General features: G+C 72.8%; 37 protein-coding genes and 4 pseudogenes (1 of these 41 only partly in view). 14 read left to right on the top strand and 27 right to left on the bottom strand.

The annotated features are described in order from the left end of the window. Positions 1 to 1,457 carry the 3' portion of a carbohydrate-binding module family 20 domain-containing protein gene (locus tag ACZ7G3_RS26675; RefSeq protein WP_470928545.1) on the top strand. It extends 265 nt beyond the left edge of the window, so the window shows 1,457 of its 1,722 coding nt (coding positions 266-1,722); the start codon falls outside the window, past its left edge; the stop codon is at positions 1,455 to 1,457. Between the two features lie 103 nt (positions 1,458 to 1,560). Here ACZ7G3_RS26675 and ACZ7G3_RS26670 read toward each other — a convergent pair whose 3' ends face one another. Further along, positions 1,561 to 3,561, bottom strand: coding sequence for a flavin monoamine oxidase family protein (locus ACZ7G3_RS26670; protein WP_470928544.1), 2,001 nt, complete (start codon positions 3,559 to 3,561; stop codon positions 1,561 to 1,563). Between the two features lie 319 nt (positions 3,562 to 3,880). Here ACZ7G3_RS26670 and ACZ7G3_RS26665 point away from each other — a divergent pair, with 319 nt between their 5' ends. Both ACZ7G3_RS26665 and ACZ7G3_RS26660 read left to right on the top strand, forming a co-directional pair. Continuing rightward, positions 3,881 to 5,779 (top strand): CASTOR/POLLUX-related putative ion channel, encoded by a 1,899-nt coding sequence (locus tag ACZ7G3_RS26665; protein ID WP_470928543.1) that lies wholly within the window; start codon positions 3,881 to 3,883, stop codon positions 5,777 to 5,779. Between the two features lie 533 nt (positions 5,780 to 6,312). After that, entirely contained in the window at positions 6,313 to 6,885 is a 573-nt protein-coding gene (locus ACZ7G3_RS26660) for a GNAT family N-acetyltransferase (RefSeq protein ID WP_470928542.1), read from the top strand. Here ACZ7G3_RS26660 and ACZ7G3_RS26655 read toward each other — a convergent pair. The 4 genes from ACZ7G3_RS26655 to ACZ7G3_RS26640 are packed head-to-tail and all read right to left on the bottom strand — an operon-like array spanning position 6,861 to position 10,816. Beyond that, a complete protein-coding gene (locus ACZ7G3_RS26655) occupies positions 6,861 to 7,616 on the bottom strand; it encodes a nucleoside 2-deoxyribosyltransferase domain-containing protein (protein ID WP_470928541.1) in 756 nt (251 codons plus the stop codon). The two genes, ACZ7G3_RS26660 and ACZ7G3_RS26655, sit on opposite strands and share 25 nt — an antisense overlap. Beyond that, a complete protein-coding gene (locus ACZ7G3_RS26650; RefSeq protein WP_470928540.1) occupies positions 7,606 to 8,400 on the bottom strand; it encodes an alpha/beta fold hydrolase in 795 nt (264 codons plus the stop codon). Before ACZ7G3_RS26650 ends, ACZ7G3_RS26655 begins: the two co-directional genes overlap by 11 nt. After that, entirely contained in the window at positions 8,397 to 9,332 is a 936-nt protein-coding gene (locus tag ACZ7G3_RS26645) for a macrolide 2'-phosphotransferase (protein WP_470928539.1), read from the bottom strand. Before ACZ7G3_RS26645 ends, ACZ7G3_RS26650 begins: the two co-directional genes overlap by 4 nt. Next, positions 9,329 to 10,816 (bottom strand): AMP-binding protein, encoded by a 1,488-nt coding sequence (locus ACZ7G3_RS26640; RefSeq protein WP_470928538.1) that lies wholly within the window; start codon positions 10,814 to 10,816, stop codon positions 9,329 to 9,331. Before ACZ7G3_RS26640 ends, ACZ7G3_RS26645 begins: the two co-directional genes overlap by 4 nt. A gap of 79 nt (positions 10,817 to 10,895) precedes the next feature. On the opposite strand from ACZ7G3_RS26640, the gene ACZ7G3_RS26635 reads away from it, so the two are divergent. After that, positions 10,896 to 12,506, top strand: a complete 1,611-nt coding sequence (locus ACZ7G3_RS26635) for a CocE/NonD family hydrolase (protein ID WP_470928537.1) — start codon at positions 10,896 to 10,898, stop codon at positions 12,504 to 12,506. Here ACZ7G3_RS26635 and ACZ7G3_RS26630 read toward each other — a convergent pair. The 9 genes from ACZ7G3_RS26630 to ACZ7G3_RS26590 all read right to left on the bottom strand — a co-directional run bounded on the left by ACZ7G3_RS26630 (position 12,471) and on the right by ACZ7G3_RS26590 (position 24,126). After that, positions 12,471 to 13,658: a glycosyltransferase family 2 protein gene (locus ACZ7G3_RS26630; protein WP_470928536.1), complete on the bottom strand. Its 1,188-nt coding sequence runs from the start codon at positions 13,656 to 13,658 to the stop codon at positions 12,471 to 12,473. The two genes, ACZ7G3_RS26635 and ACZ7G3_RS26630, sit on opposite strands and share 36 nt — an antisense overlap. Then, a complete protein-coding gene (locus tag ACZ7G3_RS26625; protein WP_470928535.1) occupies positions 13,655 to 14,887 on the bottom strand; it encodes an ATP-grasp domain-containing protein in 1,233 nt (410 codons plus the stop codon). The genes ACZ7G3_RS26630 and ACZ7G3_RS26625 overlap by 4 nt, the downstream gene beginning before the upstream one ends. Next, positions 14,880 to 15,629: a PIG-L deacetylase family protein gene (locus tag ACZ7G3_RS26620; RefSeq protein WP_470928534.1), complete on the bottom strand. Its 750-nt coding sequence runs from the start codon at positions 15,627 to 15,629 to the stop codon at positions 14,880 to 14,882. The genes ACZ7G3_RS26625 and ACZ7G3_RS26620 overlap by 8 nt, the downstream gene beginning before the upstream one ends. Beyond that, positions 15,626 to 17,647 carry an NAD-dependent epimerase/dehydratase family protein gene (locus ACZ7G3_RS26615; protein ID WP_470928533.1) on the bottom strand — a complete coding sequence of 674 codons (2,022 nt, stop codon included), beginning with the start codon at positions 17,645 to 17,647 and terminating at the stop codon, positions 15,626 to 15,628. Before ACZ7G3_RS26615 ends, ACZ7G3_RS26620 begins: the two co-directional genes overlap by 4 nt. A 74-nt stretch (positions 17,648 to 17,721) precedes the next feature. Next, a complete protein-coding gene (locus ACZ7G3_RS26610) occupies positions 17,722 to 18,465 on the bottom strand; it encodes a hypothetical protein (protein ID WP_470928532.1) in 744 nt (247 codons plus the stop codon). Between the two features lie 8 nt (positions 18,466 to 18,473). Next, a complete protein-coding gene (vioC, locus tag ACZ7G3_RS26605) occupies positions 18,474 to 19,508 on the bottom strand; it encodes an arginine beta-hydroxylase, Fe(II)/alpha-ketoglutarate-dependent (RefSeq protein WP_470928531.1) in 1,035 nt (344 codons plus the stop codon). Between the two features lie 136 nt (positions 19,509 to 19,644). Further along, positions 19,645 to 21,525 (bottom strand): non-ribosomal peptide synthetase, encoded by a 1,881-nt coding sequence (locus ACZ7G3_RS26600; RefSeq protein ID WP_470928530.1) that lies wholly within the window; start codon positions 21,523 to 21,525, stop codon positions 19,645 to 19,647. A gap of 5 nt (positions 21,526 to 21,530) precedes the next feature. After that, complete coding sequence (gene vioD / locus ACZ7G3_RS26595) at positions 21,531 to 22,691, bottom strand: capreomycidine synthase (RefSeq protein WP_470928529.1); 1,161 nt, start codon at positions 22,689 to 22,691, stop codon at positions 21,531 to 21,533. Between the two features lie 19 nt (positions 22,692 to 22,710). After that, positions 22,711 to 24,126, bottom strand: a complete 1,416-nt coding sequence (locus ACZ7G3_RS26590) for a KamA family radical SAM protein (RefSeq protein ID WP_470928528.1) — start codon at positions 24,124 to 24,126, stop codon at positions 22,711 to 22,713. A gap of 412 nt (positions 24,127 to 24,538) precedes the next feature. On the opposite strand from ACZ7G3_RS26590, the gene ACZ7G3_RS26585 reads away from it, so the two are divergent. The 6 genes from ACZ7G3_RS26585 (at position 24,539) to ACZ7G3_RS26560 (ending at position 34,028) form a co-directional block, all read left to right on the top strand. Beyond that, positions 24,539 to 25,246, top strand: a complete 708-nt coding sequence (locus ACZ7G3_RS26585) for a helix-turn-helix domain-containing protein (RefSeq protein WP_470928527.1) — start codon at positions 24,539 to 24,541, stop codon at positions 25,244 to 25,246. A 71-nt stretch (positions 25,247 to 25,317) separates the two neighbouring features. Beyond that, a complete protein-coding gene (locus ACZ7G3_RS26580; RefSeq protein WP_470928526.1) occupies positions 25,318 to 27,051 on the top strand; it encodes a carbamoyltransferase family protein in 1,734 nt (577 codons plus the stop codon). Between the two features lie 77 nt (positions 27,052 to 27,128). Then, positions 27,129 to 28,979: a condensation domain-containing protein gene (locus tag ACZ7G3_RS26575; RefSeq protein WP_470928525.1), complete on the top strand. Its 1,851-nt coding sequence runs from the start codon at positions 27,129 to 27,131 to the stop codon at positions 28,977 to 28,979. Continuing rightward, entirely contained in the window at positions 28,976 to 30,508 is a 1,533-nt protein-coding gene (locus ACZ7G3_RS26570) for an AMP-binding protein (RefSeq protein WP_470928524.1), read from the top strand. Before ACZ7G3_RS26575 ends, ACZ7G3_RS26570 begins: the two co-directional genes overlap by 4 nt. Then, entirely contained in the window at positions 30,505 to 32,199 is a 1,695-nt protein-coding gene (locus ACZ7G3_RS26565) for an ABC transporter transmembrane domain-containing protein (protein WP_470928523.1), read from the top strand. Before ACZ7G3_RS26570 ends, ACZ7G3_RS26565 begins: the two co-directional genes overlap by 4 nt. Beyond that, the gene (locus ACZ7G3_RS26560; protein ID WP_470928522.1) at positions 32,196 to 34,028 is read left to right on the top strand and encodes an ABC transporter ATP-binding protein; all 1,833 of its coding nucleotides are present in this window, start codon (positions 32,196 to 32,198) and stop codon (positions 34,026 to 34,028) included. The genes ACZ7G3_RS26565 and ACZ7G3_RS26560 overlap by 4 nt, the downstream gene beginning before the upstream one ends. Before the next feature lie 453 nt (positions 34,029 to 34,481). Here ACZ7G3_RS26560 and ACZ7G3_RS26555 read toward each other — a convergent pair whose 3' ends face one another. Then, entirely contained in the window at positions 34,482 to 36,200 is a 1,719-nt protein-coding gene (locus ACZ7G3_RS26555) for a hypothetical protein (protein ID WP_470928521.1), read from the bottom strand. 802 nt (positions 36,201 to 37,002) lie between these two features. Between ACZ7G3_RS26555 and ACZ7G3_RS26550 the strand changes: the two genes are divergently transcribed. The 3 genes and pseudogenes from ACZ7G3_RS26550 to ACZ7G3_RS26540 all read left to right on the top strand — a co-directional run. Continuing rightward, positions 37,003 to 37,479 carry a hypothetical protein gene (locus ACZ7G3_RS26550; protein WP_470928520.1) on the top strand — a complete coding sequence of 159 codons (477 nt, stop codon included), beginning with the start codon at positions 37,003 to 37,005 and terminating at the stop codon, positions 37,477 to 37,479. A 258-nt stretch (positions 37,480 to 37,737) separates the two neighbouring features. Next, positions 37,738 to 39,056 (top strand): annotated as a pseudogene (locus ACZ7G3_RS26545) (hypothetical protein). Positions 39,057 to 39,344: 288 nt separating this feature from the next. Next, positions 39,345 to 39,761 (top strand): annotated as a pseudogene (locus ACZ7G3_RS26540) (nucleotidyl transferase AbiEii/AbiGii toxin family protein); the annotation flags it as partial. Between the two features lie 144 nt (positions 39,762 to 39,905). Here ACZ7G3_RS26540 and ACZ7G3_RS26535 read toward each other — a convergent pair. Beyond that, positions 39,906 to 40,130, bottom strand: a pseudogene (locus ACZ7G3_RS26535) (transposase); the annotation flags it as partial. Between the two features lie 176 nt (positions 40,131 to 40,306). Beyond that, positions 40,307 to 40,702, bottom strand: a complete 396-nt coding sequence (locus ACZ7G3_RS26530; RefSeq protein WP_470928519.1) for a winged helix-turn-helix transcriptional regulator — start codon at positions 40,700 to 40,702, stop codon at positions 40,307 to 40,309. A 120-nt stretch (positions 40,703 to 40,822) separates the two neighbouring features. Here ACZ7G3_RS26530 and ACZ7G3_RS26525 point away from each other — a divergent pair, with 120 nt between their 5' ends. After that, a complete protein-coding gene (locus tag ACZ7G3_RS26525; protein ID WP_470928518.1) occupies positions 40,823 to 41,650 on the top strand; it encodes an enoyl-CoA hydratase/isomerase family protein in 828 nt (275 codons plus the stop codon). A 121-nt stretch (positions 41,651 to 41,771) separates the two neighbouring features. On the opposite strand, the pseudogene ACZ7G3_RS26520 reads toward ACZ7G3_RS26525, so the two are convergent. From ACZ7G3_RS26520 to ACZ7G3_RS26475, 10 genes and pseudogenes are all read right to left on the bottom strand, one after another. Beyond that, positions 41,772 to 42,064: pseudogene (locus ACZ7G3_RS26520) on the bottom strand (helix-turn-helix domain-containing protein); the annotation flags it as partial. A 650-nt stretch (positions 42,065 to 42,714) separates the two neighbouring features. Then, complete coding sequence (locus tag ACZ7G3_RS26515; RefSeq protein ID WP_470928517.1) at positions 42,715 to 45,681, bottom strand: carbohydrate binding domain-containing protein; 2,967 nt, start codon at positions 45,679 to 45,681, stop codon at positions 42,715 to 42,717. A 231-nt stretch (positions 45,682 to 45,912) separates the two neighbouring features. Beyond that, complete coding sequence (locus tag ACZ7G3_RS26510; protein ID WP_398791378.1) at positions 45,913 to 46,860, bottom strand: aldo/keto reductase; 948 nt, start codon at positions 46,858 to 46,860, stop codon at positions 45,913 to 45,915. Positions 46,861 to 47,019: 159 nt separating this feature from the next. Continuing rightward, a complete protein-coding gene (locus tag ACZ7G3_RS26505; RefSeq protein WP_470928516.1) occupies positions 47,020 to 48,525 on the bottom strand; it encodes a GMC family oxidoreductase in 1,506 nt (501 codons plus the stop codon). 176 nt (positions 48,526 to 48,701) lie between these two features. After that, positions 48,702 to 49,625: an SDR family oxidoreductase gene (locus tag ACZ7G3_RS26500; protein WP_470928515.1), complete on the bottom strand. Its 924-nt coding sequence runs from the start codon at positions 49,623 to 49,625 to the stop codon at positions 48,702 to 48,704. Further along, positions 49,622 to 50,710: an ROK family protein gene (locus ACZ7G3_RS26495; RefSeq protein ID WP_253195385.1), complete on the bottom strand. Its 1,089-nt coding sequence runs from the start codon at positions 50,708 to 50,710 to the stop codon at positions 49,622 to 49,624. Before ACZ7G3_RS26495 ends, ACZ7G3_RS26500 begins: the two co-directional genes overlap by 4 nt. Continuing rightward, positions 50,691 to 51,065 (bottom strand): cupin domain-containing protein, encoded by a 375-nt coding sequence (locus ACZ7G3_RS26490; RefSeq protein ID WP_077796411.1) that lies wholly within the window; start codon positions 51,063 to 51,065, stop codon positions 50,691 to 50,693. The genes ACZ7G3_RS26495 and ACZ7G3_RS26490 overlap by 20 nt, the downstream gene beginning before the upstream one ends. Next, on the bottom strand, positions 51,062 to 52,228 hold the full coding sequence (locus ACZ7G3_RS26485) for a sedoheptulose 7-phosphate cyclase (protein ID WP_470928514.1): 1,167 nt from the start codon (positions 52,226 to 52,228) through the stop codon (positions 51,062 to 51,064). Before ACZ7G3_RS26485 ends, ACZ7G3_RS26490 begins: the two co-directional genes overlap by 4 nt. Then, positions 52,209 to 54,302 carry a 4-alpha-glucanotransferase gene (malQ, locus tag ACZ7G3_RS26480; RefSeq protein ID WP_470928513.1) on the bottom strand — a complete coding sequence of 698 codons (2,094 nt, stop codon included), beginning with the start codon at positions 54,300 to 54,302 and terminating at the stop codon, positions 52,209 to 52,211. The genes ACZ7G3_RS26485 and malQ overlap by 20 nt, the downstream gene beginning before the upstream one ends. Continuing rightward, on the bottom strand, positions 54,299 to 57,565 hold the full coding sequence (locus ACZ7G3_RS26475; RefSeq protein ID WP_470928512.1) for an HAD-IIB family hydrolase: 3,267 nt from the start codon (positions 57,563 to 57,565) through the stop codon (positions 54,299 to 54,301). Before ACZ7G3_RS26475 ends, malQ begins: the two co-directional genes overlap by 4 nt. Positions 57,566 to 57,671: the final 106 nt, after the last annotated feature.

The raw sequence follows: 57,671 nt of genomic DNA, 5'->3' as shown, positions 1-57,671 counted from the left end.
ACCAGCCGGTGAGCTACAAGATCGCGGGCCGTCTCGGTGACCGAGGTCAGTTCAAGAGCATGGTCGACACGTGTCACGCGGCGGGTGTGAAGGTCATCGCCGACTCGGTCATCAACCACATGTCGGCCGGGAGCGGCACCGGAACCGGCGGCACGCCGTATACCAAGTACAACTACCCGGGCCTCTACTCGGCGCCCGACATGGACAACTGCACCTCGGAGATCAACGACTACCGCAACCGCTCCGACGTCCAGGAGTGCGAACTGGTCGGGCTCGCGGACCTGGACACCGGCGAGGACTACGTACGGGGCAAGATCGCCGGCTACCTCAACGACCTGCTGTCCCTGGGCGTCGACGGCTTCCGGATCGACGCGGCCAAGCACATGGCCGCCGGTGACCTGGCCGACATCAAGTCCCGGCTCGGCAATCCGAACGTGTACTGGAAGCACGAGGCCATCTACGGCGCCGGCGAGGCGGTCTCCCCGACCGAGTACCTCGGCAGCGGCGACGTCCAGGAGTTCCGCTACGGACGCGACCTCAAGCGCGTCCTCAACAGCGAGAACCTCGCGTACCTGAAGAACTTCGGCGAAGCCTGGGGCTACATGCCCTCGGACAAGTCCAACGTCTTCGTCGCCAACCACGACACCGAGCGCAACGGCGAGACCCTCAGCTACAAGGACGGCGCCGACTACACCCTGGCCAACGTCTTCATGCTGGCCTGGCCGTACGGCAACCCCGACGTCCACTCCGGCTACGAGTTCACCGACCGCGACGCGGGCCCGCCGAGCGGCGGCCAGGTGAACGCCTGCTACAGCGACGGCTGGAAGTGCCAGCACGCCTGGCGCGAGATCTCCTCCATGGTCGGCTTCCGCAACACCGCCCGCGGCCAGGCGGTGACCGACTGGTGGGACAACGGCGGCGACCGGATCGCCTTCGGACGCGGCTCCAAGGCGTACGTCGCCATCAACCACGAGAGCTCCCCGCTGACCCGTACGTTCCAGACCTCGCTGCCCGCCGGCGACTACTGCGACGTCCAGTCCGGCAAGGGCGTCACCGTCGACGGATCCGGCCGGCTCACCGCCACCCTCGGTGCCCACACCGCCCTCGCCCTGCACGTCAACGCCCGGAACTGCGACGGTGGCACCGCGCCCGGACCCGACCCGGTGACCTCCGGGGTGTCCTTCGCCGTCAACGCCACCACCAGCTGGGGCGAGAACATCTACGTGACCGGCAACAGGCCGGAACTCGGCAACTGGAACCCGGGCAGCGCCCTCAAGCTCGACCCGGCCGCCTACCCGGTGTGGAAACTGGACGTCGAGGTTCCCGCGGGCACGTCCTTCGAGTACAAGTACCTCCGCAAGGACCAGGCAGGGAACGTGACCTGGGAGAGCGGCGCCAACCGCACCGCGACCACCACGTCCACCAAGATCACCCTCAACGACACCTGGCGCGGCTGACCCCGCCGTCACGCCGGTGGCCGTCCCCGCGTCCTTCCGCGGGGACGGCCACGCCGGCCGAACCGGTCACCCGGGCCGCCCGGCGCTCACCGGGCCGAGCGGCTCAAGCGGTGTGGATCTCCACGGCGGTACGTACGGCGGACTCCACGGCGCCCTCGATCCAGGCCGGTTTGACGGACGTGTGGTCCCCGGCGAAGTGCAACGGCCCCTCGGTCACGGGGATGGCGGGCAGCAACTCCGTGTGCTGCCCGGGCAGGAGCACGGACGCCTCCCCGTAGGCGTAGGGGTCGCGCAGCCAGCTCTGCGTGCGGCCCGCGCCGGTGTAGAAGACCTCGATGCGCTGGCCGTAGACCTGCTGGAGGCCGCACAGGGCGTGCGGGTACCGTGCCTCGTCGTCCAGGGAGTCCCAGCGCAGCGCGTCGTCCGCCCAGCTGTAGGAGGCCAGGACCACACCCCCCGCGCTGCCCGGAACCGGATGGGAGGGGTTGAACATGAACCGGTTGGCGTTGTCCGACACCGAGCCGCCCCCCACGACGTCGGCCGCCTCCGGCTGATCCCGCGCGACCGCGCGGTTGGCGGCGTAGTGGGTGCGCTGGCCCGCTGTGATGTGCCCGTCGGGCACGGAGGGATGCGCCCCGAGCAGGCTGCCGTCCGCGGCGGCCCGGCCGGTGCGGTAGGCGTCGTACAGACCCGGGTCGACGGCGCGCAACTCCCGTTTCCAGTCGGCCTCGTCGAACTCCCACCAGCGGCGGCTGAACTCCAGCAGCACCTTGGTCGCGCAGTCGTAGTGCAGTTCGCAGACCGCCCGGCGCTTGCGGTACGACAGGGGCGGGTCGATCTGCACGTGGCGCAGTCCGGAGAACGGCACCGTGACCACGGCGACGTCCGCGGTGAACTGCTCGCGCACGACGGGGCCGTCGCGGCCCTCCGACACGGTGTCCACCCACACGTGCGGGCCCTTGCCCCGGACGTGCTCGGCGTCCGGCGAAGGGCGGTCGGGGTGGTGGTACTGGATGCGCGTGACCCGGCGGTCGAACCGCACCTCCTTGCGCACGCGTTCCAGCAGCGCGTCCGGCAGTACGGCCGTGCCGCCCTCCAGCTCGTAGAACGGCGTGTCCGGGCTGATGAGGGAGGAACCGATGAAGCTGTGGATGAAGGACAGGGGGAGGCGCGAGGTGAGGTTCTCCAGGGTGCCGATCAGGTCGATGGTCCGCTCGTCGAGGTCGGCGTGCTCGGTGAGGAAGCGGAACATCGACCAGTCACCGAACCGCTCCACCACACGGGCCCAGCCCTTCAGCCGCTCCGGGAGCGGCTTGTCGACCCGCTTGCCGTCCGGACCGACGTAACTGAACTCGTCGCGCACCGGGTCCAGCACGGAGCGCAGGATAGTGGCGGCGGGGGTGTCCCAGTGGGCCTTGGGGACGCCGAACGACCGGTTCACGCGCCGGGGCGCGCGGGCGTAGTCGGCGCGCCGTACGCGGATTCCGTTGACGTGGATCCAGGTGCGGTTGGCGGGACGTCCCTCGCCGTCGACGTCGACGTAGTGGAACCGCCGCTTCTTCAGGTCGAACTGGTCGATCAGCTCCATCACCAGGGGATGGCTGCCCGGGATGCGCATCGCACCCGCTTCGGCGTACTGGCGGGGATCGGCGAAGGGCTGCTCGGCGCGCTCGTGCCCACCGCTGCGGAAGGTCTTGATGCGTCCGCCCGCACGGTTGCCGTTGGCCTCCAGCACCGTCACCCGGTGGCCCGCCTTCTTCAGCAGCCAGGCGGCCACAAGACCGGCCGGGCCGGCGCCGATGACCAGGACCTTCTTGGGCCGTGTCCGCCGCTGAGCCGGCAGTCCCTTCTGGAGGACGGTCTGGTAACGCGGTACGAGGGGGCGGTCGTCGGAGTCCAGTACGAGCAAGGCGCGAGCGACGGCGAGGCTCCGGCCGGAGCCGGCCCCACGTGTGTCGTCCGGGGCGGCCGGTGCGGGCGCAGCCGTGGCGACACCGCTGGTCAGCGCCGTGGCCACCGTGGCCGTGCCGACCGCTGCCGCCGCCGCGAAGCTCCTCCGGGAAAAACCGTCATCTGCACGCGCCGGCGCGTGATCTTCAGTCATGGCGGCCTTTGTACCGGCGGCCGTGACCGGGCGCCCGCCCTTCGCTCCGGCGTTGACTCGAACGAGGGAAGCGGCGGCGGACCCTGACGCCACAGCAGGTCCGCATGACGCCCCAGCAGGCCTGCCTGACGCGAACGGCCAGGGGAACCCGAAGGGATGAACACTGCGCCAACCCCGTCTGCCGCGGTGATCAGTCCTCCACACTGCGACATGCGTAGCCACGTCCGTGCCCTGCGGCGGGCCCGCGCGGCGCATCACCGTACCCGGCGCCGACGCGGCCTGTGCGGGAGTGCGAGGCATGGGAGGGGGAGGGGGAAGAGTGGCGCAGCGGCGCACTCCGTTCGGTGACAGAGCCCGCTACTGGTTCGACAGCACGCTGGCCCGCGGTGCCTCCGTCCTCGTCGGCTGGATGGCGCTGCTGTGCCTGGCCGTCGTCGTCCCGGTCAGTGCGGTGCTGGTATGGACCGACCCCGACGCGCCGGCGTCCCCGGCGGACCGGCTGGCTCAGGTGTGGCACCTCACCGGGGAGACACTGCGGCTGGGCGGTGAGACGGGGGCGCCGCCGCGGGTGGCGATGTCGGTGCTGCTCGCACTGGTCACTCTGCTGTACGTCTCGGCGCTCGTCGGCCTGATCACGACGGCGCTCACGGAGCGGCTCAACGCGTTGCGACGGGGCCGTTCCACCGTGCTGGAACAGGGGCACGCCGTCGTCCTGGGATGGTCGGAGCAGGTCTTCACGGTGGTGAGCGAGCTGGTGGCCGCCAACGCCAACCAGCGGCGCGCCGCGGTGGCGGTGCTGGCCGACCGGGACAAGACCCTCATGGAGGAGGCCCTGGGCACCAAGGTGGGCCCCGTCGGCCGTACGCGGCTGATCTGCCGCAGCGGCCCCGTCACCGACCCGGCCGTGCTCCCGCTGACCAGCCCCGCCACGGCCGGTGTCGTGCTGGTCCTGCCCCACGACGAGCCCGACGCCGACGCCGAGGTGGTCAAGACACTGCTGGCGCTCAGGGCGGCCCTGGCCGGGGAGAAGAACCGTCCGCCCGTCGTCGCCGCCGTCCGGGACGACCGGTACCGCCTGGCCGCCTGTCTCGCCGCCGGACCGGGCGGCGTCGTCCTGGAGAGCGACACCATCACCGCCCGGCTGATCGTCCAGGCCGCCCGCCGCCCCGGGCTCTCCCTCGTCCACCAGGAACTCCTCGACTTCGCCGGTGACGAGTTCTACCTGGTCACCGAACCCGCGCTGACCGGCCGCCCGTTCGGCGAGGCGCTGCTGTCCTACCGGACGTCGAGCGTGGTCGGGATCGTGCGAGGAGACATCCCGCTGCTCAACCCACCGCCGGACACGCCCATCACCCCGGGCGACCTGCTCGTCGTCATCTCCCGCGACGACGACACGACGTGGCTGGACGACTGCGCGGAGCTGGCCGAGGAACCGGCGATGGCGTCCGGTCCTTCGACGCCCGCGCGGGCGGAGCGGGTCCTCCTGCTGGGCTGGAACCGCCGAGCGCCGCTCATAGTCGGCCAGCTGCGCCGCCGAGCCCGGCCCGGGTCGGTCGTCGACGTGGTGGCGGACCGGGGCGAAGCGACACTCCGGCAGGTGAACGAGGCCGACGCGGACAGCGGTACCGACCTGAGCCTGACACTGCACCACGGGGACGTCACCCGGCCCGAGACCCTGCGGCGCCTGGACGTGTACTCCTACGACAGCGTGATCGTGCTCGGCCGGGACCCCGTTCCCGGACAGCCGTCGGACGACCCCGACAACCGCACGCTCGTCACCCTCCTGCTGCTGCGCCAACTGGAGGAAGCCACCGGGCGCGAACTGCCGGTCGTCACCGAACTCGTCGACGACCGGAACCGGGCGCTGGCCCCCATCAGCCCCGGAGCCGACGTGATCATCAGCGGCAAGCTCATCGGCCTGCTCATGGCACAGATCTCGCAGAACCGGCACCTGGCGGCGGTGTTCGAGGAACTGTTCTCCGCCGACGGCACCGGGGTTCGCCTGCGGCCGGCCACTGACTACGTGCTGCCGGGGAGCGAGACGTCCTTCGCCACGGTCGTGGCCGCGGCACGTCGTCGTGGCGAATGCGCCATCGGTTACCGAAGCCACGACGACGCGTCGACGGGCCCCGGCTACGGCATGCGGATCAATCCGCCCAAGGACGAGCGGCGCCGCTGGACGGTCGAGGACGAGGTGGTCGTCATCGGCAGGGACTGATCGGCACGCTGACCGAGCCGTTCCCCGGCGTGGGCGACCACGGTGGCACGTTCCGCGCGCCCCCTCGAACTCGCCGCCCTGGCCGATGCGCCGAAGCGGCGGGCCGACGTCCGCCAGGCCGTCGGGTGACGCACGCCGCCCCCGCGGGCGGGAGGTCCGACGTCCGGAACTCCGCGGCCACTTGGCGGTGGCGGTCGATCAGTTCCGGCCTGCTTCCGGTCCGACCCGGTGGCGGCTGGCCGGGGGCGTGAAGCGAGGCGAAGGCACGCTCGACCACCTGGCGCACCGCAGGCCAGGGACGTAACCGGGCCGCTCAGGTCGGCAAGTGGCCGGCATCGGGCACGGGAGCGGTCCGGCTTGCTGGCCCGGTGACCGCCGCGGCGGTCGTGGCGGAGTGGAACGCGTACGGCGTTCCCGCACGGCACCGCCGCCGACCCGGCGTACCCCTGCGAGCCCGGGCCGCGTCCGAGGGGGCGCCGGCGTGGTCGGCCGAAAGCCGTCCCGTCGTGGTCCGGGGGCCCTAGCGTCGTACCGTGACCACTGTTGACAACACCGCCTACCAGTACCGCACCGCCGTCCCCGGGGACGCCGAGGCCATCGAGGCCCTGGACGGCTCCTTCACCACCGGCACGGTCTTCCAGGTGACCGTCGCCGACGATGGGTTCGCCCTGCGGGAGATCGCGGTGGACCCGCCCCTGACCAAGGTGTTCCCCGAGGACGAGTCCGACGACGACGGCGACGACGGCGACGACCGCGATGACGCGGACTCCCGTACCTTCGTCGCCCACGGGGCCGTCGGCGACCTGGCCGGGTTCGTCGCCGTCTCGTACTCCGAGTGGAACCGCCGGCTGACCGTCGAGGACATCGAGATCGCTCCGGAGCACCGGGGGCGGGGGGTCGGGCGGGCACTGATGGGGCTCGCGGTGGAGTTCGCCCGTGAGCGGGGTGCCGGGCACCTCTGGCTGGAGGTCACCAACATCAACGCGCCCGCGATCCACGCGTACCGGCGGATGGGCTTCGCCTTCTGCGGGCTGGACACCGCCCTCTACGCCGGTACCCCCTCCGAGGGCGAGCAGGCGCTCTACATGAGCATGCCCTGCCCCTGAGCGGACAGCAGGCGGCACACGGACGGAGTGCCCCCGTCGCCCGGCGCGACCGTGACGGTCAGCAGCCAGGCCGGGCCTCCGTCCGGGGCCGCGGCCCGCTCGTACCACTCCACGCGCGCGTCGAGCAGCCGACAGCCCGCCGCCCGGCGGGCGGCGTACCACCTCCGGAACCTCTCGGACCGCCACACCACGAGCGGGACGGCCCGCTCGCCGCCGGTGCGGCGCGAGCCGCGGCCCACCGCGCGCACGGCCGCTCCCGCCGCCCCCGGAAGGGTGCGCTCCACCGGCACCCCGAACGTCTCGGCGAAGTGCAGGAGGTACGCCATGCGCTCGGCCTCCGGCGGCGCGCCGAGCACCGCCCGGCCCGAGTCGTACCACACCCCCCACTTGATGTTGGAGACCAGACCGGGGAGCCGGTTCATCACCCGGGGGATCCAGAACAGGACGACGTCCGAGCGGCGCATCGCCTCCTCCTCCCAGGCGACTTGGTCCGCGTACGGCGGGTAGGACCCGCCCGCGGCGGGCTCCGGCAGGAAGACCACCAGTCGGCCCGGGCCGTCCCAGGCGGCACGCAGGGCGGCGACCGCGGACGGGCGCCAGGAAGGCTCCCCCGGGTCGGTGGGCGTGGGCCCGCACAGGTACACGGCCGCGTTCCAGGACTCGGGCTGCTCGTGGCCGACGTGCACCACCTCGACCGGGGCGGGGGCTTCAGCGGGGAACTCAGTGGACACGGGACGCTCCGGGGTCGGTCGTGGGGAGGGCGGCGAGGAAGTCCAGCAGGACGGTGTTGAAGGCGTCGGGCCGTTCCAGGAAACCGAGGTGGCCGGTGTCCGCCAGCTCCGTGTAGCGGGCGCCGGGGATCACCGCGGCCACCTCACGGCTCAGGTGGGCGGGATTCAGCACGTCGTCGGCGAAGCCCACCACCAGCAGGGGCGTGGTGATCCGCGTGTACGCGGCCAGCCGGTCGGTGACGGGCGGGCGCGGGCGGTGCGCGGCGGCGGAGGCACCGCTGAGCACGGCGATCTCGAACAGGTCCAGCCATGGTGCGACCGCGTCCTCGTCCGCCAGCGTCCTGGGGGAGAGGTTCTGCACCATCCGCACGAACGCCTCGTACTCCGGCGGCAGCCGGCCGCCCGTCTCGGCGCGCGCGGCCTCGGCGCGGGCCAGCGCGTCGCCTACCGGATCGGGCCGTCCCCGCGTCGCGGCCAGCACCGCGCCGCTCGCCAGGTGCGGATCGGTGAGGAGCAGTTCCTGTACCGCCAGGGCCCCCAGGGAGTGTCCGACCAGCGGGCAGGGCGGCAGCCCCAGAGCGGTGAGGAGCCGCCGTACCTCGGCGGCCACTTCACCGGCGCAGGAGCCGGTGGTGCCGTGATCGAAGGTGATCACCTGGTGGCCCGCCGCGGTGAGCGCGGGCACCTGGTGGTGCTCCCAGATCCGGCCCGCGCCTCCCGCACCGGCGACCAGTACCACCGGCCGCCCGGAGCCGTGGACCGTGTACGCCGTCGTGCCGCTCACCGGGCCATCCTCCGCAGCGCGGTCTCCGTCCACGCCGGGCGGCCGGTGTCCAGGCCGCGCAGCGCCACGTGGACCCAGAGGAAGGACGCCCGGATCAGGATGTGCGACCGCAGGCCGGCGGGTACTTCGCCGCCCGCCGCCCGGTAGGCGTCCAGGAGCCGGTCCAGGAGGACCGTGCCACCGGCGTAGAGCATGTCGACGAAGTCCACCGCAGGATCACCGATGCCCGCGTTCGCCCAGTCCAGCAGGGCCGACAGCATCGGAGGGCCGGACGGGCGGTGCTCCACCAGGGTGTGGCCCGGGTGCACGTCCCCGTGGACGAGCACCAGGCGGCCGGGCCACAGACGGTCGTCGTCCAGCCACTCCTGCCAGCGCCGCACCCCGGCGGCGGGCAGCTCCAGTTCGGCCCGTGCGCGCGCCAGTTTGTCCGCGACTTCCGAGCGTATGGCCTCGGGGCCGGACGGGTGCCGTCCCGGCAGCTTCCAGGTGCCGTCCAAGGGCGTGGAATGCACGGCGACCAGGCAGCGGGCCAGCGGCTCCAGGTAGCGGTCCGGGCGGGCCAGCGGGTCCATCGACCAGCCGTAGACAAGGGTGGCAGGGTCCTCGCTTCCCGCAGCCACGCCGGACAGGCGCGGGTAGGCGACCAGGTCCGGTGTGTGCAGCCGCCAGTCGGGCACCGGCACCGGGACCCGGTCGCGCACGGCGCCGAGCACGGCGCCCTCGACGGCCAGCCGGCCGGAGACCTCGGGCCGCCGCGGCTGCCGCAGGATCCAGGGCGTGCCGTCCGCGGCGCGGATGTGGGTGACGCGGAAGTCCCAGCCGCTGTCGTCGCCGTGCGCGGACTCCGGTACCAGCGCCACCCCGAGCCTGTCCGAGGCGTACGCGGCCAGTGCCCGGGCGTCCGCGCCCGGGCTCATGGCGGCGGCGCTCATCGGGCGGCCCCGACGGTGCCCAGGTGGTGGTCGCGGGTCGCGTTGCGGTCCACCTTGCCGGTATGGGTCTGCTCCAGCGCGTCCACCGGCACGATCAGGCTCGGCACCAGGTGCGGCGGCGCCGTCCGGGTCAGCCGGTCGCGGATGCCCGCGGCGACCGTGTCCGGCTCGACGTCCGGCAGCGGTACGAAGAACGCGGCCAGCGAGGAGTGCCCGGCCCGGTCCACCCTGGCGGCCGCGACCGACGACACTCCCTCGCACCGTCCGACCAGCGCTTCGACGTCGAGCAGATCCACCCGGAAACCGCGGATCTTGACCTGGTGGTCGGAGCGCCCCCGGAAAACCAGGACACCGCCGGCCGCCTCGCCGACCAGGTCGCCCGTGCGGTACCAGCGGACGCCGCCGCGTTCGGTGAACCGGTCGGCCGTCGCCTGCGGGTTGTCGTGGTAGCCGAGTGCCAGGCCGGGTCCGGAGACGTACAACTCGCCCGTCTCGTCGATCCGCTGGCCCACGTGCGGCAAGGGGAGCCCGATGGGCAGGTCCCCGCCGGACTCCGGCAGCGCGGGGGCACCCGGCCCGGCGAGCTGCACCGCGTGCGTGACCAGCGCGGTCTCCGTGGAGCCGTAGGTGTTGAGCAGTCGGACGTGCTCGGTGCCGCCGAGCCGGAGCCAGCGCTCCAGCATGTCGGCGCGCACCGCCTCGCCGCCGATCACCACGGTGCGCAGGGACGCGGGCAGCCGGGCGCCCTGGTGCAGCAGATCGGCCGTCAGGCTGTCCCAGAACCCGGTGGGCAGCACCGCGACCGAGAGCTGCTGCTCCTCCGCCACTCGCGCGAAGCCCTCCCGCGCCCCGTCGTCGATGACCAGGGTGGCGCCCCCCGTCAGGGCAGGGAGGATCTCCTCCAGGCTCGTGTCGCCACCCGCGCCGTGGAAGTGCAGCACGAACTCGCCCTCGCCGACGCCGTACAGGCCGCGCAGCGACGGCACCACGGCCGCGGGCGCCCGGTGGGGGACCACCACGCCCTTCGGCTCGCCGGTGGACCCCGAGGTGAACAGCACGTACGCCGGGTCCTCCGGCCGCGGGCCCGGCCGCGGCCGGGCGGGGGGCGCCGTGGGGAAGAGCGTCCAGCGGGGCCGGATCGCCTTCTCGACGGCGGGCTGCCAGCCGGTCTCCGCGGTCACCACCGCCTCCCGGCAGCCCACCCGCCGAAGGATGTCCTCCAGCCTGGCCTCGGGGTGGTGGGCCTCCAGCGGCACGTACGCGCGTCCCGCCGCCAGCACGCCGAGGATCGCCGCCACGTCACGGGCCGAGTGGTGCACGACGACGCCCACGGGCGGCTGGGGCCCGGCCGTGCGCGGCTCCACGGCGGCGGCCACCGTCAGCACCAGGGCGGCGAAGCGGCCGTAGGTGAGAACGAGGCCGTTGTCGATGACGGCCGGACGGTCCGGATCGTCGCGCGCCGTGTCGAAAAACGGTTCAAGCAAAGAAGCTGCGGAGGACTCCATTGTGAATTCCTATGATGTGTTGGAATATGGGCCGGTGCGTACTGTTGTGGAATACGATGTGAAAGTACCCATGCGGGACGGCGTGTTATTGAGTGCTGACCTCTATCGCCCGGAGACGGCCGGGGCGGTGCCGGTGCTCATCCGGCGAACGCCCTACGGGAAGGCCGGAAACCCCGGCGGTGCCTCCGTGGACGGCCTGCGACTGATCCGCTCCGGATACGCCCTGCTGGTGCAGGACGTCCGCGGCCGGTTCGCCTCCGGCGGCACCTTCGAGCCGTACTGGAACGAGGCCGCGGACGGCGCGGACACCGTCGCCTGGGCCGTCGGGCAGCCGTGGTGCGACGGGTCCGCGGGCCTGTTCGGTCGCTCGTACGAGGGAATGTCGGCGTTGCTCGCGGCGGGCGAGCGACCGTCCGGACTGGCCGCCATCGCCCCTCACGTGGCCGGCTCCGGGTTCGACGAGGGCTGGACCCGCCAGGGCGGCGCCTTCCAGCTGGGCTTCCTCCTCTACTGGGTGCTGTACGACCTGCTGCTCAGCGGGGCCGGGCTGGCGGGGCCGGAGCTGGCCGAGGTGGCCGGCGCGGTCGACCGGATCGACGCGCTGTACGAGGATCCCGACGCCGCCGCGGACCTCTTGGACCGGCTCGCCCCCTATTACCGTCAATGGCTCGAGCACCCTTCCGGGCACCCGTACTGGAAACGCAGCGCACCGCGCGAGGCGTATCCGTCCATAAATGTTCCGGTGCTGAATCTGACGGGCTGGTACGACATATTTCTCACCGGCGCCCTGGAGAATTACCGGGGAATTCGGGAACAGGGCGTGGAGACGCGTCTGGTGGTCGGCCCCTGGTCCCACTGCGTCACCGGAGGCATTTTTCCGCAGCGCCGCTACGGGCTCGCCGCCGACGAGCGGGAGCTCGACGTCACCGGCCTGCACCTGGACCACTTCGACCGTCACCTGCGCCGGCGGCGGACCGGTGCGGTGGCCCCCGAGCCGGTCACGCTCTTCCTCACCGGCGCCGACGAGTGGCGCGCCTTCCCCGACTGGCCGGTCCCCGGTACCGAGGAGTACGTGCTCCACCTGGACGGCCGGCGGCTCACGCCCGGAGGCGCACCGCGGGCCGCCGGCCGCGACGCGATCCGCCACGATCCGGCCGACCCGGTGCCCACCACCGGTGGTGCCACCGCACTGCCCGGCCAGTTCACCGGCGGTGACTGCGGTCCGCTCGACCAGCGTGAGGTGGAGCGGCGCGGCGACGTCCTGTGCTTCACCGGTGACCCGCTCACCGCCCCGCTGACCGTGGTCGGCGACACCGTCCTGACGGTGTACGTCACCGCGGACGCGGCGGGCGCCGACGTGACCGGGAAGCTGGTCGACGTCTGGCCCGACGGGCGTGCGGAGCTGCTGTGCGACGGCATCCTCCGGCTGGAGCCCGCGACGGCGCCGGGGGCGGGCACCCCGCCCGCCCCCGGCCGGCCGGTCGAGGTCACCGTCGGCCTCGGCGCGATCGGCCATGTGTTCCGCACCGGGCACCGTGTTCGTCTGGACATCGCGGCCAGTAACGCGCCCCGCTTCGACGTCCATCCCCGGGTGGTCGCGCACCACACCGTCCACCACGGCGGTGACCATCCCTCACGCCTGCTGCTCCCGCGCCTCGCCGGCGGCTGACGCGGCGGCCGGGCCGGCGGCGTCGGGGTGGAAGACCGACAGGTCGGTCACCTTCTCGATCCGCCGGCCCGCCTCCCAGTGCGCCCGGCGCAGCCGCCGCAGCTGGGCCCCGGACAGGCGGGTGCTGTGCTGCGGGATCGATCGAACCATGCGGGCCCGCTTGGCCGAGGCCGGGTAGCGGTCCCGGACCCGGTGGGGGTCGTTGAGCAGATGGTGCGCCGTGCCCACGTGGAAGGCGATCTTCAGCAGGGCGTAGTACGCCGCGGCGCCCGCGCCCTTGTCGCGGGCGCAGTGCACCAGCGTCCTGGTCGCCTCGTACAGCCGCCACAGCACCGGCACGGCCGGCGTGGTGAACACGCCCGTCTCCTGGGCGATGCCCTCGCCGACGCCGTAACGGAAGTAGCTGCGCATGTTCGCGAAGCCGTGCTGGGCGTCGTGGAAGATCCGGGCCTCGGGCAGGTACACCACCGGGATGCCGGCCATCTGCAGCCGGAAGTCGAACTCCCGGTCCTCGCACCAGTGGATGAGCCCGTCGAAGTGGTAGCCGCCGATGTGGTCGACGATCGCCCGGTTGTAGACGAGCGGCGGGGACAGGGCACTGACGTAGTCGCCCTCGTCGAACTCCCGCACCCGGGCGGTCAGCTTGCTGAGCAGCCCGTCCGACTCCCCGTACACCACCTGCCCCTTGACCACCGGGGCGGTCAGCACCGCGCGGACCATGGCCCGCACCACACCCGGGGCGAAGGTGCAGTCGGAGTCCATGAGCAGCAGGTACTGCCGGTCGGTGGCGGCGGCGCCCGCGTTGTAGGCCGCGCCCAGGTTGCCGACGTCGTCGATCTCGGTGACCGTCAGCGGCCGAGGGTGCTCGGCGATCAGCTTCAGCACCGCGTCGCTGGGGCCGTTGAGCGCCAGGACGATCTCCACGTTCTCGTCGATCGACGCGATGCAGTCGGCGATCCGCAGGTCGTCGCGCAGGGCGACGACCACGGCGGTGCGCGCGAGCCCCTTCTCGACCGCGGCCTCGTCCACCGGATCAGTGGCCATCCCGTTCTCCCTCGTCTCGTCGGTGTGCGTATCCGTGTGCACGCGGGTGTCCGCGCCGCTGCGCGCGCCCAGTGGTCCCCGCGCGGTCGTCGTCCCTGTCGTGGTCATTCCGCCGGAGCCTTGAACCGCAGGGGCAGCGCGCGCAGGGTGCGTTCGGCGATCGCCTCCGCCTCGGCCGGATCGTCGGCGTACGCGATCACCCCCGCCAGGACGTCGGCCCCGCCGCGGTAGGGCGGCACCACCACGCCGGGCGCCAACTCGATGCCCCAGAACACGTCGTGCACCCCCGCCCGGCGGGTGATGTCGCGCGGGTCGCCGACCCACTCCACCACCCCGCCGTCCGCCGGGAGGAACCGCTGGACCGCCGCTCCGCCGCGCGTCGGACGCAGTTCGGACAGTTCCAGTGGGCGGCCCAGCGCCAGCCGCACCAGGTTGGGGAGCGGATCCACGCCGGTGGCCAGCCGCATCACCTCGGTGGCGATGCGCGCACCGGTGAGCCGGCAGGTGATCTCCAGCAGCACCACCCGGCCGTCACGGGTGCGCAGGATGTCGGTGTTGATCACCGCCGGGTCCAGGCGCAGGGCCCGCGCCCCGCGCCGCACGGTGTCGGTGACCTCCTCGATCTGCTCGGGGGTGAGCCGGCTGGGGAGTGTGTCGCCGCCCTCGAAGAAGTACGGGGCGAACTCCTCCTTGCGCCCGTACTCCCGGTCGGCGAAACCGAACCGGTGGAGCTCGCCGTCGACCATGAAGGCGGCCAGCGTGTGCTCGGTCCCCTCCAGGAACTCCTCGACGACGATCCGGCCGACGGGGCTCAGACGCAGCGCCTCGGCCGCCGTCTGCCGTACCGCCTCGGCTGACTCCACCTTCATCACGCCCAGCGAACCGGTCTGGTCGCTGGGCTTGATCACGGCCGGCAGGCCGACCTCGGCGACCGCCCGCAGCGCCTCCGTCACACTCTCGGCGGTCGCGAACCGGGGGAGGTCGAGGCCCGCCTCGCGCAGGATCGCCAGCCGCCGGTCCTTGAGCGTGCAGTCGAGCGCCGTCTCCACGGGCAGGCCGGGACAGCCGAACCGGTGGGCCAGCACGCTGATCACCGGCGGGTTGTCGGCGCCGAGCGAGAACACGCCGTCCAGGTGGGACACACCGGCCGCCGACAGCTCCGCGAGGACCGCCGTGCTGTCGGTCGGGTCGCAGACCAGGAGCAGGTCCGCCGCCGCCCGGGCCCGGTCGGTGGGCGCATCGGTGACCACCAGCAACTCCCGCCGCGGCGACCGAAGTTCAGCCAGCGAGCGGTCCATCCCCGAGCCGAGACCGCACGCCAGGAGCCGCTCAGTCACGGCCGCCTCCCGTCCCCTCGCCCTGCGAACCGGCCGTGGCTGCCCGACCGGTGGACGGTCCGCCGGCCGGGGGCGGAGTGCGCAGGCTCAGTACCTGGAACACCTCCGCGTGGCCCGAGCCCGCGGAGACGGTGCCCCGGTAGCGGGCCAGCCCCCGGATGCCCTCGTCCCAGGCGGCGTGGCGCAACTGCGACACGTACGCACGCATCGCCTCGACCTTGGTCTCGATCTGACCGTCGATGTCCTCCGTGTACTGGAACCGGGCCATCGGTGCCCACACCTCGTACCCGAGCACCAGGTGTGGCGCCGGCATCGGCCGTTCACCCGCCTCCTGGAAGAACTCCGACTGCGCCATCCACAGAGCCTCGGTGGTCAGCTGGTGCACCATGCGGTGCTCGACGTCGTCGTCGTGGTCATGGGGCAGGTAGACCACCTGCGGCCGCACCTCCCGCATCACCCGCACCAGGGCGAGGTGCACGCGGCGGGAGAGCGTGAAGTCCCGTGACGGCTCGGCGAAGCGGACGCAGCGGTGCACGCCCAGCGTCTTCGCGGCCGTCTCCGTCTCGGCGGCGAACTCCGCGTCGGTGACCGCGTCGTCCAGGGCGCTGCGCTCGCGTCCGATGACGACGACGACCGTCACCCGGGCGCCGTTGCGAACGTGTTTGGCGATGGAACCGCCGCAGCCGATGACGTCGTCGTCCGGGTGCGGCGCGACCACCAGAACGTCGGTGACCCCCGTCACGACCGCGCCTCCGGCACCTGCCGGGCCCAGGCCGCCCACTGCCCGGTCAGCTCGACGCCCTCGGTGAAGGGTGTGCGCGCGGTGAAGCCGAGGAGGCGCTCGGCCTTGTCGTACCGGGCCCGCGCGGTCGAGCGGTACAGCTCCAGCTCCCAGTCGGGCACCGGGTCGCCGGTGCCCGGCCCGGACGGCCCGTCCAGGCCGCGCAGGGCACGGAACGCGTCGAAGAACCGCCCCCAGCCGAGCGGTTCGCCGTTGCCGACGAGGAAGCGCTGCCCGGCGGCCGACTCCCGGTCTGCGGCCAGGAGCGCCGCGTCCACCAGGTCATCGACGTACACGGCGTTGCACACGCCGCCCTCCTCACCCGTCGGCAGCATGGCGAAGTCGCCCTCCGCCCGCTGGAGCTGGGCGGTGGTCCACTGGCCGCCCCACGGTCCGTAGACCACGCCCGGCTGGAGCACGACGGTCTCCAGGCCGGGCCCGTGAGCGTCGACGACCAGTTGCTCCGCGGCCAGCTTCTGCTGCTCGTACTCGCGGTCGGCCGGGTCGGCCGGGCGGCCCGGTGACTCCTCGGTCAGCTCGCCGGCGGCGGCGGGGTCGTAGACGTCGATGGTGCTCAGGTGCACCACCCGCCGGACCCCGGCGGCGCGGGCGGCGGCCAGGACGTTGGCGGTGCCCTCCACGGAGGCCGCCCAGCGGTCCGTCTCGTCACCAGAACTGCCGAAGGCGCAGTGCACGACGGTGTCGCACCCGTGGAAGGCGGCTCGCAGCCCGTCGGTGTCCAGCAGGTCGGCCCGGCGGAACTCCAGCCGGTCCTGCGGCAGGACGGACAGTCGCGCGGCCCGGCCGAAGCCGCGCACCACCGGCTGGACGCGGGCCCGCGTGCCCAGGGCCAGCCGCTCGACGACGCGGCCGCCGATGAAGCCGCTCGCGCCGGTGACCGCCACCGTGCGGCCGTCGAGCACTGTGCTGTCGGGGGCGGTGCCGCGTACGGTCCACGGCCGGGCGGCCTCCTTGTGGGCGCCGCCGTAGCACGCCTGGATCAGCTCGACGACGCGCAGGCCGTCCTCGGGGCCGGAGTGCACGGCGGCGGTGCCGCGCACGGCCGCGGCGAAGTTGGCCAGCTGCTCGGTGAACAGCAGCTCCCACTCGTCCTGGGCGGGCGCCACCGCCGCGACGTCGCCCCGGTGCAACTCCACGCCGTCCGAGGTGACCAGGGTGCACTCACCGGCCGGGAAGTCCGTGCCGATGGTCACGGTCGCCCTGGTGCCCGTCACCGTGCAGGAGATGCCGAGGTCGCGCAGCCGGCTGAACTCGCAGTGCACGTCGACCTGGCCGAACCGCAGGTGGGCGCGTGCGTCGGCCTCCACGCCGCCGAGGGAGTCGTCCTCGTAGCGGACGACCTCCACGTCGGGGCCGAGCCACCACAGCAGCGTGTCGAAGACGTGCGAGGCGGTGTCGGTGAGCACCCCGCCGCCCGCGAGCCGCCGGTCGAACATCGACCAGGAGACCGGCTCCCAGGCGTACGGGTGGCCCTCCGCCCAGTCGACGCGCACCACGTCACCCAGCTCGCCGTTCTCGACGAGCCGCTTGACCCAGGCGTACGCGGGGAAGAGCCGCCGTGGATGGGCCATCGCGAGCAGCGGCGCGGAGGCGTCGGCGGCCAGGGTGACCAGGTGCCGGGCGTCCTCGACCGAGGTGGTCATCGGCTTCTCCAGCAGCACGTGCTTGCCGGCGGCGAGCAGTGACTCCACGGTGCGGGCGTGCACGGTGTGCGGGACGGCGACCACCGCCGCGTCGAAGGCGTCCGCGGCCTCGGCCGGGTCGGTGGCGACGACCACCTCGTCGGCGCCGGTGCCGCCGAGTTCGCGGTAGAGCTCGAGCGCGGCCCGCGCCTGGCGCGGATCCCGGTCGATGAGTGCGGTCAGTTGCACGTCGCCCTTCAGGGGCGGCAGCGCGGGCACGTGGCAGCCGCGGGCGGCGGCACCGCACCCGACGAGGGCGAGGCGTACGGGAGGCATGGGTTCTCCAGGGGGTCGGAAAGGGGATGGCTCGGCAGGGGTTACGCCGCGGCGCGGGGGGCGCGCGGCGCCGGTCACGGCACGACGGCCGGGTGATGCACCCAGACGTTGGGCTCGGCGTACGTCCCGTGACCGTCGTCGGTGACCCGCAGCGGCACCAAGCCGCCGGGCAACGGGTAGTCGCCCGGACCCGGCAGCGCATGGCCCAGAAACTCCTCCCAGCGGGACACCGGCTGACGGATCACCAGTGACCGGCGGGCGATTCCCAGCCGACGGGCGCCGAGCTCCAGGTGCGTACGCAGCCACGGGTCGAAGCAGCGGCCGTCGGGGTGGCGCCAGGCGGCGTACTCCTCGATCGGGATCAGCGGGTAGAGAGGCTTGCGCGTGGGCCGGACCGGGATGATCAGCCCGCGCGGGCACCACCCGGCGGACCTGGTGCGGACCTCGGTCAGCAGCCGCTCGGCGTGACCGGCCGCCCGGTGCGCGGGATCGACGGACACGGACAGCATGCAGACGGCGTCCGGGTGGTCCGGCGGGCCGTGGTCGACGGTCTCCACCAGGACCTCGTCACTGCCGGAGGGCAGTGACGCGGCGGTGCCGTCCCAGCGCACCGGCAGTCCGTTGGCCGCCGCCAGCAGCGTCCCGGCGTCGTCCAGCAGGCAGAGCTGATGGGCGGGGAACCGCTCGTACATCCCGTGCCAGCGCCAGTTGCCGGGGGACTCCCAGCTCATGAACGCGGGCATGTTGGCGCCGGTCAGGGCGTCCACCTCGGGCAGCAGCCACGGATCGCGGGACAGGTCGGTGAGGGTGAGGGCCACCGGTGCGCTCAGCCCAGCAGCCGGGTCTCGGCCGTGGCCCGCATCGGGCGGGAACGCCGCAGGTCGGCGGTGACGCACACGCGTTTGAGCCAGCGGTCGGTGCCGTCGTAGCGGGCCTGGAACGGCAGACGGCCGTGCACGGCCCGGTGGTTGTCGATGACGAGCACGTCGCCCTGGTCCGCGACCACTTCCCGCATCCCGGCGTCCACCACCTTGAACAGCGCGTCGTAGGCGCGACGGGCGTCGGCGTCGTCCTCCGGCACGGAGGTGAAGTACGGGTCCAGACGCATGTACGGGTCCTGCCGCGAGCCGTACAGCAGCGGGCCGAGCGGCCGCTCGTCGAGCATCTTCTGGATCGTGGCGAACCGGGCCGCCTCCTCCTCGGAGGTGATGGTGTTGTTCTTCGGCAGGTGCGACTCGTCCGGCGCGATGTGGAAGCGCGGCTCGAAGAGGATGTCGATGTCGTCGGCGGACAGCGAGGACAGGTCCAGCTCGCCGACCGTGGTGGGCACGTGGTCGGGGTTGCGCAGCGCGCCCAGGATCAGGTAGTCGCTGCGGTAGGGGTGGAAGGCGTCCTCGGTGTGCCAGGTCAGCAACTCCTTGCTGCCCATGCCGAGCTGGTCGTTCTCGTGCCGGCGGATCGGGAAGATGTCGTGCACGAGGTGGCCGTCCTGCTGCGTGGCCCAGCCGAAGGGCTCGCCCAGCAGCGCCGAGTACAGCATCAGCAGCAGCTCCTCGGGGTACTCCGGGCCGGGCCGCCGACGGCCGCGCCAGTGGTCCGGGGTGGGCCCGATGCGCTGCTGGTCGAACGCGTGCCCGTGGACGAGTACGTGGCCGTGGCGGTCGCCCAGCTTGAAGTCGCGCAGGAAGCGCTGCACGCCCAGCGGCAGCCGGGACGCGAGCCGAGGCAGGTCCCGCAGCAGACCTGTGTCGTCGAAGGAGGGGTGGGTGGCGGCCAGTTCGCGGGTGAGCTCCGCGGTCGCGGCGGCCTCGTCGGGCGTGAGGGTGTAGCTGCGCGTGGACTGGTCGGTGAGGTTCGACATGGCCAACTCTCGTCGAGTGTCGGGACGGTTACTGCCCACGGGCGGCCGGAGGCCGGGCCCGCGGGCCCTCGGGTGGTGCCGGGTGGTGCGATGACCCGTCAGGTGCGCGACAGCGGTCCGCGCGCGCCGCGGCCGGTCAGGGCCGGGCGGTCCCGGCGGCAGGGAGTGCCCCGGCCAGCAGCCGGGGAGTGGGGCAACGGAACAGGGCGCTCGCCCGCAGTCCGGCCGCCGCGGGGAACGCCTCGCGCATCCGTGCGAGCAGGCGCATGGCGAGCAGGGACTGCCCGCCGTGCTCGAAGAAGTCGTCGTCGGGGCCGAGCGCCGGGGCGCCCAGGACTTCGCGGAAGAGGTCCACGACGGTGGACAGCGGTTCGCCGGAGGACTCCGGCGCGGCGCCGACGCCCGGCACCGTTGCCGGGGTGTCGGCCGAGTCCGGGCGCTGCCCCGGAACGGCGGTCGCCGTCCCCGACGCCGCGACGCAGTCGCCCAGCCGCCGCTTGTCGATCTTGCCGTGCGGGTTCTTCGGCAGGACGGACACCCGGAACAGCACCCTGGGCACGGCCCAGTCGGGCAGGTGCGCCTCCAACGGCGCCACGATGGCGTCCCGCTCGGCCCCGGTCACGCGGACCGCCTCGCCGGGCCCCGGGGCGAGCCGCGGGTCGGCCGGGACGGTGAAGGCCCACAGCACGGTTCCGGTCCGCGGGTCGGGGAACACCACGGCCTGGCCCACGGCCGGGTTCGCGCACAGGGCGCGCTCCACCCGGGCCGGCTCCAGCCGATGGCCGCGGATCTTCACCTGGTCGTCGAGCCGCCCGAGGAAGACCAGGTTCCCGTCGGCGTCGATCCGGCCCAGGTCGCCCGTCGTGTACACGCGCGCCCCAGGGACGGCGGACAGCGGGTCGGGGACGAACCGGCGGGCCGTGGCGGCCTCGTCGCCGAGGAAGCCGCGGGCCAGCAGCGGTCCGCCGATGTGGATCTCGCCCGTCTCGCCCCGCGGCACCGGCCGCCCGTCGCGCCGGACACTGATCTCCACGTCCCGCAGCGGCGTGCCGAGCGGAACCTCCTCGGCGTCGGCCGGGAGCCGCCCGGTGTAGAAGGTGGAGGTGACGGTGCACTCGGTCAGCCCGTACACGTGGGCCAGCCGGGCCGGTTGGCGGGCCTGCCAGTCCCGGTAGGGCCGCGGGTCCATCCGCTCGCCGCCGACCACCACCAGGCGCAGTTCGGCCGGGGTGGTCAGGCCGCGCGCGTCGAGCCAGCGGGTGTACTCCAGCCAGTACTGCGTGGACAGTTCCACCACGGTGGTCCCGGTGCGGGCCATCGTCGTGTGCAGTTCCTCCGCGTCCAGGGCCCGGGTGCCGGCCCGGCACACCACGGCCGCGCCGGAGACGAGCGCCGGGAAGACCTCCTCGATCAGCACGTCGAATCCCAGCGAGCAGACCTGGAGCCAGCGGTCCCCGGGGGCCAGCTCCAGCCGCTCGGTGACCGCGGCCGCGAACCGGCCGAGCGCGTCGCGCTCGACGACCGTGCCCTTGGGCTGCCCGGTGGACCCGGAGGTGAACAGTACGTACGCGACGTCACCGCCGGTCGCCGCCCGCAGCGGCTGCGGGCGGGCGGAGCCGTCCGCGTCCGTCGTTCCGCCACCGGTGTCGCCGGGCCCGGCCGGCACGTACGCCGTCGCGGGTGCGTGGGCGCCGTCGCCGAGCCACACCACCGCCTGCGTACGGCGCACCAGCGCGTCCCGGGCGGCGGCGGGCAGCCGGTCGTCCAGTACGGTGAACCCGGCCCCGGCCTTGAGCGCCGCGACCATGCCCAGCACCGTGCGCCCGGGGTCGGGGAACGCGAGGCCCACCAGCCGCCCGGGGCCCGCGCCGCGCGCGGCCAGGGAACCGGCCCAGGAATCGGTCAGCCGGTCCACCGACCGGTACGTGAGCACCCGTTGCGGCGTCACCAGCGCGGGCGCGTCCGCGTGTTCACGTACCCGGAGGTCCCACAGGTCCAGCACGTCGGGTCCGGCCACGGCGGTCACCGGGCGGTCCCGCGGGTGCGCAGGAACTCCGACAGCCCGGCGAGCCCGGCCAGGAAGCCCTCCTCCGGGCCGCCGAAGCCGAGCCGGGCTCCGTGCGGCACACCGAACGCCGTACCCGGCACGAGGAGCGTGCGGTGGCGGGAGAGCAGCTCCAAGCAGAAACGTTCAGCTGCCGCCGGTCCGTCCGCGGCCCGCTCCAGCCCGCGGAAGACGGGCAGCGCGCACACCCCGCCCTCCGGCGGCGTCCAGCGCACCAGGTCCTCGTGCTCGGCCATCCACCGGGTGAGGTGGGCCAGGTTGCACCGCGCCTCGGCCGCCCGTGTGCCGATCAGCACGTCGGCGTGGTCCATCGCCCGCTCGGCGATCAGTTCGACCAGCGGGGACAGGAAGAGCGTGGTCCGGTCGCGCAGCGGGAAGACCGCGGTGATCAGCTCCGGCGGCGCGATGGCCCAGCCGACCCGCAGCCCCGGCAGACCGAAGGTCTTGGAGAAGGTGCCGTAGGAGATCGTGTCGCCGCGGGTGGCGGCGGGGTCCGGGAGGACCTCCCAGCGGTGCGCGATCTCGGCGGTCGCGGCGTCCCACACCAGGGTCGCGCCGACCGCGGCGGTCCGTTCCGTCAGAGCCTTCAGGCCCTGCGGCGACAGCGTGGCCCCGGAGGGGTTGTGCGGGAAGTTGACGACGACGGCCGTGGTCCCGGGCGTGACCAGGTTCTCCAGTACGTTCTCGTCGATCTCCCCGTCGTGCACGGCCGCGGCCGGCAGTTCGGCGAGCTCGCAGCCCGCCGCCCGCGGGTAGTGGCCCAGCGAGTGGTAGATGCCCTGCTGGACGACCACCCGGTCACCGGCCCGCAGCAGCGTGCCCAGGGTGAGGGCGATGGCCTCGCTGGAGCCGTGGGTGACCAGCACCCGGTCGGCGTCACCGCCCGCGTACCGGTCGGCGATCGCCTGCCGGATGCCGGCGCCTCCCTGGGAAACGCTGTCGTCCATGACGACGGCGTCCAGGTCCTCGGCCGGGATGCGGCACAGTTCACGTATCTCGGCGAAGGTGTACGGGTGGACGCCGCTGGAGCTGATGTCGTGGATGCCGGGGCCCAGGTGACGGCGGTACCACTCCTCCAGCACCGGGGGATCCTCACGCGGCGGAAGCAGACTGCTCATGGTTGCGCAACTGTCCCTTCTATCCCTGACGCGAGCCCTGAGGGGAGTTCTGACGGGTGTCCCGCCACCACCGCTGTCCGGCGAGGGGAAGCGTGTCGATGGGGTCGTAGTAGTGGTAGGAGCCGCTGTGGGCCTCCGGGTCCGTCGCTTCCAGCGGGGTGAGATAGCTCTTGCTCCAGTGCGACACACCGAGTTCGCGGTCGTAGGAGTCGACCTGCTCCACCCAGCGCTTGCCGGCCAGCGGCACGTCGCACACGAGGCGGGGCGTGGCGAAACCGGGGAGATACCCCATGATCTGCCGCTGCATCAACTGCGCGCGGTGCAGCGGCACCCGCCAGTGCTCGGCGTTCGGGATCATGTCGCACATGTAGAAGTAGTACGGCGTGATCCCCGCGTGGTCGATGAGCGCGAAGCACAGGTCGAGCAGGTCGTGCGCGCTGTCGTTGACCCCGCGCATCAGCACGCCCTGGTTGCGTACGTCGTGCAGTCCCGCGCCCAGCAGCGCCCAGGCCGCGTCCGCCACCGCGGGGGTGATCTGCTGGGCGGCGTTGGCGTGGGTGTGCAGTGCGACGCGCACTCCGCGGGACCGGGCCGTCCGCGCGATCCGGGCGACGCCCTCCAGCACCGGGCCGGACCGCCAGTGCTGGGGCAGTCCGACCAGCCCCTTGCTCGCCAGCCGGATGTCCCGGATCGACTCGATCTCCAGCAGGTCGTTCACGAAGCGCTCCAGGCGGGGCCAGGGCATGTTGGCCAGGTCGCCGCCGGAGACCACCACGTCCCGGATGCCGGGCGAGGCGCGCAGGTGCTCCAGGATGCGGTCGGCCCGGTCGGCCGGCTTGAGCTGGAGCCTGCTCTTGGCCACCTGGGGCGTGGAATTGCCCACCAGGTCCATCCGCGTGCAGTGCCCGCAGTACTGCGGGCACGTCGACAGCAACTCGGCCAGCACCTTGGTGGGGTAGCGGTGGGTCAGCCCCTCCACCACCCACATCTCCTGCTCGTGCAGGGAGTCCCGGTCGGCCATCGGGTGCGAGGGCCACTGCGGGTGCCGGTCGGAGAAGACCGGCAGCATGTACCGGCGTACCGGGTCGTCGTAGAACGCCTTGGTGAGCTCGCCCGGACGGGCGCCGGGCGCCTCCGGGGCCATGGTGTTGAGCATCTGGGGCGGCAGCAGCACCGACATGGTGGCGCGGTGCAGCCGGTCCTGCTCCCAGTCCGCGTAGAAGCGCTCGTCCAGCAGGTCGCCCATGACCGCGCGCAGGTCCTTCGCGTTCTTCACGCAGTGGGCGCGCTGCCACTGGGGGTCCGCCCACTCGGCCGCGGTGACGTCGCGCCACCCGGGCAGGCGCCGCCAGTCCGGCTCCACGAGTGGACGGCTGCGGTATTCGTAGACGCCTTCCAGGGCTGCTGATTCCGTCTGTCTGCGTGCTGTGTCCACCGGCCCGGCACCCCATCCCATCGGTTTCGGCCGTATCGCCTGCCGCCGATCTTGCAGAGCGTGAAGGGTTGTACACGAGAGGGATTTGTACGGGGCGCACAGGGCAAGTGCCCCTGTACAACGAGGGCTGTTGAATGGGAAGCGGAAGCCGTCGGCCGGTGCCGCAGGGGAACGGACAGCACTCCCGGACCGCGCGATCGGCTCCGGGCTGGCCTGAATTGCCGGTCGAGAGGTTGATGCGCATGTCAGTGGCATGTACCAATGGCCACAGATCAGCCGCGGAGGCCGGCATGCCGGGACTCCGGCGGTCCCCGGCTGATCGCACCGTCGACCACCGGACACCGCTGACCACGGTTGTACGGCTCGACGGTACCCGCGTCGCGCCGACACAACCGACTACCAGGGGGAACATGTGCCCAGGCCAGAGCGGTTATTGGATCCTACTGCAGGCCCACTGGAGGAATTCGCCCACGACTTGCGCACCTTACGGACGGAGGCCGGAAAACCCTCGTACCGCACCATGGCGAAACGGGCGCACTACTCCGTCGCCACACTCTCCGAGGCCGCACGGGGGCTGCACAAACCCTCGCTGAGGGTGACCCTCGCCTATGTGGCCGCGTGTGGTGGAGACCTGGAGCTGTGGTCACGTCGCTGGCACAGCGTCAGCAAGGAACTGGAGGCACGCGCCGCACCGGGACACGGGCGGGCGGACGGCGCGGAGCGGGAGCCTACGCGCTCCGACCGCCGCCCGGCCCCGCAGGATCCTCCGGAGCGAGGATCGGAGCGGGCCGCCGCCCGGAGAGCCGACCGCGGCCCGGACCGGAACCGGAGTACGGACCACGGCCCGGACCGGAACGCGACCCGCGTCCCCGGCCGGGACCCGGAGCACGGCCGGGTGCACTCCGGCCGCCACGCGCCCACCACCTCCGCGCACGGCCGCGGCGGCGACGAGCTGACCCGCGACGAACGGGCCGAACTACGCCGGCTGCGCAGCGAGGTGGAGGAGCTGCGGCGCGCCAACGAGGTGCTCAAGGCAGCGTCCGCGATCTTCGCCGCGGATCTCCGCACAACGTCGAAGGTCGTGTACAACCCGGCCGGTAGACAAGATCGGTCGGCGTGACCGGTCGCACCCCGCGCCCAGGCGGCGCGGGGTGCGACCGGACGATCCCGACCGACCCTTGGGGACTGACCATGCGTGTGCTCGGAGTCAACGGCTGGCCCGGAGCCAGTCACGATGGGGCCGCCTGCCTCGTCGTGGACGGCGAAGTCATCGCCCTGGCCGAGGAAGAACGCTTCACCCGGAACAAGCACGCCTACGGGGAGGCACCCCTCAACGCCGCCGCCCACTGTCTCGCGGAGGGCGGCCTCACCCTGGACGACATCGACGTCGTCGCCCACGGGTGGGACCTGCCCAAGCTGTTCCGCGACCGCGGCCTGGACTGGTTCGCCGACGACGCCGGTGCGCTCGAGCACCTGCTGCCCAAGGCACTGTTCCCGCGCTCCCGCGACCCGCGGCTGATGTTCGTCGACCACCACATCGCCCACGCCGCCAGCGCCTACCACCTCTCCGGGCGGGACCGCGGCGCCGTCCTGGTCCTGGACGGCCAGGGCGAGGACGTGAGCACCACGCTCGCCGTCGGTGTCGACGGCGAGATCAAGACCCTGCGCACCTACCCGCCGGGATGGTCACTGGGCTACTTCTACGCCGCGGTCTGCGCGTACACCGGTCTCGGTTCCGACGCGGCCGGCAAGATGATGGGCCTGGCCTCGTACGGCACTCCCCAGGACCTCACCCTCGGGGGCGCCTTCGGCTTCACGGACGACGGCTTCACCATCGGTGTCGTCCCACAGGACCTGCGCTCCACCGGCACCACCGACGAGGAGACGGCCACCGTACGGCACTGGCTGGAGCACCTGGAGAAGGCACTGCCGGACGCCCCCAACCGCTCCGTCCGCCGCTTCGACCCCCGCGTGGGCCGCTACACCAGGGTCACCGACCGGGACCCGTTCGAATACCGCGACATCGCGGCCACGGCCCAGGCGGCGCTGGAGCGGGCGGTCACGGCCCTCGTGCGCAGCCTGCTCCGGGAGAGCGGCGAGACCACACTGCTGGTCGCGGGCGGCGTCGGCTTCAACGCCACCCTCAACGGCAAGCTCATGCGCATGCCCGAGGTGCAGGACCTCTTCGTCCAGCCCCTCGCCGGTGACCAGGGTGTCTCGCTCGGCGCGGCGGTCTGGGTCGCGGCCCAGGAGGGCGACCGGATCCGGCCCATGAACGGCTCGGTGGCCTGGGGCCCGCAGTGGAGCCCGGACGAGATCCGCCGTGTCCTGGACGCCTCCGGCACCGCCTACACCGAGCCCGCGGACATCGCCGCCGCGACGGCGGACGTCCTGGCCGCCGGCGGAGTCGCCGGGTGGTTCCAGGGTCGGGCCGAGGGCGGTCCTCGTGCCCTCGGCCACCGCAGCATGGTCGCCGTGCCGACCCCCGAGCGGACCCGCGACCGGGTCAATGTCCGGATCAAGGACCGCGAGGCGTGGCGGCCGTTCGCCCCGAGCATGCAGGAAGAGGCGGCCGAAGCCCTGATCGGCACCACCACCCCGCTGCCGTACATGATCGTCACCACCCCGGTCACCGAGGCCGGCGCCGCCGTCATGCCCGCGGTGGTCCACAGCGACCGGACCACCCGGCCGCAGACGGTCTCCGCCGGCGTCGACCCCCTCTACCATCGGCTCATCGGCGCGGTCGGCGCGCACACCGGCAGCCCGGTCGTCCTGAACACCTCCTTCAACGGCCGGGACGAACCGGTCGTCTGCAGCCCGCACGACGCCCTCGCCACCTTCCACCGGCTGCCGTTGGACGCCCTGGCCCTCGGACCGTTCCTGATCCGCCGCCCCGACGGTGCCGTGCGCGGGATCCGCTCATGACGGCCCCGGTCCGCCGACACCCCGGCCCCGCCGCGGACGCCGAAGCCCCCGCCGCCCCGGCGTCCGGCCCATCGGATATGCCCGGTCCCAGCGTCGAGGAGATCCGCGCCCGGCTGGACGCCTGGCTCGCCGACACCGTGCTGACGCCGGACGCCGACCTGTCGGCCCCGCTGCTCGACCTCGGAGTGGATTCCCTCGACCTCATCCGCACCGCCCGCCGGGTCGAGGCCGCCTTCGGCGTCCGGGTGCAACTGCACGAGCTGACCGTGCCGGAGATGACCACGGCCCGGCTGGCCGCGCTGGTCGCCGACCGCGCTGTCCGGCGCCGTACCGCCGATGTCGCACCGCCCGGCGTCGGCCACGCCCCGGTCGTGCTCACCCCTCCGCAGGAACATTCCTGGGAGGAGCAGGCCGGCGACCGGGGCCACTGGAACCAGGCGATGCTCTTCACCACCCGGCCGGACCTCGACGGCGAACTGTTCGCCGAGGCCGTCCGCCGCCTGGTCGCCGGGCACGCCTCGCTGCGCCTGGCCGTCGAGGCCCGCCCGGCCCGGCGGCCCCGGCAACTGGTGGTGGCCGTCGACCCCGACGGCCCGCCCGGCGCGGCCCTCGGCCCGGTGCTGGACACGGTGGACATCAGCGAGCTCTCCGACGCCGAACTGCCGGCCGCGGTGACCCTGCGCTGCACGGTCGAACAGGGGGCACTGGATCCGCAGCTCGGACCCGTGGCCCGGTTCGTCCGCTTCGACGCGGGCCCGACCCGCCCGGGGCGACTGCTGATCGTCATTCATCAGATCGCGTTCGACATGGTCTCTTGGTCCGTCCTCCTGGAAGACCTGGAGGAGCTGTACACGGCGCTCGAAGCCGGGCGTCGTGACGTCTGGTGCGCCGAGGGAACCCCGTATCCCGAGTGGGCCCGGGCGCTGGCCGCCCACGCCCGTACCCCCGAGGCCGAGGCGGAGGCCGAGTGGTGGACGGATGTGGTCCGCACCCCCGCGACCATCCCGCTGGACCACGCCGCCGCCGACCCGCGGGCCGCGAACACCGCCCGCACCGCCGCGACGTACCGCGAGGAGTTCCCGCCGGAGCTCACCACGCGCCTCCACACGGCGGCCCGCGTCCACCGCGCCCACCCCGGCGACCTGGTCCTGCACGCCCTGGGCGAGGTGCTGGCCGGGTGGCTCGACGAGACGGAAGTCCGGGTGGACATCCTGCGGCACGGGCGCGAGGAGACCGTTGGCGACACGCATCTGGCCCGCACCACCGGCTGGTTCACCACCACCGTGCCCGTCCGCCTGGACCTGGCCCCCGGCACCCCGGCCGAACGGCTGGCGCGGACCGTCGGGCACCTCGCGGCCCTGCCCGGCGGGGGAGTGGGATTCGGTGCGCTCAGCCGCCACGGCCGGCCGCGCATCGCGGCCACGCTGCGCGCCGCCCCGCCCAGCGACATCTCCTTCGACTTCGAGGGCGACGACGCGGACGCCCTGCCCCTGCGCACCCTGCTGCCGGACGTGGCGCCCGAGGCCATCGGCGACATCACCGCCCCGCACTGGACGCGGCCCCACCTCATCGAGGTGATCGCCACGACCGACGACGAGGTGCTGCGCGTCGAATGGTGGTACTCCACCGCCCTGCACGACGAGGCGACCGTACGCGACCTCGCCGCCCGCCACCGGTCGGCCCTCACGGCACTCCTCGACGCGACGGGATCCGACACGACGGGATCCGACACGACAGGTCCCGACGAGGCAGGACCCGACGCGACAGGACCGCGGGCGACGGAATCCCGTACGGCGGAATCCGGTACGGCGGAATCCGGTACGGCGCAATCCGGTACGGCGGAATCCGGAACGGCGGGCCCCGACACGGCCGGGACCCGCGGCGACCGAACACCTCACGGACGCACAGAAGAAGGCGACCTGCCATGATCCTCCCCAGCGTGCTCGAGCGCTTCTTCACCATCGCCCGCTCCGATCCCGGCCGACCGGCGGTCATCGACAACGGAATGACGGTCGGATACGGCCAACTGGCCTCCTGGGCAGGGGCGGTGGCCGACCTGGTCGCCACCCGCGCACCCGGACCGCATCCGCCCGTGGCCGTCACCCTGCACCACAGCGTCCGGGACATCGCCGCGATCCTCGGCACGCTCGCGGCCGGCCGCGGCTACGTGGCGGTGCCCGAGGGCCCCTCCGGTCACACCGGCGAGGCCCTGCGCGCCCTCGGCTGCCGGGAACTGGTCGCCACCGCCGAGACCGACCGGCTGCCCGCGGTCGACCGCGTCCTGCGCCCCCACTGGGGCCCGTCCCGCGCCCCCGTCCCGGGCAACGGCAGACCGGTCCGCGCCGACGACCCCGCCTACGTGCTGTTCACCTCCGGTTCGACCGGCGCTCCCAAGGCCGTGGCCGTCCCGCACCGGGCGCTGCACGCCGTCCTGTCCCCGCTGCGCGAGCTGTACGAGGTCGGTCCGGACACCGTGTCCCTCAACTTCACCCGTGCCGACGGAGACACCAGCCTGGAGGAGATCCTGCCGCCGCTCCTGGAGGGCGGACTCGTCGTGCTGGACGGTGACGCCGAGGCGGACCTCGACCGGGTCCTCACCGACAACGAGGTCACCCTGGTCAACCTGCCCGTCGACTACTGGCACATCTACACCGGCCACCTGCTGGAGACCGGCCGGAAACTCCCCGGCACCGTCGAGACCGTCGTCATCGGCGGCGAGGCCGTCCGCCCCGACATGCTGGAGCGCTGGCACCGGCTCGGCGCCGACCACGTACGGCTCCTCAACACCTACGGGTCCACCGAGACCGCCCTCGTCACCCACAGCGCCGTCCTCGCCGGGCCCGGTGCCGGACCCCGGGAGGCCGGAAACCCCTTCCCCGAGGGCGTCCCGATCGGTCACCCGCTGCCTTCCGTACGGCAGGTCGTGGTGCCACGCCCGGACGCGCCCGACGGCCCCGGCGAGTTGCTCGTGGCCGGTCCCCAGCTCGCAACCGGCTACCTCGACGACCCCGACCGCACGGCCGCCCGCTTCGTCGAGGCCGACTTCGGCGGCGGCACCACCCGCTGGTACCGCACCGGCGACCTCGTCCATGAGTCCGCCGACGGTGCCCTGGTCTTCCACGGCCGCAGCGACCACCAGGTCAAGATCCGCGGTCACCGGGTGGACCTGCTGGACGTCGAGGAGGCCATCGGACGGCTCCCCGGTGTGACCGCCGTCGCCGCCGCCGCGCACGCCAAGGGCGAGCACACCGCACTCGTCGCCTTCGTGGTCGTCGCGCCCGACGGCAACACGCCAGAGGACGGCGGCGTCGCGGCCGAGCCCGCCGCGCTGCGCGCGCACCTGCGCGCCACGCTCCCCGAGCACATCGTCCCCGACCGGATCGTCGCGGTCCCCCGACTGGAGCACACCCGCACCGGCAAGGTCGACCGCGCTGCCACCCGGGACCGGTACCTGTGACCAACCGGCTCTTCGATGCCTCGGTGGCCCCCGCCACCCTGCCCGAGGCGGACGCGCGGGGCCCTTGGGCCTACCTGTGGTGGCTGGCGCGGATCCGGCCCGGGCCGCTGCTCCTCAGTGCCGTGCTCGGCACCTTCTGGATGGTTCCCCTGGCCCTGGTCCCGCTCGTCATCGGACGGGCCATCGACGAGGCCGGCCAGGGAGGCGACCGGGCCGGCCTCTACCTGTGGGCCCTGCTCACGCTCGTCCTCGGCATCGTCCAGGCCCTCGCCGGCGCCGGTCTGATCCAGGCGGCCGTGGGCGCCGAGGCGCACGCCCTGGCGCACACCCACCGCGTCCTGATGCGGCACGTGGTCCGGTTGGGCGCCACCCTGCGCGGCAAGGCACGCTCCGGTGACGTGGCTGCCTCGGCCGCCGCGGACGTCGACACCATCGGCAACGCCTTCGAGGTGGTCGGCCGCACCATCGGCGCGGTGGTCGCCGCCGTGCTCGTGGCCGTGGCCCTCACCGCCACCTCACCCGTGCTCGGACTGGCCGTGCTCATCGGAGTCCCGGCCGCCGTCCTGGGCATCGGACCGCTGCTGCGGCCCCTCCAGGAACGCGACGAGGCCCAGCGCGAACAGATGGGCATCGCCACCTCCCAGGCAGGTGACATCGTCGCCGGTCTGCGGATCCTGCGCGGCATCGGCGGCGAGGCCGGTTTCGCCGAACGCTTCCGCCGCACCAGTCAGGAGGTCCGGCGGGCCGGCGAGTCGGCCGGCCGGATGGAGGCCTGGCTCCAGGCAGCCGGGGTCTTCCTGCCCGGCCTCGTCACCGTCGGCATCGTCTGGTTCGGCGCCCGCCTCGCCCTGCAGGGCACCATCACCGTCGGCGAACTGGTCGCATTCTACGGTGCGTCGGCCTTCCTCACCCTCCCGGTGAGCACCGCGACCGAGGCCGCAGAGACGCTCAGCCTGGCCAAGGTCGCCGCCGGCCGGGTCTGCACCCTGCTGCGCCTCGTCCCCGAGACCACCCAGCCCGTACAGCCCGAGCCGCTGCCCCCGGGACCGCTGTCGCTGGTGGACGCCCGCACCGGCATCACCGCGGAGGCCGGACGGCTCACCGTGGTCGTCGCCCCCGCCGACCGCACCGGAGACCTCGCCGACCGGCTCACCCGCCCCGGTGGTTCCGGTGACGGTGCCCCGGCCGTGCTGCTCGGCGGTATCCCGCTCGACCGGGTGGACCTCGCCGAACTACGCTCCCGGGTGCTCCGGTCGGGACCCGCCGACATCCTGTTCAGCGGCACCGTACGGGACGAGCTGACCACGGAATCGGCCCGCTCGCCGCGGGACCTGGAGCACGCGCTGTTCACCGCCGATGCCACCGACGTGGTAGAAGCCCTCCCCGCCGGTCCGGACACCCCTCTCGACGAGGGCGGCCGTGCCCTGTCCGGCGGCCAGCGCCAGCGCCTCGTCCTCGCGCGGGCCCTGCTCGCGGCTCCCGACGTGCTGGTGCTGGAGGACCCCACCTCCTCGGTCGACGCCCACACCGAGGCCCGGGTGGTCGAACGGGTCGCCGCCGCGAGGGCGGGGCGCACCACCGTCGTGTTCAGCGACAGCCCGCTGTGGCGCGGCGTCGCCGACCGAGAGGTCCGCCTCTGCCCGGACCCCGTGTCCGGCAGCCCCGACCGTTCCACAGGAGTGCCCTCGTGACGGCGACACCCGCCCAGGCCCACCCCACCGCCGAAGCCACTCCGGCCCCGCCCACCGCCCCCCGACCCGACGGCGCGACCGGCCACCCGGGGCGGCTGCCGCTCGCCGACCGGGCGGACGTCCGCGCCTGGGTCGGCGCCTTCCTGCGCGGCGAGGCCGCCCGGCTGGCCCTCACCTTCGTGCTGTTCGCCGCCGCTCTGGTGGCGGGCCTGATCGGACCCCGACTCCTCGGCCACCTGGTCGAATCCGTGAAGGCCGGTACCACCGCGGGCCGGGTCGACCTGCTCGCCCTGGCCTTCGTCGCCGTCCTCGTCACCCACGCGCTGCTCGCCCGCGCCGCCCGCACCCGGGCCACGCTGCTGGGCGAGCGCGTCCTGGCGCGCACCCGCGAGACGTTCGTCCGCAGGGCACTCGGGCTGCCGCTGTCGCAGGTGGAGAGCGTCGGAACCGGCGACCTCCTCAGCCGCGCCACCACCGACGCCGACCGGCTCAACGAGAGCATCCGGCAGGCGGTCCCGCGCATCGCGCTGGCCGCCGTCACCCTGGTGTTCACCTTCGCGGCGATCCTGCTGACCTCCCCCCTGCTCGCCCTCGCGCTGCTGGCCGGAGTGCCCTTCGCCCTCCTGCCGACCTGGTGGTACCGGCCGCGCGCGACCCGTGCCTACGAGCGCCTGCTCGCTCAGGAGGCCGACGTCCTGGCCGTCACGCACGAGACCGCCCGCGGCGCCGCCACCGTCGAGTCCCTCGGGCTCGGGCCCCGCCAGATCCGGCGCCACGGCCGGGCGGTCGACCAGGTGGTACGGACCCGGCAGCGCACCACCTGGCTCCAGACCATCTGGTTCCCCAGCCTGGACCTCGCCACCATGGTGCCGATGGCGCTGACCCTGCTGATCGGCGGACTCGCCTACCGGGACGGTTCCGTGGGACTGGGCGAACTCACCGCCGTGGTGCTCTACGTCCAGGCGCTCGGCGAGCCCCTGAACGACCTGCTCACCTGGACCGACGAACTGCAGATCGGGAACGCCGCGCTGCGCAGGATCCTGGGCACGGACCGGTTGCCGCGCGAGGAGCCGCGGCCACCCGCGGCCATCGAGGGCCACGCCATCCGGCTGGAGGGCGTCGGCTTCGGCTACGCCCCGGGCCAAGAGGTCCTGTCGGACATCGACCTCGACATCGCCTTCGGTGAGCGCCTGGCCGTGGTCGGTGCCTCCGGCGCGGGCAAGTCCACCCTCGGCAAGCTGCTGGCCGGCGTGCACCACGCGACCCGGGGGAGCGTGCGCATCGGCGGCGCCGAGATCAGCACCCTGCCGGTGGACCAACTGCGGCGCGAGATCGTCCTCGTGACCCAGGAGCAGCACGTGTTCACCGGCACGGTACGGGACAACCTCACACTGGCCTGCGAGGAGGCGCCGTCGGACGAGCGGCTGTGGGAGGCGCTGGAGACGGTTCTGCTGGCGGACTGGGCCCGCACCCTCCCCGACGGCCTCGACACCGGGATCGGCCCGGGCGCCGCACCGCTGTCCCCGTCGGCGGCCCAGCAACTGGCACTGGCCCGGCTGCTGCTGTCCGACCCGCACGCACTGGTGCTGGACGAAGCCACGGCGCTGCTGGACTCCACCGCGTCACGCCGGGTCGAACGTTCGCTCGCGGCGCTGATCGAGGGCCGTACGGTGATCTCCGTGGTGCACCGCCTGGACTCGGTGCGGGACGCCGACCGCATCGCGGTCATGGACCGCGGCCGGATCGTCGAGCTCGGCAGCCACGGGGAACTCCTGGCGGCGGACGGTGCCTACGCGTCCCTGTGGCACTCCTGGCAGGCGGCCCGGTGATCCGGACCGCCGGCGTGGGGACAGAAGGAGGTCCGTGGGGACAGAAGGAGGTCAAGGAACAGGCGGAGACGTGACCGCTCCGACGGCACGGGACGGCGGTCGCCCCACAGCCCGGCGCGTGGGCAGCTCCGTCAACGTGCACATCCCGATGCCGGCCTTGGCAGTCAGTGACTGCTGGACAGGATGCTGCAGGCGGGCGCGTACGAGGCGGCCGACACTCTGGAGCGCCGCGGCCGCAGAGCCGGGTACGTCCGCGCCCGTTCCCGTACCGCGCCACGGGTGGGAACCCGAGGAACGGCCCGCCGCACCATGGACGTGGAGCGATCTGCCGCCGTTGCCCACGGTCAGCCGACCGAGGCGTAGTACGCGACGCCGCGACGGATCGCATCACACCCTGGGACCTCGGACCGCCCAGCCCTGTCCCCCCGGCCTCGGCAGTGGCGCCTGCCGCCTTCAGCGGCCGATGCCCGTCCCGTAGAGGTCGAAGGCGCCCATGTCGTTGCACGTGACGTCGCGCAGGGCGCACTCCTCGCCCGGGTTGTTCACGCCGTCCGACCGCAGTTGGGTGACGATGAGGCGGGCGGCCCGTGCCGCGGAGTCCTCGCCGTCCTGAGGGAACACGGCCGCCCACCGCCAGCGTTCGCGTTGCTGCCAGCCGATCTCGTGCATCGCCGCGGTCTTTTCGGCGGAGACGTGCTCGGCACGGTCGTAACGGAAGAGCCGCAGACCGCTGCCCGGCTCGAAGACGACCTGCACGGTGTCCCGGCCGCGATGGGTGATCACGAAGCCGGCCCAGTTCTCGCCGACCTGGGCGGGGAGGTGTTCCACGAACGAGTGGAGCATCAGCCCGAGAGCGTCCTGGAGGTGGTCCGGGCCCAGGGCCAGCCGGCCGCCGGGGTACACGTCGGGCCCCCAGCCGGAACCGCCCCGGTCGAGCTGCCACAGGTAGGGCAGAGAACGGAAGTCCGACGGCTCGTCGGCACTCCACGACCCGCCCCACTTGAAGTCGCGGTGTTCCTCTTTTTCCAGTTCCCCGGTGTCGTGCACCTCGAGCAGGGCTCCGTGGCGGTCGCCGCTGAGGATCAACAGTCGCCGCTCGTTGCGCCAGCGGATGTTCGGCCCTTCGGCGGAGCCGCCGAACAGGGTGGGGCTGCCGATGCGGCCGACGACGGCGTCGAAGAGGTCGCCGAAGGCGGTCCTGCGCCGGGCGAGGGTGGCTCCCGGCTCGTAGGACAGCACCCGTGCCCGCTCGCCGGGCTCGCCCGTGTCGTGCAGTGACTCGGCCGTCTCCGCGGCGTCGGCGTGGCGGGGCGGGACGGGATGCAGGGCCAGCCAGCTGGCACGTCGGTTGCTCTGGAAGATCAGGGTGTGGCGCTCGCCGCGCCAGCGCAGACCGGGGGCGCCACCGCAGTCCTCGTAGCGCACCGGGTTCCCCACCGAGGCGAGGGCACGAGCCAGCCCGGCTGTCCGGTCGCAGGCGGCGCCTCCCGGCCGGGACCGGTACGCGTGGGTCAGCAGATGGACCTGGCCGGTGGTGTACCGGGTGGACTCGAAGCCGAGCTTGCCCGCATCAAGGACCAACGAGATACCCGCACGGTCCGAGACGAGCGTCACCCGGCCGTCTCCTGCACCGCCGCACTCCCAGCCGGGGCGGGCAGCCGCCCATTCCTTCACTGAGGCCAACTCCCAGTCCCCGAAGTCGGCTTCCAGCAGTTCGGCCACCGTGTGGACGGCGTCTTCATGGCTGTCGTGTGAGTAGCTGTCGGTCATGCAGACGATGTTGGCACGCCGGTCCGGCGCCGGGTGCGAGGGGCCCCGCAGGACGACGACCCGGGGCGGCGGCGGGGGACTCGCTCGGCAGGCCAGGCCTGGGGCGGCGTGGTCGGGGTGGCGTGAGGTGTGGGCGTCGAGGAGGGCATTGCCACGGCCATGGCTTGTGAGGAGCAGGGCGGCGTATCCGAGCGGGATCAGACCGTCCGGTCCGGCGTCCGGGGGCACGACCACAGGACCGTCACGCTCGGCTTCCCAGGCCGTCTCCCAGGCGGCGAGGACATCCCGACCGGCCCGGTCGTCCAGGGCGTGCAGCAGATCGCTGATGCGTCCGAGCAGGTGGAGGCGGGCCTCGGTGTCAGGAGTGCCGAACGTGCGCTGGACATGGTGCGGGACGGTCACACCACATCGAACTCGGCGTGCAGAAAGGCGTGTTCGGCAGTATCCAGCAGGCCGTCCACAGTGACGGCCGGGCCGGGTCCAACGGTATCGTCCACGTGCACGGTCTGCCGCCCCCCTGAGCCCCTTGCGGAGCAACAGTCACCGTAAATAGGCTTGTTAGCGATGTCAACGCACTGTTGGGTGCGGTGGCCGAGACCAAGAAGACGCACCGGACGTACGGGGCGTACGGGAGCCGGCCGGCACGCGTGTCGGCTGCCCGGCGTTCTGGTGAGAAGAAGCCGGCCGCCAGGGAGCAAGACCCCTCCGAGAACGCCCTGCGGCAGGGACGTCAGAGACGTGCGGAGATGAGGGCGAAGCTGGAGGAGACGGTGAGGACCCGAGCCCGGACGAGGGGGACGCGTGCCCAGCGCCTGTTGGAGGCGATTCGACAGGGAGAGGAGTATCTCCGACGGTACGAGGAAGTCAGCTCCCACAAGCGGGCCCTCCGCGTCTGGCTGGGGGAGGGCGACCCCATCCTGGACCTCCTCGACCGCCTGATCGGCCGCCCGATCACCGTCCCCCCGGCCAGGACGGAGCGCCGGACCGTCTCTTCCGAACCGAAACAGGTCAAGGGCGTCGAACCGAAGCCGGTCGAGAGGAAGGACCCGAACCTCAGGAAGATCCGACGCCTGCTCGGTGAGATGGACCGGACCCACGGGCACCGGCCCACCCAGGACCTGCTGGGGCTGCTCGACGAGATCGGGAAACATCGCGACCAACTCGCCCGACCGCTGCCCGCGGCGGAAACCAGGCTCGTCGAGCGGTGGCAGCGCAGACTGGAGAGGAACGGAGGTCCGCCGAGCGCTCCGCCCAGGCGGCGGCCGCCCCCCGGAACACGCCGGCGAGGGCGGGCCGCACCGCAGAGCCACCGCAGGACGACCGCCTGCCGGCCGAGAGGATCGACAAGCTGGCCCTCACGGTCCGCGGCATCCTCGAAGAGCTGGCCCGTGCCGAAGGCCCGCCCCTGAGCTGGGGTGATCTCCGTCTTCGGGCGGGCGGGCAGCTCCCGCCCCTGCGCCCCGACGACCAGGTCGCGTTGCTCGTCGCGGCGGACCGGGGCACACCGGCCGACGAGCCGCTCCTGACCACGCTGGTCGACAACTCCGTCGCGGCCCCACACCGGCTCTACCGCCAGGTGCGCCAGGGCCTTGGCCGGGGGCCCGTCCCTGACACGGAGCTCGAGGCCCATCGGGCCATGGAAGCCCTACGGTTGCGGCAGCTCTGGCGATACCGGCGGTGAGCGGGTCGCGGTACCGGTGTCCGTGACGGGGCGGAGGCGAAGCCGTGTGCGTCACGCGTCGACTGGAGGGGCGTACGGGTGGGTGCAGACGTGGTGGCGGCGTGACGGGAGCTGCGGGCCCGCGAGGAAGCGGGCCCGTTTCCCGGAGGGCCCGATGCGTGGCGTGTGACGTGCGGGCGTGGTGATTCGGGAGGACGAGAGTCCACCGCTCTCGTCGGACGTCAGCCGTAGGCTGGTGCGGGAAATCCAGGGGAGACGATGATTGACTGCCGCAAGGCGACTGTTCCGGTCTGGACGCTGGCGACACGTGAGGTCGAGGTGCCGGCGGTGATCGGGGACGGGCCGATGACGGCCGAGCGACTGACCGAACTGCGTGGGGTACTGGCCGCGTTGGCCGACCAGCCGATCGCCACGCTCGAGGCGCATCCGTTGCCCGGCAAGCTCGACCGCAGCCGGGGCATCCCGCTCGATGCCGCCAGCCCCCTGGCGCAGCACCTGTCGCAGCTCATCACCGAGTCGGCGAAGGCTTCCGCCACGGCCGCCAGGGCGACGGCCTCCGGCGAGATCCTGTGCCGCGTGGTGGTCCCGGCGAAGGTCGCCGCCGAGTTCGGACAGGGGCTGGTTCGCTGGATGGTGCCGAAGGGGTCCACGGGCGAGTTCTACGGCGACCTCGTGCGGACGACGACGGGCCAGATCGCCGCCAAAGCGTCCATCGTGCCGGTCAGCGGAGTGGCAGCGGCGGGCACGGTCGGCGGCGCGGGTGCGACCGCCGGCGCCGCGGCCGCGGGTGGCACGGTCCTCACCGTGGCCGCTCCGCTCGTGCTGATGGCGGTGGCCGTCGGGGTGAGCGCGCACGCCGACCGCAAGCGGCAGCAGGCCATCGCCCACATCACGGACCTGCTGGAGCAGCTTCAGGCGGACAAGCTCGACGACGAGCACAGTGCGCTCAACGGCTGCCGTCCCGCCATCGACAAGGCCACGGCCATCCTGCTCGACCAGGGCAAGCTCGGTGTCTCGCTGGGACTCGACTCGGCGGTGCACACCATTGACACGGCACTGAGCAAGGCCGACATCCGTCTGGCCCGTTGGCGGAGCGCGCTCGACAAGCTGCCCGCCGGCGAGCCCGTCGAGATCGGCACGCTGACCGAGTCGTTCCCCGGCGTGGACGACCAGGGCGGCGTGTTCCGCACCCACGTCGGACTGGCGGAGCTGGCCATGGCGTTGAAGCGGCGTGTCAACGTCCTCCAGGCGGTCGAGCGAGCCCAGAGCGACCCCGACAACCTGTTCGGGAACTTCACCCGCGCCCTCAGGGCCGACGAGCAGCGTCTCGACGAGCTGGAGTCGGGCATCGCCAGTGTGCTGGTGCGCCTGTCGACGCTGGAGCTGGCACGTCCGAACAGCAAGCGCCCCTCCTCACGACCGGTGAGGTCGACCGGCTCCTGCGCGCGGCCTACCAGCTCCGCCGCCTGGGCGACGGCGTCGCACTCAACGGCCGCCCGACGGACGTGGCGATCGAGATCGCCCGTGACCGGGACGGCTCGGTGGTCGTCTTTCCCGCGCTGCCCGCCGAGGCGTAGGCCTCCGAACACCGGTACGAGGTGAATGTGTCAAGTCTTCGCAGCGACCCTCGCACTTCCGCCGCTGTCCGCGGCAGCGGCTGGGTGAGCAGCTCACCGCAGGCTGAGCAGTTGTTGATGCGTCTGGGGCCGTGTGAACGGGTCGAGCTGCTGTTCGCCACTCTCCGGTACCAGGGCGTACTCGCAGTGGCCCGTGCTGCGGCGCTTGATCAGTCCCTACATCCGCGAGGTCTGGGAGGATGCCTTCCCCGAGCTGCTCCGCACCGCTCCGGCCGACACGACCGCCGCGTGAAGCTCACTCCGCTCCACGAGCGTCTCCTCGCCGACATCCTCGACCTCGGCTCCCCCTATCCTCTGGTCCTCACCGGCGGATGCGCCGTGCAGGCCCACGGCCTGGTCGAACGATTCAGCCGTGACCTCGACGTCGCCACCGAGAATCCCGCTCCGATGCAGGAGATCGTCGCCTCACTCACAGCAGGCCTCAGTGGGCGCGGATGGCGGACCACGCACGTCCAGACCGATCCGCTCAGCGGCCGGTTCCTCGTCGTCGATTCGGACACCGGCGAGGAGTGCGAGGTCGACGTCCTCAAGGAGGCGTTCTGGGCCCCGCCCGCCCAGACCCCCTACGGCCCCGTTCTTTCCCTCGACGACGTGATCGGCACCAAGGTCCGTGCCCTCGCCGACCGCGGCACCGTCCGCGACCTCGATCGCGCAGAGATACAGCTTGCCGTTGCCGATACAGCTTGCCGTTGTCGGTGGCGCGTTCGGTGATGTAGGCGAGCCAGAGCCGGTTCGGGCCGGCCGCGGTGAAGTCACGACGGACGAGATCGTCGTGCACTGGCAGGCCGCAAGGCGCCGCCAGCAGGTCATGCCCGAGCCGAAGCCGAGTTCCTGCGGCAGGTACTCCCACTGGATGCCGGTGTGCAGGACGAAGAGGATCCCGCACAGGGCCTGGCGGTCCGGCACCCGCGGTCTGCCCTCGACCTTCTTCGGCCCGGGCTTCGGCAGCAACGGCTCGACCAGCGACCACAGTTCATCCGACACGATCCACGGCCGCGACTGACGGTTTCCCATGACAAGACGTACGAGACAGCAGGCCAACAGTCTCATGATCAGCAACTTTTGTCAGAGCTAGTAACCGTCACGACTCTCCGCATGAGTTTGAGTCGCCGGTCGTGGTCGGCGGACGGTACAGGTCACCGGGCCGGGAAGGGTGCCGCTCGCTCCGGCTCGGCTTCGTGGTCGTGGTGTCAGCGCGGGGCTCGCTGGTCGTAGTCGCGCTGGCGCGCTTGGATCTCGGAGGCGTTCGCGACGGTCCAGTCGTAGAGGTGGGCGAACGGCTCGCGCAGGGATTCGCCGAGGGAGGTCAGCGAGTATTCGACACCCACGGGCGAGGTCGGCAGCACGCGGCGTTCGATCATGCCGTTGCGTTCGAGTCGGCGCAAGGTCTGCGTGAGGACGCGTTGCGTGATGCCGTCGAGGCGGCGCTTGATCTCGTTGAATCGGCGTGGTTCGACCAGGACCGCCATGACCATCATCGACCACTTGTCGGCGATCTGATCGAGGATCGGCCGGCTCGGACAGTCGGACCGAAACACGATGTCGTGCTCGGCGATGGCCCGGTATACGGCCTCAGAAGTCGCCATGGCGGTGTCCTCCACGATCCCTGGGATGCCTGAAGTGCGTTATTGACGCAGGTCAGAGACAGTTTCACAGTAGGTATACAACAGGAACCAGGGTCCTGCCAGATACCTAGGAGAAAAGCCATGGGCCACGACGCCTACCGAACCTTGCGGGTCAGCCAGAAGGACGGAGTCGCGCACGTCACGATCGACAACCCGCCGGTCAACGTCCTCAGCGTCGCAGTCATGGCCGATGTGCGGCGCCTGCTTACCACGCTGGCCGGCGACGACAGCGTACGCGTGATCGTGTTCGACAGCGCGGACCCGGACTTCTTCCTCGCCCACGTCGACATGACCGCCACCCCGGACGCCCTCGCCGGACTCATGGCCGACCTGCCGGACGGCGTCAACGTCTTCCAGGCCGTCGGGGAGCAACTGCGCCGCCAGCCTCAGGTGACCATCGTCAAGCTCGCAGGTAAGGCGCGCGGCGGCGGAGCCGAGTTCGTCGTGGCCGCGGACATGGCGTTCGCGGCGATCGGCAAGGCCGGGCTCGGCCAGGTCGAAGCCCTCATGGGCATCGTCCCCGGTGGCGGCGCCACGCAGTACCTTACCGAGCGCGTCGGCCGTAACCGTGCCTTGGAGATCGTGCTCGGCGCCGACCTGATGGACGCCGAGACCGCCGAGCGGTACGGCTGGGTCAACCGAGCCGTCCCCGCCGACCAGCTCGACGAGTTCGTCGACCGCCTCGCCGGTAACATCGCCGCGCTGCCCGACGACGTCGTCGCGGCAGCCAAGCGCGCCATCATCCCCCACGATCATTCTGCTGGCCTGGCACAGGAGAACGACGCCTGGGCTGGGCTCGTATTCCGCTCCGCCACAGCACAGCTCATGAGCGCCGGGCTGGCCAACGGTGCCCAGACCCGGGACGGCGAACAGGACCTCGAGGGTCTGTTCCGCAATCTCGCCGGGTAGCTGAATGAGCGCCTGTGACAAGTCGAATGCCTTGCTGGTGACAGCCAGACTGCTTCGATTGCTCCGTTCGCCAGCTCACGTGGCTCCGCAGGGACAACTCGTGGGATTCGGCTCATGGGCCGGTGACCAAGGCGAAATCCTCGTCGTCACGGTCGAGCAGGCGGGACGGCCTCCCGCCCACCGAGGGTCCAGGCAGGCCAGGCCGATCTCGTCGAACCGGTGCATCACATCCCGGACGGTGTCCTCGTCGGCCTGCACCAGCTGGGCAATCACCGGCACCCGGTTGCCGCCGGCGGAGGCCAGCATCATCGCGCGCCGGTAGCGCACCGAGTTGGTGCCGCCGCGGCGCACGATCTGCTGCAGCTTCTGCTCCTCCTGCTCGGTCAGTCTGCGCACACGGCCAGGCTCGGTCACCCCGCCTCCAACGGTCGGATCGGACGTCACCGCACATCCAACCGCCACGACCGCCAACCCGGTGAACCTATGCGGTCACAGCACGAGCGACATCCTGGAGGTTGGGCAGTTCGCAGACCAGGTTTCGAGCGGGCGGTACCGAGGACGAGCGCGGCCGCTCACCTGCGTCTACAGGCTGGGGTGGCTGACGGCGGGAGGGGTTCACCGCTGTGGGGGGGGAGCGTGGTTAGAGTCGGTTGCGGAGCGCTTGGGAAGTAAGGTGCTGCCCGCAATGCGCCCGCCACGGGCGCAGCTGCGGCTTGCCTGCATGCCCGCTGTACTTGTATTGGAGCGCCCGATGGGCATCCGGAGCCGCTCACCACCGACGATCTCGTCCGGTCTGGGAAGCGGGGGCAGGGCGTTGCCGGTGGCGTGCGGGGTGGTTCGAGGTCGTCCCGCTGTCGGGTCAGCACGGTTCCGGCCGCGCGTTCCGTGTTGGGCGGAACGCGCGGCCGGAACCGTGCGCGCGTCCGTGGTGCTGATGGACGATGGGGGGGCGAGGAGCCCGCCGCCGGGTCGCGGTGGGCACCTCTGCAACGACGCGTTCACTTCTCCGGCCCGGTGGTCGGGGCGGCTCCGCCCGGTGATCCGTCGGCGTGAGCGGGATGTTGCTACTTCAGGTAGGGGCCGTCCTTCCCGATCTTCCCGGTGCCGTTGAGGACGTAGACGCGGAGGTTGGCCTTACCGGGCGCCCCGACGGTGAGCCTGCCGTCGGAGACGATGCGGGTGTCACCGGTGACGGCGTCCCGGTAGGTGCCGTTGGGGATCCCCGTGTACATGGCGGAGCCGGACACGGTGACGAGCGCGAAGCTGTCGGTGACGCCGTCGGTGTACCGGCGCTTGAAGGCCATGCCGCCGGAGATGCCCTCCGTGGAGTACTGACCCATTTGGAGGGCCGGGACGGCCCGGCGGATCTGGTTCAGTCGCTGCAGGTGCTTCACCAGCGGTTGGTCCAGGGTGGTGGCGACCTTGCCGCTCGCGGACTCCACCGTGCCGAAGCCGGAGGCCGTGACAGAGCCGGCCAGGTGGTCGCCGTAGTAGGCGCGTCCCGTCGTGGCGAGGGGGCAGGTAGGGCCGCAGTCGATCTTCTTGCCCTTCTGAAACTCGATCTCCGAGCCGTAGTAGAGGGTGGGGATGCCGCGGAAGGTCCACATCAGGGACATGTTCTCGGCCCAGGCGTCGGTGCCGCCCGTGTAGCGTTCGTTGCTCTTGTTGGGTCCGTAGTCGTGGCTGTCGACGTAGACGACGTTGTAGGTGGCGTCGTTGACGCTGTCGTCGGAGTCCTTGCCGTTACCGAAGGCGTTGTACGCGTCACCGAAGTTCATGTGCATGCGCATGTCGATGATGTTCATGCCGGAGAACTTGCTGTGGTCGGGCGCGTGGTAGGTGTTGCCGTTCAGGAAGGCGTTGTTCGAGGTCGGCTGGTTGCCCGTGCCCTGGCCGTTCTCGTAATCGTACTGTTCGAGCGCCGCCTTCCCGTCGTCGGCGCTGTACTCCTTGCGCTCCTTCCAGGTGTAGAACTGCGCCGAGTGGTTGACCGAGCCCCGGTTCCACTTGTCGTTGACGAAGGCGGCGACCTCGGCGAAGACGAAGAAGTTCTTCGCGGCCTCGGCCCCGAACTTCTGGGTGACGCGCTCCTGGATGGCCGGCAGGAAGTGGCGGTTCCAGGTGACGCGGGGGATGTGGACGGCCGTGTCGACGCGGAAGCCGTCGACACCCATGTCGATGTACTTGTTGTAGGCGCCGATCAGGTAGTTCTGCACGGGTGCCGACTCGGTGTCGAAGTCGGCGAGGTCGTCGTGCAGCCAGCAGGAGCGGGAGTCCTCGCCCTCCCAGTTGCCGATCCAGCAGTTGTGGTAGTACGCCTTGGGGAACATGCCCGATGTGGGGTTCGGCCACTGGCAGTTGTAGATCGTGTAACCCTCGGGGCTCTTGGCCCCGGTGGGTTTGCCCCAGTTCAGGCAGGTGTTGCCGGTCGGTTCGGTGGTCGACCAGAGGTCGCCGTTGTAGTACGACTTGCCGGACTTGGTCTCGACGGTCAGACCGTCGTACTCGAAGCCCGCGTTCTTCTCGTCGTAGAGCCAGCTCCACTGGTTGTCCCGCACGCCGTACACGGTCGGCGTGAACAGTCCCTTGGCGCCCCAGCGGGAGCTGTGGTTGTAGACGACGTCCTGGTAGATCTTCATGCCCTTGGCGTGGGCCGCGTTGATCAGGTCCTGGTAGGTCGCGCCGGCCGACTCCAGCCGGGCGTCGACCTTGTAGAAGTCGTAGCCGTGGTAACCGTGGAAGTCGTAGTCCGAGCGGTTGAGGACGACCGGGGTGATCCACACGGCGGAGAAACCGAGCGCCTTGATGTAGTCGAGCCGCTCGACCAGGCCCTTGAAGTCGCCGCGGAACATGGGGTCGTCGTTGGCGGCGTTGCCCGACTTCACGTGCTGGCTGCCGCCGCGGTTGTTGGAGCTGTCGCCGTCGTTGAAGCGGGCGGTCATGACGAAGTAGATCGGGTCCTTGCGCGGGTCCGTCCCCAGCGGTGCGCCCGTGGGGGGCGCCGGCGGCTTCTTCCCGGTGGTGGCCGAGGCCGGGGCGGAGGCGGCCGAGGCGTTGCCGGCCGCGTCCACGGCCTTGACCGTGTAGGTGTAGGTGGTGTTCTCCTCCAGGCCGGTGTCGGAGAGCACGGTGGAGGTCACGTCGGTGACCGTGGTGCCCTCGGTGCCGCCGGTGCGGGTGACCTGGTACCTGGTCACGCCGGTGTCGTCGGTGGCGGCGTTCCAGGACAGGACCACGGAGGTGTCGGTCGCGCCCGCCCTGACACCGGACGGGGCGGTGGGCGCCTCGGTGTCGGGTTCCTCGGCGGCGCACGGGTCCTTCGCGTTCGCGGTGACGGTGTTGTTCTTCACCGTGCTGGTCCCGGAGACCAGGGTGTAGTCCGAGCCGTTGTTGTTGTCCCAGACCCCGTTGCCGTTGTTGAAGGCCGCTTTCAACGAGGTCGCGGAGCCCAGGCCGACCGTCCGCTTCCACCAGCCGGCGCAGGCGGCCTCCAAGCCCACGCCGGGCACGGCGGTCCAGGAGCCGCCGGCGGGCTGGTAGTGCAGGTTGGCGGTGGTCCAGCCGAGGGTCTGGGTCGAGTAGTAGACGGTCGCCTCGTTGCCGGGTCCTCCGGTCCCGGCGCAGGGGTCGCTGTGCGCCACCACGCCGTCCTTGACCGTGATGTTCCCGGTGCCCAGGGCGTAGTCCTGGCCGCCGTTGTTGTCCCAGACACTCTTGCCGTTGTTGAAGGTGGCCTTCAGTCCGGCGGCGGATCCCAGGCCGACGGTGAGCTTCACCCAGTCCGTGCAGGCGGCTTCCATGCGCGTGCCGGGGGCGGTCGTCCAGCTTCCGCCGTCGGGGGCGTAGTGGAGGTAGTGGTCCGTCCAGTTCTTCGTCTTCGTGTAGTAGAAGACGGTGGCCGAGGCGGCGGTCGGGGAGGCCGGCGCTGCGGCGGCCTCGGACGTGGTGGGAGTGGTCAGGGGCAGGACGAGGGTGCCTGCGGCGAGAGCTCCGGCCGCCCAGGGGCGGGTGAGGGAGCGGCGGCGTCTCATGCGCGTCTCCAGGATGCGGTGAGGGAGGGCCAGCTGCCGTGCGGACGCCGGCGGAGACCTTGACGCGCCTCGAGGCCTCCTGCGTCCGTGCCCGCGATGCGCCGCCTGTCGGAAACTTGCAGCAACACCTTGCAGGCATCCGGAGGTTACTCGCGCATGACAAGCGCGTAAAGAGTGCGGGCACTCTTTCGCTGCCCGGGCCGCTCACCGCCATCCGCCGGCGGGCGCCTCTCAGGGCAGCGGCGCGCCCCGCGCGGCGACCCACAGCTCGTACCACTCCTCATGGGACAGGTCGGGCGCCCGGTGCACAGCGTCACGGCAGGCCAGAATGCGCCCGGGCCGGGTGGTGCCCACGACCGGGACGACAGCGGCCGGATGGCGCTGGAGCCACCACAGCAGGACGGTTTCGGGGGTCGTCCCCTTGCGGAGCGCCAGGTCCGCGACCAGCCGGGCGGCCGGGGAGTCCGCCCCGCTCGTGAAGCGGCCCCGCGCCAGCGCCCCCCAGGCCTGCACCTGGATGCCGTGGGTCACGCAGTGCTCCACGGTCCCGTGCGGGAAACCGCCCGCCGCCCCGCCCGGGATGTTCAGCAGGACGCCCGACTCCACCCACTCGTGCCGGGCCAGGCTCATCTCCAACTGGTCGACCGTCAGCGGCACATCCAGGTGTTTCTGCAGGAAGGCGATCTGCGCGGCGCTCATGTTGGACACCCCGAACTGCCGCACCATCCCCTGCCCGTGCAGGGTGCGGAAGGCCTCAGCGATCTGCTCGGGGCGGGCCAGGGGGTCGGGCCGGTGCAGGAGCAGGACGTCGATGACGTCGGTGCGCAGCCGCGTGAGACTCTCCTCGACTCGCCGGAGGATCGTGCGCCCGCTCAGGTCGTAGGAGCCCACGCGGTCTCCGTCCGGCAGGGTGATGCCGCACTTGGTCTGCACGAGGATGCGCTCACGCAGCCCGGAGGACCGCGCCAGGATCTCCCCGAAGACCTCCTCCGACTTGCCGTGTCGGTAGATGTCGGCGTGGTCGAACGCCGTGATGCCCGCCTCCAGCGCGGCCTCGACGGCCGCTTCGGCGTGGCCGAGATCCGCCGCCGTCCACCGCTGCCGGTCCCAGCCCCCTCCCAGTCCCATGCAGCCGTACAGCAGCCGGACATCGCGTACGTCCGTGTGCGGGGTCGTCATGTGCCATCGTCCTCTCGTGGGGTCGGCCCGGGCCGGGACGCCCCGGTCCCGTGGGCCTGTCGTTCGTCGCGGGCGGCCCCGATCCGCGCGGCCGGCGCACCTCGGCGCGGGGACGTCTCGGCCGGGTGCCGTCCGCTGTCGTCGTGGTGCCGCGTCGTCTCAGCGCCCGCCCGCCTCGGCCCGTATCGCGTCCGCCAGGAGTTCGGCTACGGCGAGGACCGGCAACTGGGTGTTGGCCGCCGGCACCGTCGGAAGCACGGAGGCGTCGGCGACCCGCAGGTTGGACAACCCGTGCACCCGGCCCGTCCCGTCGACCACGGCGTACGGATCGTCCGCGGGCCCCATGGCGCAGGTCCCCACCGGGTGCCAGTAGGTGCCCGTGCGGGCCCTGATCTCCTCGTCGGTGAGAGCGGCGGGGCGGCTGCCGAGCGGCTGGACCAGCTTCCCGAGCGCGGCCGTCGCCGCCATCCCGGCGACGAGGCCGAGCCCCCACCGGACCACGGCCAGGTCGTGGCCCTCCGGGTCCGAGAAGAACCCGGGTCGGATGTCGAGAGCCTCGGTGGGGTCTGCCGAGCGCAGGGCGACCCGGCCCCGGGAGGCCGGTTTCATGAGGAAGGAGGAGATACCCGCCTCGTACCGGCCCGGCGGCAGGCTGCCGAAGAGCGGAGGGCCCGCCACGGGGAGGATGTGCAGGTCCCAGGAGCCGGGCGGGCACCGGTCGCCGGCGGCCCTGACCAGCATGCGGCTGACGTAGAGGTCGCCCGCCGCCTCCTTGCCGGCCAGCGCGGCCTCGAGTGCCTCGGTGGGTGCCAGCGGTACGAACACACCCGGCTGCTCCGACAGGTTGGCTCCGACGCCGCGCAGCTCGACCTCGGGCCGGATGCCGTGTTCCCGCAGGTGGTCCGCCGGCCCGAGGCCACTGCGCAGGAGCACGGCGGGAGACCCGTACGTCCCGCACGCGACGATGTAGTCGTCGGCGGCCAGGGTGGTCCGCTCCCCGCCGCGGACGATGTCGGCGCCCCGCACCCGGCCGCGCACCACGTGCAGCCGGTCGACGAGGGCCGCGTCGACGATCGTCAGATTCGGGCGCTCCCGCACCGGGTCGAGGTAGGCGAACGCCGCGTTCCAGCGCAGACCGTCGAAGGAGTTGATGAGCGGAGTGCCGTAACCGGGGGCGCCCGAGGTGCCCATGTCGACCGGCGGGTAACCGAGTTCGCCGGCCGCATCGAGTGCTGCGCTGCTCCAGACGGAGAACTCGCTCTCCGGAACCGGCCGCAGCCCCATATGGTCCACCGCGGCCCGGCGGAAGGGTTCCATGGCCCGCGCCGACCACCGCTCGCCCCCCGCCCGTTCCCAGTCCGTGTGGTCCGCGTGGGCGCCCCAGGTGTTCCAGCACCCGTTGACGCACGAGGAGCCGCCGATGATCCGGGCCCGGATGCGGTGCGCGGCCGCGTGCCGCTCCCACACGTGGTCGCGCGGCAGGCGCCGCGCGTCGAGCACTGTGCGCGGCCATCCGTCGCCCTGCGGCCCGTAGTCCCGGCCGGCCTCGACCAGACAGACCGACCGGTCCGGGTCCTCGCTCAGCCGGGCGGCGAGTACGCACCCGGCCACACCTCCGCCGAGTACGACGACGTCGTAGCTCTTCACCGATCCTGTACGTGACATACGTCTGCTCCACCATCTCGCCACCGGACGGCGGCGGTCGTGCGAGCCGGGCGGCGGCGGTCCGCCGCCCGGGCGGGGTGACGCGCGCGGCCGCACGGTGTGCGGGGGCCGCGCGCGGGCCGGGTGTCCCGGCACGTTGTCGGACGTGCGGTCACCCGCGGCGCCGGGCGGGGTGTTCAGCGTGCCGTCGTGAACGCCGGGGCCAGGTACCGGGCGCCCTCCCGCACGCCCCGGACGGTGATCACCCCGGTGGCCGGCAACCGGGCGAGACGGGAGCCGGTCAGGCACGCGTTCTCCGGCCGGGAGGCGTACCGCGTGGCCGCCCGCGGCACCGGCACGACCAGGTGCGCGGGCGCCCCCAGCGTCTCGGCGACGACCGAGGCCCAGGCGGCACGGCTCACGCGGTCCGGCCCGCCCAGATGGAGGACCGGCGGCAGGGGCGCGCCGTCGCCCAGCAGAGCCGCCGTCACCTCCGCGACGTCGTCCACCAGCACCGGGGTCGTCCACTGGTCCCGCGGCACCCTGACCTGCTCGCCGCGCCGCAGCCGGTGCGCGCACGCGGCGAAGAAGTTGAGCCATTTGCCGGCGTCCGCGGGCTCGTGCCCGTAGACCAGGCTGACCCGCAGCACCACCGCGTCCGCCGCCGCGTCGAGCACGGTCCGTTCCGCCTGCAGTTTCGCGCGGCCGTAGGCGTTGGCCGGGGAGACCGGGGCGTCCTCGGGGTTGTCGGGCCGGGATCCGTCGAAGACGTTGTCGGTGGAGATCATCAGCAGCCTCGCGTCCCCGGCCAGCGCGGCGAAGTGGGCGGCCGCGGCGGTGTGCGCCGCGACGGCCAGGTCCGGGTGCTCCTCGCACCACGTGACGTCGGACGGGCCGTGCACGAGGACGATGCGCCGCGGGTCCAGCCGGGCCACGAGCCGGCCGCACGCCGCGGAATCGGTGGCGTCCAGGGCGTGCCACCGGAACCCCGGGAGGTCCGGAAGGTGCTCCGGGCGGTGACGCGAGGTGACGGTGACCGGCTCACCGGCCGCCGCCAGCCGGCGCGCGATGCCCATGCCGACGAAACCGCTGCCGACGACGAGGGCGCCCCCGGCGCTCACCGGGCACCCGCCGGGGACGGCCGGGACATCCGGTCGGCCAGCAGTCTGCCGGCACCGATCAGGCCGTGGTCGTCGTCCGGTTCGCCGAGCGACACCATGGCGTCGACCGCGTCCGCGTCCAGACCGAAACACCCCAGTCTCACCAACTCGCCCACCAGCAGCTCCCGGTAGCGTTCGCCGACCGCCAGTGCGAAGCCGCCCATCACGATGTACCGGCACACCCCGACGGAGGTGAAGACGGCCCCGATCGCCTGCGCGAGATGCGTGAGGGTGCCGCGCAGCACCTGCGTGGTGAACTCGTCGCCCTCCCGCACCGCGGCCGCGACGGCCGGGTTGTCGATGCCGGGCACGCGGCCGCCGCAGCGCGCGGCCAGCCGGGACCGGGCGAAACCGGCCGGGTCGGCGTCCGCCGCACGGCGGACGGCGGCGAGCACCCCCCGCCCGGAGGCGACGGCACCGAGATGGCCGCGCGCACCGCAGTCGCACAGCGGCGCCCCTGGGGACGGATCGCACACCCAGTGCCCGAGTTCGCCCCCGTGCCCGTCCGCGTCCAGCAGCACCTCCCCGCCCCGGAAGACCTTGTTGCCGATGCCGGAACTGACGGTGATCAGACAGAACGGCTCGGTCTCGGTCGCCGCGTAGCGCCAGGCGGCGGCGGTCAGGTCGTTGACCACCACGACCGGTACGCCGGTCCGCTCCGTCAGGAGCTGCCCCAGCGGCAGCGGGTCACCGCGCCGCCCCCACACCGTGGGAGCGGCCAGCACCAGACCGCCGGCGGAGATCGGCCCGGCGAAGGCCACGCCGACGGCGCGCGGCGCCGTCCCCGCGGTGTGCCGGCCGACCTCGTGGACGATCTGGTCCACGACGCGGCGCTGCAGACCGGCCACCGAGTCCTCCGGATGACGGGCCATGCCCTCGACCGGCACCCGGCGCACGCGGGAGACGGCCGCCGTCACCGGGTCGTAGCTCCCGGTCCGCAGCGTCGTGCCTCCCACGTCGAGCACGGTGAAGACGTCGTGGGGCCGCCAGGAGTCCGCGCGGTGCGCCGGACCGGCGGAGAGACGGTCAGACCGCGGGATGGTCACGGAGCTCCTCCTCGAAGACCAGAAGCCACAGATCGGCGGCCGAGTCGTTGACGAGGCCGTGCTCGCCGTACGGGCGGTTGACGACGACGTCCCCGGCGCCGACGCGGAACTCGGCTCCGTCCCGGTACATCAGCCCGCTGCCGCTGAGCACGACGTACGTCTCACGGTCCAGGGCGTGCCGATGGCGCCCTATGGACGTGCCGGGCGGCAGCACGGCGATGTCGACGAACTCCGCTCCCACGCCGCCTTCGGCGCGGGCGAACAGGCGGTGCGCGAGGATCGTGCCCAGCCCGCCGTGGTCGTGCTCCTTGCCGCGCAGGAGCGTGTCGAGGTTCACCACGTCGCGGGCGGTCACTCCGTGCCCCCGTCGCGCGCCAGCGCGTCCAGGGCGGCCCGCAGCACGTCGGCGGGCAGGTCCTCCAGCCGCTCCACGAAGTCCGCCTTGCCGATGCCGGTCGGCACGACGAGGTGCAGCTTGCGTCCCCGTCGCTGCCAGGAGGCGTGCAGGGCCTGCGTCATCAGCTCCGGCGTGCAGGTGGCCGGGTCGAACACGGGGAGGCCGATGCGGCGCAGCAGCGTCACCACGCGCGCGCAGCTCTCTGCGTCGACGAGCCCCAGCAGCCGGGCCACATGTGCCGACAGGGCCATGTCGACGGCGACCGCCTCGCCGTGTTCCAGGCGGTGGCCGCCGGCCGTCTCGATCACCGGGCTGAAGGTGTGCCCGAAGTCGACGAGCCGGGCGAGGTCGTGCTCGCGGAGGTTGGGGCAGAGCTCCTCCATCATCAGCCGCATCGAGGTGCGCAGCACGTACGTCTCCAGCGCGCCGTCGGAGGAACGCAGGAAGGCGTCCGGGTGCTCCTCCAGCGCCCGGAAGAGGTCGGAGTCGAGGATCACGGCCATCTTCACGATCTCCGCGAGGCCGCAGCGGATCTCCCGGGCCGGCAGGGTGGCCAGCAGGGCCGGGTCGTTGAGCGAGGCGTGCGCGGGGTGGTAGGCGCCGAACATGTTCTTGGAGTCCAGGGCGTTGACGCCGGTCTTCACCCCGACGCCCACGTCCACCTGTCCCACCAGGGTGGTGTTGACCTTGATGTAGCGGATGCCGCGGGCGTACATCGAGGCCGCGAAGCCCACGACGTCCGCGACGATCCCGCCGCCCACGGCGAGCATCACCCCGTGCCGGTCCAGGCCGGACGCCTTGGCGACGGCGCACACCCGCTCCACCGACGCGAGGGTCTTGTTCCGTTCACCGCTGTCGATGGTGTGGACGCTCCAGCTGCCCGGCTCCAGCCGGGCGTCGAGGTAGGCGCGCAGCCGGTCGCCGTAGAGACGGTCCACCGTGGGGCCGACGAAGGCCACCACACGCCGTCCCGCCACATAGCCCGCGAGGAGCGGGTTGCGGGGATCGAACACCCCGTCGGTGACGTCCACACGGTAGCGCGTGCCGTCCGGCGCCAGCAGGTCGAAGCCTCCGGAGTCCTCGCGGACCCCCTCGAGCCGGTCAAGGGCCTGGCCTGACATCTCTCTCCTCGGTCTTCGTTCCGTGCGGTTCACCATCGGCGAACACGCGGGCGACGGCCTGTACACGGGGATGGCCGGGCAGGTCCTCCAAGGGCACCGGCCGGCCCTGCCCGTCCGCCACCGGCAGCCTCCAGTTGGGGTGCACGTCAGCGGTACCGGGCAGGTTCTGGGGCCTGCGGTCGCCGGTGGCGTCCGGCAGCCAGACCCCGAGCAGGGTGGACGGGGTGCGGGTCAGGAAACGGTGCAGGGCGACCAGCTCGCCGTCGGCGTCGGGCAGCAGGCCCTGCCGGCGCAGTTCCGCCAGCCAGCCGTCCCGCTCGGCCGCCGCCTGCGCCTTCTCCTCCGGTTCCGGGCGGGTCAGCAGCCCCAGCCGGGCCCGCAGGTCGACGTGTTCGCCGCTCAGCCATGCGGTGGTCGTCGGCAGGTCGTGGGTGGTCAGCGTGGCCAGGCAGTTCCTGCGCCACCGCCGCGGCGGCAGCGGACCGTGCCGTCCCTCGGAACCGCCCAGGTACTCGAAGCGCTGCACCGACGTGCCGAGCACGCCGCGCGCGGCCAGCTCCTCGCGGACACCGCGCTCCACCGTGCCGAGGTCCTCGCCGATCACCGCCACCCCGGCCCGGTGGGCCTCCAGGAGCAGCACGCCGAGCATGGCCTCGGCGTCGTAGCGGACGTAGGTCCCCTCGGACGGGGGCCGGCCCTCGGGCACCCACCACAACCGGAACAGCCCCATGACGTGGTCGACCCGCAGGGCCCCCGCGTGCCGCATGCCGGCGCGCAGCAGCCCGGCCAGCGGCCGGTACCCCTCGGCGGCCAGCGCGTCCGGCCGCCAGGGCGGCTGGCCCCAGTCCTGACCGAGCGGATTGAAGTCGTCCGGTGGGGCCCCGACGCTCATCCCGCCGGCCAGGCAGTGCTGCAGCGTCCAGGCGTCGGCCCCCTCGGGGGCGACGCCCACCGCCAGGTCGTGCACCAGGCCGATGTCCATGCCCGCGTCCTTCGCCACGCGCTGCGCGGCGGCGAGCTGCTCGTCGGTGATCCACGCCAGCCAGCGGTGGAACGCGACGGCTTCCGCCAGTTCCTCGCGCGCCTCGGCCACCCGCGGCGACCGCGGGTCGCGCAACCCCTCGGGCCAGGACCGCCAGGCGCCGCCGTGCACCTCGGCCAGCGCGGACCAGGTGGCGAAGTCCGTCAGGTCCCCGCCCTCGCGGGCGGTGAACGCCTCCAGAGCCGCACGGCGGCCGGGCGGGGCCGGCACCCGGTACACATGGCGCAGCGCCTCGAACTTGAGGGCGCGCACCACCTCCCGGTCGATCAGCGTCCCACCGCTCAGCACGCGCTCGTTGAGGGCCCGCGCCCGGGCGGCGCAGGAGTCCACCGCGCGGCGGGCCTCCCGGTCCAGGTACCGGTACTCCGGCACCTCCTCCACCCGGACGTGCATCGGGTCCGCGAACCGCCGCGAACTCGGCCGGTACGGCGACGGATCGGGCAGCGGACCCGGCTCCACCGCGTGCAGCGGCCCCAGCTGGACGAAGCCGGCGCCCAGCGCGCGGCCGGACCAGGAGGCCAGCTCCGCGAGGTCGGCCAGGTCGCCCATGCCCCAGGACCTGCGGGAGAGCACCGAGTACAGCTGGACCAGGAAGCCCCAGCCGCGCCGCTCGGGCACGGGGATGCGCTCGGGCACCGACAGCAGCGGAGCGGACGCCCGCCGCCGGCCCGCCACGGCGTGCAGGACGTGCGCGCCCGGCGGCAGCGGGTCCTCGGGAGCTTTCTCGCCACCGTCCTCCAGGGCGACGCGGGCCTCGGCGCCGGGCGGCAGCCGCAGCCCCTCGGCCGATCCGGCACGGACGACCACGCAGGGCGGAAGCAGCCTGTCCGCGTCCGCCGCGCGCCGGGCGGCCAGGGCCCGCCGGGCGGCGTCCGGGGTGCTCGCGTCCACGCCGCACGCGGCCAGGACCGCGACCAGGGTGTCCGCGGGGACGGTGACGCGGTCACCGCGGTCGGTGACGTACTCGGTGCTCACGCCGTGCGCGCGGGCCAGGTCCCGCAGGGACGAGCCGGGCGCGGTGGGGCGGGTCACGGACGGCCCCCTTCCGGCGAGAAGAGGCGTTCGAGGACGGCGGCGACCCCGTCCTCGTCGTTGCCCGGGGCGACCTCGTCGGCCATGGCCCGCAGATCGTGGTGGGCATTGGCGACCGCCACGCCGTGAGCGGCCCAGGCCAGCAGCGGGATGTCGTTGGGCATGTCGCCGAAGGCGACGGTGTCGGCGCCGGTGAAGCCCAGCAGTTCGGCGGCCCGGGCCACACCGGCGCCCTTGTCGGTGCCCGCGGGCAGGACCTCCACCATGCCCTTGACCGAGTGCACGACGGTCACCTCACCGTCCGTCAGCCGTTGTGCGACGGCGGCCAGCCGGTCCTCGTCGACGTGCGGGTGGTGCAGGATCAGCTTGTCGATGGGCGCCGCCCACAGCCGGCCCGGGTCGGTGGTCACGTCCCAGCCGTGGCGGACCCGTTCTCCGAAGCCGGGGGTCACCTTGAACCGGCTCTCCGGCGGCGAGGTGACGACGCCGAGCTCGACCCGGCCCAGTTCGGCCTCGACCTTCGCGACGACGCCGCGGGCGAGATCACGGTCCAGGGACACCGAGGACAGCAGGCGGTCCGCACCAGCGTCGTACAGTTGCGCGCCCTGGCCGCAGACGGCCAGCCCTCGGTAGCCGAGGGCGTTCAGGAGCTGCCTGCAGGCCACCGCGGGGCGTCCGGTGACCACCAGGTGGTGGGCGCCGGAGGCGGCGACCCGTTCCAGCGCCCGGCGGGTGCGCGCCGACACGGTCAGGTCGCTGCGCAGCAGCGTACCGTCGAGATCGGTCGCCACCAGCCGGAACGCGGGTGCGCGGGTCGGCACGGTGTCCCAGACCACCCGGCCGGAGCGCAGGGTCACCAGGGCGACGGCGTGATCTCCGACGGGCGGTCCGTCCAGTGTCCCCGTGAACACGCCGTCGCCGCCGGCGGCGAGCGGCCGCAGCACGGCACCGCCGGGGGCGGGAGCCGGCTCGTCGGAGGCGAGGACCTCGGTGACCGACTCCAGCGGGGGGCGCGGAGCGCCGGCTTCCCGCGCTTCACCGTCCGCGGCAGTCGTGTCCGCGGCAGCTGCGTCCGTGGAGGGGACGTCCGCGGAGTCCGTGTCCAGGGCAGCCACGTCCGAGCGGGCCGTGCCGGCGGCAGTCGTGTCCGCGACAGCCGTGACCACGGGTGCCGTGGACGCGGTGGCCCTGCTCGGGGCCTGGGCAGCGGGTGCGGTGGGGGTGGCGGCCGTCAGGGCCCGGCCGGGGGCCGTGCCCGTCGTCGCGGATGCCTCGACCACCAGCTCGACCCGTTCCGCCTCGGCGTGCGCGTACCGCACGCGCCACGTGCCGTCCGGAGCGGCGGTGAGCCGGAAGCGGTCCGCCTGCCGGGCCCACAGGTCCGGTCGGCCCGCCCGCCGGGCCAGTTCGGCACAGCGGGTGAAGTCCCCCCGGTGATGGGCCGAGGTGAACAACCGCTCCCAGTCGTCCGCTCCGAGTTCGTCGACGCCGCACCCGAGAACGCGGGCGAGGGCGGTGGCGTCACCGCGTTCCGTCGCCGCCCGCGCGATCAGCTCGCGATGCTCGGTGTGGGCGGCGGGCGGCAGCGCCTCCAGCCAGCCCCGCTCGACCAGTTCGCCGGCCGGCGGCTGCGCGCGCTCGCCGCGCAGCAGACATGCGTAGGCGGCCAGACGCAGGTCCGCGCTGTGGGCCCAGGTGAACGAGCGGCCCAGGCGCCGGGCGTTGCCCGAGAGCCGGGCGTAGGTGCCGGGTGCCGTGCGGAAGAGCGTCACGGCCTCGCGTATTCGCCCGGCGAGGGCCCGGGCCAGCCCCGGGTCGTCGTCGCGGAAGGAACCGGGCACGGAGAAGCCCGTCGCGTCCGGGTCGTCGAGGGGCCGCCCGTGCCCGAAGTGGGAGGTCACCCGCTGGGCGGTGGCGATCGGCACCGCCCCGCAGGCCATCGCCTCGGCCTGGGCGATGAGGAAACCGTCCAGTTCGAACTTGGACGGATACACGCAGAAGTCGGCGCTCGCCGCCTGCTCGAACAACGTGTCCTCGTCGGCGAGCCGCCACTCCAGGCGGAGTTGTCCCGGAAAGCGGTCGGCGAGCCGCTGGAACGCGGCGTTCGCGACCGCCGCCGGCGCGTCACCGCCGCCCCCGGTCGAGCAGCGGATCACGAAACCCACCTCCGGATCTCCGGCCAGCACCTCCTCCACGGCCCGCATCAGCTCCAGCTGGCCCTTGTGGTGCACCGCGTAGCGGGCGGCGTGGTAGAAGACCGGACCGGTGCCCGTCAGACCGAGCGACCGGCGCACCGCGGCCCGGTCCACGGCCTCCGGGTCGCGCGCCAGCCAGCTGTCCGCGATGCCGCAGCCGCCGGCCAGCAGCCGGTCCGGCCGTTCCCGCAGCCGCCGCGCCACGGGCAGCGACCGGAACAGGGCTTCGAACGGCGTGTCCTGCCAGGTGACGTAGTGGTCGCGCTGACCGGGGGACACGAAGTCGATCAGATCCGCGCGGTCGGCGATCAGCGGGAACACACCCACGTGGTCCGGCCCGTACTCGACGTGCATACGGGTGCCGGCCAGCGCCCGGGCCATGGTGGCCAGGGGGGAGTCCTCGGCGGGCGGTGGCCCGTCCAGGGCGTCGAGGTCCGGTCCGCGGACCCCGAAGAGCTCCAGCAGCCGTTCCACCTGCGGCCGGTACACCTTCTGCGTGACGGGGGCGTTCGCGGCGACCGTGCTCACCGTCCGGTACCGGTCGTCGTCGGCGAGGACCGCGGGCAGCAGGTAGTGGTAGTAGGGCTCGAAGCCGTGCACGACCGCCGGGCCGTCCGCCAGGTGGCGCTGGACGAAGCGCAGGCCGCCGACCTGGAAGACCAGCGGCTTGAGGTACGCCAGGTCCCGGCCCTCGAGGGCCGGGGGCGGGTAGAGCCGGTCCGGCAGCAGGTCCAGGAAGGCGTCGGACAGCAGATAGACGTCCACGCCGTCCAGGCGTAACAGGTGGGCGCGGGTGTCGAGGGCGAGACCGGTCTCGGCGGGCCGGCCGGGCCACACCTTGGGGTCGAGCACCAGCGGCACCGTGTGCTCGTCGCGGTAGTCGAGCTCCCGGACGTCGAACCGCTCCCGCAGTGCCTGAAGGTGACCGTGCGCGGGTGTGACCAGCGAGACGCGGTGGCCGCGTGCGGCGTACTCACGGGACAGGTTCCACACGAGCGGGGACAGCCCGCCGCGCATCAGCCGGTTGTCGAAGCCGCCGCACTCGAAGGAGAAGGTGACGATGTGCACGCGCGGGGCTCCTTCACTCCGCCGCGGGCTGGGGGGGGGGGGGGGGGGGGGGGGGGGGGGGGAGGGGGGGGGGGAGGGGGGGGGGGGGGGGGGGAAGGCAAAGGGA

The organism is Streptomyces sp. NPDC037271, from assembly GCF_055603605.1.
This window is presented reverse-complemented; position numbering and strand designations above follow the sequence as displayed.

Bases quoted from the DNA above. Each gene is read 5' to 3' on its own strand.
- ACZ7G3_RS26670 (WP_470928544.1), bottom strand. From the start codon at position 3,561: ATGACTGAAGATCACGCGCCGGCGCGTGCAGATGACGGTTTTTCCCGG.
- ACZ7G3_RS26645 (WP_470928539.1), bottom strand. From the start codon at position 9,332: ATGAGCGCCGCCGCCATGAGCCCGGGCGCGGACGCCCGGGCACTGGCC.
- ACZ7G3_RS26630 (WP_470928536.1), bottom strand. From the start codon at position 13,658: ATGACCACGACAGGGACGACGACCGCGCGGGGACCACTGGGCGCGCGC.
- ACZ7G3_RS26615 (WP_470928533.1), bottom strand. From the start codon at position 17,647: ATGCCTCCCGTACGCCTCGCCCTCGTCGGGTGCGGTGCCGCCGCCCGC.
- vioC (WP_470928531.1), bottom strand. From the start codon at position 19,508: ATGTCGAACCTCACCGACCAGTCCACGCGCAGCTACACCCTCACGCCC.
- vioD (WP_470928529.1), bottom strand. From the start codon at position 22,691: ATGAGCAGTCTGCTTCCGCCGCGTGAGGATCCCCCGGTGCTGGAGGAG.
- ACZ7G3_RS26580 (WP_470928526.1), top strand. From the start codon at position 25,318: ATGCGTGTGCTCGGAGTCAACGGCTGGCCCGGAGCCAGTCACGATGGG.
- ACZ7G3_RS26575 (WP_470928525.1), top strand. From the start codon at position 27,129: ATGCCCGGTCCCAGCGTCGAGGAGATCCGCGCCCGGCTGGACGCCTGG.
- ACZ7G3_RS26570 (WP_470928524.1), top strand. From the start codon at position 28,976: ATGATCCTCCCCAGCGTGCTCGAGCGCTTCTTCACCATCGCCCGCTCC.
- ACZ7G3_RS26530 (WP_470928519.1), bottom strand. From the start codon at position 40,702: ATGGCGACTTCTGAGGCCGTATACCGGGCCATCGCCGAGCACGACATC.
- ACZ7G3_RS26525 (WP_470928518.1), top strand. From the start codon at position 40,823: ATGGGCCACGACGCCTACCGAACCTTGCGGGTCAGCCAGAAGGACGGA.
- ACZ7G3_RS26515 (WP_470928517.1), bottom strand. From the start codon at position 45,681: ATGAGACGCCGCCGCTCCCTCACCCGCCCCTGGGCGGCCGGAGCTCTC.
- ACZ7G3_RS26510 (WP_398791378.1), bottom strand. From the start codon at position 46,860: ATGACGACCCCGCACACGGACGTACGCGATGTCCGGCTGCTGTACGGC.
- ACZ7G3_RS26505 (WP_470928516.1), bottom strand. From the start codon at position 48,525: ATGTCACGTACAGGATCGGTGAAGAGCTACGACGTCGTCGTACTCGGC.
- ACZ7G3_RS26485 (WP_470928514.1), bottom strand. From the start codon at position 52,228: ATGTCAGGCCAGGCCCTTGACCGGCTCGAGGGGGTCCGCGAGGACTCC.